We start from the raw sequence: 54,841 nt of genomic DNA on the forward strand, positions 1-54,841 counted from the left end.
GAGGAGATCGTGGTGACCAGCCTCAAGCGGGCCGGCCTGTTCGAGGAGGTGAAGGACCGGCTCGGCGATTCCGGCACCAGCCTGTCGGGCGGCCAGCAGCAGCGGCTCTGCATCGCCCGCGCCATCGCGGTGAGCCCGGAGGTCATCCTGATGGACGAGCCGTGCTCGGCCCTCGATCCGATCGCCACCGCGAAGATCGAGGAGCTGATGGACGAGCTGCGCGAGAACTACACGATCGTCATCGTCACCCACTCGATGCAGCAGGCGGCCCGGGTGTCGCAGCGCACCGCCTTCTTCCATCTCGGCGTGCTGGTCGAGATCGGCGTCACCAGCGACATCTTCACCACGCCGAAGGACCGGCGGACCCAGGACTACATCACGGGTCGCTTCGGGTGACCGCCGTGGCGGCGGACGAAGACGACGACCGAGAAACCGACGTTCCGGAGAATCCCCCGATGGGCGAACATACCCACAAGGCCTTCGACACCGACCTGCAGGATCTCGCCCGCATGGTCGCCGAGATGGGCGGCATGGCGGAGCAGCAGATCTCCGACGCCACCGAGGCGCTCGACCGCCGCGATCTCGCGGCCGCCCAGCTCGTGGTCGCCGCCGACTCGCGCATCGACGCGCTGCAGCGCGAGATCGAGGCCAAGGCGGTGCTCACCATCACGCGCCGCCAGCCGATGGCGGTCGACCTGCGCGACATCGTCGCGGCGATGCGCATCTCCAACGATCTCGAGCGGATCGGCGACCTCGCCAAGAACATCGCCAAGCGGGTCGTCGTGCTCGATCACGAGTTCCGCGCCCAGCAGGTGATGCGCGGCGTCCAGCACATGACCGAGCTGGTGCTGTCGCAGATCAAGGACGTGCTCGACGCCTACGCGCGGCGCGACCTGCAGAAGGCGGTCGCCGTGTGGCGGGCCGACGAGGAGATCGACGCCGTCAACAACTCGCTGTTCCGCGAGCTCCTCACCTACATGATGGAGGATCCGCGCAACATCGGCATCTGCATCCACCTCCTGTTCTGCGCCAAGAACATCGAGCGGATGGGCGATCACGCCACCAACATCGCCGAGTCGGTCTACTACATGATCGAGGGCAAGTCGCTCCTCGACGAGCGCCCGAAGAGCGACACGACGTCGAGCACCGTGGTTCCGTTCGACGCCTGACGGACACGCGCCTCCGCCGCCGGGCGACCGCTATTCCCGAGAGGACCTTGAAGCCGATGGCCGCGCGCATTCTGATCGTCGAGGACGAGGAGCCGCTGACGCTGCTCCTGCGCTACAATCTCGAGGCCGAGGGCTACGCGGTCGACGCCGCCGGCCGCGGCGACGACGCCGATCTCCGTCTCAAGGAGAGCCCCCCGGATCTCGCCATCGTCGACTGGATGCTGCCCGGCCTGTCCGGCATCGAGCTGATCAGGCGGTTGCGCGCCCGCACCGAGACGCAGCAGCTCCCGGTGATCATGCTCACGGCGCGCGGCGAGGAGGGCGAGCGGGTGCGCGGCCTCGCCACCGGCGCCGACGACTACATCGTCAAGCCGTTCTCGGTGCCGGAGCTGCTCGCCCGCATCCGCGCGCTGCTCCGCCGCACCAAGCCGGAGCGGGTCGCGTCGGTGCTGACCGCCGGCGACATCGAGCTCAACCGCGACAAGAAGCGGGTGGCGCGGGCGGGGCGTGACGTGCCGCTCGGCCCGACCGAGTTCCGTCTGCTCGAGTTCCTGATGGAGAACCCGGGCCGCGTTTTTTCACGCGAGCAGCTTCTCGATCGGGTGTGGGGCCGCGACGTCTATATCGACGAGCGCACCGTCGACGTGCATGTCGGCCGGCTGCGCAAGGCGCTCAATCGCGGCCAGCGTTCCGACCCGATCCGCACCGTGCGGGGCGCCGGCTACGCCCTCAACGACCGCTACGGCGGCGCCGAGGCGTGACGCCCAGGGCGTGATACCTGCGACGTGATACCTGCGGCGTGACACCGCGAGCGGCGGCGCGAGCCGCCGCAGCTCACCGGCTCGAATGCCTCGCGGGGCACTCGCGAACGGCGTGCGCCCCCGACATCGCGCGGAATGCATCGGCGACATGGCCGGACTGCGGGGCCGCAGGCCGCCGCGCGATCCCGCAACGACGTCATCCGGCGCACACCGTCTCGTCGTCCGGCGCAGGGCGTTTCGGCGGCCGGCTGGGCCGGACGCCGTTCTCGTCGCGGATCAGATCCGCCCGAGGCGCTTGTCGCGGCGCCGGTCGACCGGCTGATAGGCGATCCGCGCGTGGTAGCCGCAATAGGGCAGCCCCTCGCTGGTCCGGCCGCCGCAGAAGAAGAAGTCGGTCGAGCCGGGATCGCCGACCGGCCAGCGGCACTTGCCCTCGCCGAGCTCGAGCAGCGTGCAGCGCTGGCCCATCGGCACCACATTGGCGACCGCCTCGACCTCCTGCTCGTACTCGACCTCGTAGACGGGGGCGCGCGCCAGCGCCGTGTTGCCGCGCATCGCCGGCCGCGCGACGCGCAGCACCGGCGCCGCCGCGCGCGGCTTCCTGGCCCGCGGCACCGCCGCCGCGGGACTCTTGGCGCGCCCGGACAGGCCCAGCCGGTGAACCTTACCGATCACCGCATTGCGTGTGATTCCACCGAGCTCGACGGCGATCTGGCTCGCTGAGAGACCGTCGTTCCAAAGCTTCTTGAGAAGTTCCACGCGCTCGTCGGTCCACATGTGTTCCTCTTCGCCCCGTGGCGCGAGATCACTCTCGTCGAATCCGTCATCGCCGCGCGGCGGTGCCTCTCCACCGGCGGGTACGCAGGAACAGACGTGAAACTTAGAGAGCAGTCCGCCGCACGAGATGTCGTATGATAGCGAAGAAAACGCTACAATATCGCGCGAGTCCCCCGCAAGAGTCCCCAGTATTGCATCCACAATTCATGGCCCTTTCGAGTCCGTACGTGCGATGACGGATGCGGCGCGTCCGGTTGACACCGGGCGGCCCGGACCTAAAATGTACCGTCCGTGCCGCCCCCGAGGCGGCACGATTCATTTCGTGGGCCGCTCGATTCACGAGTCGCCATAAGAAGTTCGGCCATGTCGCATCTGCTGCCGACCTACGCGCGCGCTGACCTCGCCTTCGAGCGAGGCGAGGGCGCGTGGCTCGTCTCCACCACGGGCGAGCGCTACCTCGATTGTCACTGCGGCGTCGCCGTGAACGCCCTCGGCCACGCCCATCCGGTGCTGGTCGACGCGCTCAAGGCGCAGGCCGAGAAGGTGTGGCACGTCTCCAACCTGTTCCGCGTGCCCGACGCCGAGCGCCTCGCGGCGCGCCTGTGCGCGGCGAGCTTCGCGGACCTGGTGTTCTTCTGCAATTCCGGCGCCGAGGCGATGGAAGGCGCGATCAAGGTCGCGCGCAAGTACCACGCGGCGAACGGCGCGCCGGAGCGCGACCGCATCGTCACGTTCGAGGGCGCCTTCCACGGCCGCACGCTGGCGACGCTCGCGGCCGGCGGCCAGAAGAAATACATGGAGGGCTTCGGCCCGCCGCCCGGCGGCTTCGATCAGGTGCCCTACGGCGATCTCGACGCCGTGAAGGCGGCGATCGGCCCGCAGACGGCGGCGATCCTGGTCGAGGCCGTGCAGGGCGAGGGCGGCGTGCGGGTCGGCACCCCGCAGTTCCTCCGCGGCCTGCGCGAGATCTGCGACCAGAACGGCCTCCTCCTGGTGTTCGACGAGGTGCAGACCGGCATGGGCCGCACCGGCCCGCTGTTCGCGCATCAGGGCGTCGGCGTCACGCCCGACGTGATGGGCGTCGCCAAGGCGCTCGGCGGCGGCTTCCCGGTCGGCGCGGTGCTGTGCACGGCGGAGGCCGGCAAGGGCATGACGGTCGGCACCCACGGCTCGACCTTCGGGGGCAATCCGCTCGCGGTCGCGGCCGGCAACGCCGTGCTCGACGTGATGCTGGCGCCCGGCTTCCTGGAGGCCGCGCAGCACAAGGCGCTGCTGCTCAAGCAGCGGCTCGCCGAGGTGGTGGACCGGCATCCGACCATCGTCCGCGAGGTGCGCGGCGCGGGCCTGCTGCTCGGCCTCGCCTGCGTGGTGCCGAACAACGAGCTGATCACGGCGCTGCGCGAGGAGAAGCTCCTCGCCGTGGCCGCCGGCGATAACGTGGTACGCATTCTGCCGCCCCTGATCATCGACGAGACCGAGATCGCCGAGGCGGTGGACCGGATCGATCGGGCCGCGACCCGTCTCGAGCGCGCCGCCGGGGCCGCGCAAGGCGTCGCGCCAAAACTCGAAGGACTGAAGGGGTGAGCGGAGTTCGGCACTTTCTCGACCTGATCGACATCCCGCGGCCGGAGCTGCGGCGGATGCTCGATTCCAGCCTCGCCATGAAGGCGGCGCGCAAGGCCAATGGTCACGCGGCGCCGCTCGCCGGTAAGATGCTGGCCATGATCTTCGACCGGCCGTCGACCCGCACCCGGGTGTCGTTCGACGTGGCGATGCGCCAGCTCGGCGGCGAGACGATCGTGCTGCACGGCAACGAGCTGCAGATCGGCCGTGGCGAGACCATCGCCGACACGGCCAAGGTGCTGTCGCGCTACGTCGACGCCATCATGATCCGCACCCTCGATCACGAGAAGGTGCAGGAGCTGGCGCACGAGGCGACCATCCCGGTGATCAACGGCCTCACCAAGCTGTCGCATCCCTGCCAGGTGATGGCCGACGTGATGACGTTCGAGGAGCATCGCGGGCCGATCCGCGGCAAGCGCGTCGCCTGGATGGGCGACGCCTCCAACGTGCTGACCTCGTGGATGCACGCGGCCGAGCGCTTCGACTTCGAGCTCGCCATCGCGACGCCGCCCGAGCTGGCGCCCAAGCCGGCACTGGTCGACTGGGTGAAGCAGTCGGGCGCCGCGATCCGGATCGGCACCGATCCGGACGCGGCGGTGGCCGGCGCCGAATGCGTGCTCACCGACATGTGGGTGTCGATGGGCGACGAGGACGGCGCCCGCCGTCACAACCTGCTCAAGCCCTACCAGGTGAACGAGCGGCTGATGGCCAAGGCGGCCCCGGGGGCGGTGTTCATGCACTGCCTGCCCGCGCATCGCGGCGAGGAGGTCACGGCCGGCGTCATGGACGGACCGCAGTCGGTCGTCTTCGACGAGGCCGAGAACCGCCTGCACGCCCAGAAGGGCATCCTGGCCTGGTGCTTCCAAGCCGCCGTCCAGTGACTATCTGAGGACGGATGCGGTCGTCGCGAACGGCCGGCGGGCCTCCCGCCGGCCGTCGTCGTGCGTTCGCACACGTCATCCGAAGGATCCCGATGAGCCAGATCAGCATTCCGTCCCGCGCGCCCGGCGAAGTCCCGCACGACGACACCGTCGTCCCGTTCGAGGTCGCGGCGCTCGACGTGCGCGGCCGCACCGTGCGGCTCGGCCCGATGGTCGACGAGATCCTGTCCCGCCACGCCTACCCGACCGTGGTGTCGCGCCTGCTCGGCGAGGCGATCGTGCTGACCGTGCTGCTCGGCTCGTCGCTCAAGTTCGAGGGCCGCTTCATCCTGCAGACGAAGACCGACGGGCCGGTGCGCATGCTCGTGGTCGATTGGCGCAGCCCCGGCAAGGTGCGGGCCTACGCCCAGTTCGACGCGGACGCGGTGGCGGCGCTGACCAGCCCGACCGACGCCGACCTGCTCGGGCGCGGCCATCTCGCCATGACGATCGACCAGGGTGCCGACATGAACCGCTACCAGGGCCTCGTCGCGCTCGGCGGCGGCAGCCTGGAAGAGGCGGCGCACGAGTATTTCCTGCGCTCGGAGCAGATCCCGACCCGGGTGCGGCTCGCGGTCGCCGAGGAGTTCTCGGCGGCGGCCGGTGGCGCGCAGCGGCGATGGCGGGCCGGCGGCCTGATGCTGCAGTTCCTGCCGAAGTCGCAGGAGCGCCAGCGGGTCGCCGATCTCCATCCCGGCGATGCGCCGGAGGGCACGGCGCCGCACGAGGTGCCCGAGGACGACGCCTGGGTCGAGGGTCAGGCCCTGGTCGCGACCGTCGAGGATGTCGAGCTGCTCGACCCGGCGCTGTCGACCGAGCGGCTGCTGTTCCGGCTCTTCCACGAGCACGGCGTGCGGGTGTTCCGCGCCGTCGACGTGGAAGCCCAATGCTCGTGCTCGCGCGACAGAGTCGAGACGATCCTGAAGAGCTTCCCGGCCGCGGAGCGCGCCGCCATGGTGGAGAACGGCCGGATCGGGGTGACGTGCGAGTTCTGCAACACCCGCTACGAGTTCGATCCTGCGAGCGTGGTCGGACCGGAGGACGTGGGGTGAAGTGACAGGAGCGACGGCGCGTCTCGATGGATGCGAGCCGTGTTCCGGTCTCGGCGTGCCCCGGACAAGGCGCATCAAGCCGCAGGGCTGATGCGCCGCAGAGCCGGGGCCCAGAGGCGGCACGGCAACGCCTCGTCGCCTCGCCCCTGGGTCCCGGTTCGCGGCGCGTCGCGCCGCGCCCGGGACACGAGGCTGCAGTCGCCGCGGGCACCGGGACCCTCTCCCTGAGGGAGAGGGCCGGCGAGCGCAGCGAGCCGGTTTGAGGGTTTACGGCGCCGTTTGAAGATCTCGGCACCCCCTCACCCGACGCGCGTTGCGCGTCGACCTCTCCCCGCAGGGGAGAGGTGAAAAAGGGGGCTGCGGCCCGATCTGATCACTTGCGCGACGACAGCGCCGTCTTGCAGCCGGGCGAGAGCTTGTCGCTCTGGTCCTGCAGGCACTTGATGATGCGGCCGCCGCCCGGCTGCACGCCCTGGCAGAGCTTCTGGTAGTCGGCCTTGCAGGCGTCGCGCAGCACGGCCTGGTCCTGCGCTAAAGCCGAGGTTTGCGCGCCGGCGGCGAGCAGCACGGCGAAGCCGGTGACGGCGAGAATCGATCGCATGGTCGTTCTTCTCCTGATGAGGTCGTGCGGAGGGTCGATCGTGAGACCCGTTGCGCTGCTCAGCAGACGCGGACGCGGCGCATCACGTAGCGGCCGCCGGCCCACACGCGGGTCGTGCGCCAGGTGCAGTGCGGTCCCGCCACCACGGTGCGGCTGACGCCCGCGGTCGGGACATAAGCGGGACGCGGCCCCCAGTAGCCGCCGTAGTAATAGGGGCCGGCGACCACCACGGGCGGCGGCGGCGCCGGCACGATCACGGGCGGCGGCGCCGGCTGGACGACCACGTAACGGCCGTTCTGAACGATCACGTCGGCGGCCTGCGCCGGCAGGACGGCGAGGCCGAGCAGCGCGGCCGGAAGCGCCGCGGCGAGCGTGGAGCGGAGCAGCGTCATGAGGGTCTCCGTGCGTGAGAACGGCGGATGCCGTTTGCTCTGCTACGGGACGCCGCGCGGTTTCCTTCGCGACCCGACGTCGATGCGGGTCCGGTCCGTGATCAGAATCGTCGGCGCACCCGGCCGACCAGCGCCTCGCGGGCCTGCGGCGGAATCTGGACGGCGGCCTCGACCACGGCGTCGATGACGATGTCACCGATGGCGACCCGCTTGTCGCGCGCCTCGGTCACGGCGGCCCGGAAGGCCGCGACGTCGAGCTGCGGATCGGCGAGCTTGAGGATCGCGTTGCGCAGCGCCTGCTCGTACGCGGCCTGTGCCTCCGCGACCGCCGGCTTCTTCGCGTCGTAGAGGCGGCGCAGCCGCGCCGCGTCGTCGTCCGGCAGCCGGTCGGCGATCGCCTCGACCAGGCGGGCCGGCGCGCCCGGTGCCGCCCCGATGATCGGCCGCGGCGCCAGCCACTGGGCCGCGACGTAGCTGCCGAGCGTGACGTTGAGACAGAGCGAGGCGAGCAGCGCGACGTGCAGGCCCCGGATCCGCGGCGCAAGTTCGATGAGACGCGACACCTTGGTCATGGGAGCTCCAGATCGTTCGGAACCGTGCCGGCGCCGACCGTCATGGCGAGGATCACGGCCGCCGGCGGAGGGCCGGCCCGATACGGCAGCTCGCGGGCGAGCGACACGCCGACGACGAGCGAGCAGGCGAGGCTCGCGGCCGGCACCAGCCAGCGCAGCCAGCCGCGCCCCGTGGCGCCGATCGCGCGGCCCGAGGGCGCGCCCCCGAGACGCTGCGCCAGCGTCGTCCCGGGGTCCGTTGCGAGCCGCTGCATCACCGCGAAGGCGAGGTCGTCGGCGCGCCGGCGCGTCACCACGGGCGGCGCTTCCAGCATCAGGTCGAGCCGGCGCTCGGCGGCGAGCAGCGCCCTGCCCTCCGGCGTGCGGGCGATCGCCCGCGCGGCGTCGCGCATCTCGTCCGGCCAGCGCTCGACATCGCCGCCATAGGTCTCGGCCAGACGGCGAAACTCGGTGAATGTCACGGTATCCTCCCGGCAGTTTCTGCGCGCGGACGGCACGCCGCCTTGACGGCGGCGCGGCCGCGGATCAGCAGCGACTCGAACGCCTTCTCGGAGAGCTCCAGCACGGCCGCCGCCTCGCGGCCGCTCAGGCCCTCCATGTGGAACAGCACCACGGCGGCGCGCTGCCGGGCCGGCAGCGCCGCGATCGCCGCGTCGACGGCCCGCCGCTCCTCGCGCGCCTCAAGGGTGGCGTGCGGACCCGGCTCGCCGTCCGCCACCTCGGCGGCCAGATCCAGATCGGCGTGCAGCGGCCGGCGCCGCTGGTCGATCGCGAGATTGGTGACGATCCGATAGAGCCAGGTGGTGAAGCGCGCCTTGGTCGGATCGAACGAGCCGGCCCGCGTCCACACCCGCAGGAACGCCTCCTGGGCGATGTCGTCGGCGTCGGCGGCATTGCCGGTGACCCGCTGGGCGACCCGGACGGCGAGCGGCATGTGACGCTCCATGAGACGACGAAAGGCGAGCCGGTCGCCGGCGGCGACCTGCGCGACGAGCCCCTCGTCGGCGTCGTTCTCCATCGCCCTCCGACCCCCTGATCGGTCGCGCTCCTGGCCCTGATACGCCGCGCCCCGGGCTTTCCTTCGGTGACACGCCGGGCGCGGCGGCGCGAAGGAGCCGATCGGTACGACCGTAGCAGGAGCGGCGCAGACACCGAACGCAGGAGGCCCGCATGGTCCGAGCTCGGGTGGTGGCCGCGGTGCTCGGGCTCGCGTTGCCGGCCGGTGCCGGCGCGGTTCTGGCCCAACCGTCGCAGCCGGACTTTTCGGTTCTGGCGACCACGCCGGGGACGGTCACGGATCGGGCAGCGCCCGGATCGCGCGCGGCCACGACGGCGCAGAAGCGGCGCCTTCATCTCGAAGGGCTCGGGGTCGGCTACGACGTCGACGACCGGGTGACGCTCAAGGGCGGCTATCGAGCCGGCGGCCGGCCCGAGAGCGGCGGTCCCGGCGGCGGGTCCGGCGTCTATCTCGGGCTCAGCCGATCGCTCGGGCGGAAATAGGACGGGTTGCCGGAGGCCCTGGTCAGAACGGCCGGGTCGGGCCCGGACCTATGTGCCAGTCGCGCTTGAAGCCGGTCAGCCGGCCGGCGCGGAACTGCAGCCAGACGAGGCCGTCGACCGGGGTTAGGCCGGGGGTCGCGGCCGGCAGCCGCGCCACATAGGTGCGCGAGTCGCCTTGGGTACGCGACGCCCCCTGCCCGGCGACCGGCTCGAGCGGCACGCCGAGCGCGATCGAGGCCGCCTGCGGCGTCATGCCGAGCTCGAGCGGCGCCGTGTTCGGGGCCGTCGTCGAGGGGGTCACGCAGCCGCCGAGCGCGGCCGCGACGGCCAGCCCGGCGAAACCCGTGATCGCGCGTCTCATCTTGTCTTCCCCCTCGCCGCGATGGTGCTGCGGCGCCCCCGGCCCGTCAATCGCCGCCGCCCAGTATTCCGGACCCGTATCCCGGATACGACAACGGCCGGGGGATCCCCCGGCCGTTCGTCCTCGATCAATGGGCGGTGTGGACCGTCAGCGGATCACCTGCGGCAGACCGGCGGCGCGCGGCCGCTGCGGACCGGCCGGAGGGGTCTGCACGGCGCCCGACGAGGCCTTCGGCTTCACCACCACGCGGGTGCCGACGCCGACGCGGCGATAGAGGTCCTCGATGTCCTCGTTGACCAGCCGGATGCAGCCCGACGACACGAAGCTGCCGATGGTGGACGGCTGGTTGGTGCCGTGGATGCGATAGACGGTCTTGCCGAGATAGAGGGCGCGGGCGCCCATCGGATTGCTCTCGCCGCCGGCCATGAAGCGCGGCAGGTAGGGCTGGCGCTCGATCATCTCGGCCGGCGGGTGCCAGTCCGGCCATTCCGCCATGCGGCTGACGCGCTCGACGCCGGTCCAGGTGAAGCCCTCGCGGCCGACGCCGATGCCGTAGCGCATCGCCTTGCCGTTGCCGAGCACGAGGTAGAGGTAGGTGTTCGGGGTGTCGACCACGATGGTGCCGGCCGGCTCGGTGGTCTGATAGTCGACCAGCTGGCGCTTGAACTGCGGCGGCAGCTCCTTGCGCTCCGTCTCGGGCTGGTAGTCGGGCCCCAGTGCGGCGTAGGCCTGGGTGCCGTTGCCGGCGCCGCCCTGCGGGATGCCGCCCTGCGGGATGCTGCCGACCGGAGAGCGGTCGGCCTCGGCCGGACGGCCATAGGCGGGCGCCCCGTAGCCGGGCTGCGACCCGTAGGCAGGCGACGCGGCGCCATAGCCGGCACTCGGCTGGACGCCGTAGCCGGGCTGCGCGCCATAGCCGGGAGCCGGCTGGGTGCCGTAGCCCGGAGGCGGCGCGGCGGTCGCATAGCCCTGGCCACCCATCGGCGCCTGACCGACCGGCGACTGGCCGGCGATCTCGCCGGGCGGACGCAGCGGCAGCGGCCCATCGGCCGGGGCCGGCGCGGCGTAGCGCGGCATCGGCCCCTGCGGCGGCGCGAAGGTGTCTCGGTAGGGTGCGGGCGGCGGCGGCTCGCGGTAGATCGTGGTCGGCGGCTCGCGATAGGGCGTGCCGTCCCGATAGGCCGGCGCAGCACCGCGCGAATAATCGGCCTGGCCGGGGGGCGGCAGCGGCTGGGTCTCGTAGGGCACCGGCGCCGCGGCCGGATGGCCGCTGAGGTCGCCGCCCCCGTAGGCGCCACCGGGACGCTGCGGCGCGCCCGGATAGGTCGCGACCTCGTCGTCCTCGTCCATGACGGGCGCGGACCCGTACGGGCCCGGCGCCCCGTAGGTGCCGGGCGCCCGATAGGCGCCCGGATAGGTCTGGGCCGTGGCATCGATCGCGGACGTCGCCAGCGCGGACACGCCGACGCCGGCGGCCAGCAGGATCAGACAGGTTGCGCGCAAAAGACTCGTCCCCCTCGTATTCGAGCCCGATGTTGCCGACCATCTGGGAAGAAGTTAGGGCAGCAACAAGGCGGAAACCGTGTCCGCCGCGGTTCGAGACTGCATTCCAACCCTGAGAATTTGGTAAAGGGACGGCAAATCGCCGATGCCTCGACCGCATCCTCCGCATGCGGGCGGCGCGAGTCTTCCGCAACTCTTCCGCAACCTGGCGTCTTCCGCGATCTCGCAGCCCGCGCACGGGTGGCGACATGATACCGCGGCCCCGGTGATTCGGGGCGATTCAGGAGATGAATCGTCGTTCGAACTGCGCTAGCTGTCGGCCTCCGGCCGATGCCGCCCGCGCGGCCGGCCCTCGCACCGCCCCGCCCCCGCGCGACCGCGCCGCCCGCCGGTCGCCGCCGCCCGCGTCACGACGCAGCCGGCCCGCCACAGGAGACCCGCATGACCACGACGCCGCGCCGCCTGATCGTCGGGATCAGCGGCGCCTCCGGCATCGTCTACGGGCTGCGGCTCCTGGAGATCCTACGCGCCGTCGACGTCGAGACCCATGTGGTCGTCTCCAGCGCCGCCAAGGTGACGCTGGCGCTGGAGACCGACCGCACGCTCGCCGACCTCCAGGCGCTCGCCGACGTGTGGTACGCCACCAACGACATCGGCGCGGCGATCTCGTCGGGCTCGTTCCGCACCAGCGGCATGATCGTCTGCCCGTGCTCGATGCGCACGCTCGCCGAGATCGCCAACGGAATCACCGGCTCGCTGCTGCCGCGCGCCGCCGACGTGGTGCTGAAGGAGCGCCGCCGCCTGGTGCTGGTGGCGCGCGAGACGCCGCTCCATCTCGGCCACATCCGCAACATGGCGGCCGTCACCGAGATGGGCGCGATCGTCTATCCGCCGGTGCCCGCCATGTATGCAAAGCCGGCCTCGATCGAGGAGATGATCGACCACACGGTCGGCCGCGTGCTCGACCTGTTCGACATCGACACCGGCACGGTCCGCCGCTGGCGCGACGCCCCCGACGAGCCGGGCGGCGAGCCAAACGGCGTGTGAGCCCGTAGCTGCCCCGCGACCTCGTTATCACCTCTCCCCGGCGGGGAGAGGGAGCCGCGCCGGACTCGCCGCACCGTCAGAGGGCGCCCGCACCACTCTCCGTGTTCGGCTGGCCCATTCGTCGGGACATGTGTGCCCGAGCTGGCCGGCGACGGACGGGGGATGCCCGCGCCCCGGAACGAGGGTGATCAAATCATCTCGGCGATCGCCTTGCCGCAGGCGACCGTGTCGGCGTTGCCGCCCAGATCCCGGGTGCGCAGCGTCTTCTCGGCCAGCACCTTCTCGATCGCGGTCAGCACCGCGGCGGCGGCTTCGCCCTCGCCGAGATGGTCGAGCATCATGGCGCCCGACCAGATCTGGCCGATCGGATTGGCGATGCCCTGACCCGCGATGTCGGGCGCCGAGCCGTGCACGGGCTCGAACACGGACGGCCAGGTGCGCTCCGGATTGATGTTGGCGGCCGCCGCGATGCCGATCGTGCCGGCGCAGGCCGGGCCGAGATCGGACAGGATGTCGCCGAACAGGTTCGAGGCGACGACGACGTCGAACCAGTCCGGATGCAGCACGAAGTTCGCGGTGAGGATGTCGATGTGGTACTTGTCCCAGCGCACGTCCGGATAGGCCTTCGCCATCTCCTCCACGCGCTCGTCCCAGTACGGCATGGTGATCGAGATGCCGTTCGACTTGGTGGCGGACGTGAGATGGCGCTTCGGGCGGCGGCGGGCGAGCTCGAAGGCGTATTTCAGCACCCGGTCGATGCCGGTGCGGGTCATCACGGTCTCCTGCACGACGAACTCGCGCTCGGTGCCGGGAAACATCTTGCCGCCGATCGAGGAGTACTCGCCCTCGGTGTTCTCGCGCACGACGAAGAAGTCGATGTCGCCCGGCGCGCGGCCGGCGAGCGGACAGGGCACGCCCGGCATCAGCTTGACGGGCCGCAGGTTGACGTACTGGTCGAAGTCGCGCCGGAACAGCAGCAGCGAGCCCCACAGCGAGACGTGGTCGGGCACCTTGGCGGGCCAGCCGACGGCGCCGAAGAAGATCGCGTCGTGGCCGCCGATCCGCTCCTTCCAGTCCTCCGGCATCATGCGGCCGTGCTTCTCGTAGTAGTCGCAGGAGGCGAAGTCGAACCAATCGAGCTGGAGCGCGAAGCCGTGCCGCTTGGCGACCTTCTCGAGGACGCGGACGCCCTCCGGCACCACCTCCTTGCCGATGCCGTCGCCCGGGATCACGGCGATCCGATAGGTTCTCTTCATGCCTCGCCTCCGGCGGCGTGCGCCGCCCATCTGTGTGCTGTCGGGATTCTGTGGTGTCGAGGAAGATCGCGCCTAGAGGTCTGCAGGGTGGCGGCAGTCGCGACGAGGCGTCAATCCCCGGACCGGCAGGGCCGTGCCCCGCGGCGCGCAGCCGCAGACGCGCCGGCTGCTTGACGCAAATCAAGGCCCGCGCGGAGCCCGGTCATAAGCTTTCCAGAGGTTGCAAGCGGTCGGTGCTGTCGGCGAAGCAGACGGAGGGTGAGGGCCGGTTTCGACGTCGACATGGCATGGCCGCACGAGGACGCCAGCCATGATCACCGCGCCTGCCCTGACCATCTCGCCCGAAAAGGTCTGCTACGTCATCATGAAGGCGCGCGAGTTCGAGGTTCAGGACGTCGCCACCGACAGCGACGACGACGCGGACGAGTCCAGCTGGTCGGCGCTCGACGCCCGCCGCGACGACCCGACCTATCGCGAGCTCAAGGCGTTCATCCGCTCCCTCAATCAGGACGAACAGGTCGACCTGGTCGCCCTCACCTGGCTCGGCCGCGGCGACGGCGCGCTCGACGACTGGGACGATCTGCGCGCCGAGGCGGCCCGCGCCCACAACAAGCGCACCGCAGACTACCTCCTCTCGAAGCCCATGCTGCCCGACCATCTCGAGGACGCGCTCGACCAGTTCGGCTGCTCCTGCGACGACTACGACCTCGGGCATTTTTGAGCGGACGCGCCGGCTCCGGACTCTCATTCGCGGCCGGCTCGAGGGCGATCCGCCGATCCCGCGCCATCCTGCGCCCCTGAAACCCGCTGCGTTGCCTCCGCCGAGGTCTCGTGTTCCGGGCGCGGCGCGACGCGCCGCGATCCGGGATCCAGGGGCGGCCGGAAGAGGCGCGAGCCGCGCCACCCGTCGTGCCGCCCGTCGTGCCGCCCGTCGCGCCGCCCGTCGCGCCACCTGGGCCCCGGCTCTGCGGCGCGCCAGGCCTTCGGCCTGCCGCGCCTTGTCCGGGGCACGAGGCCGAGCACAGCGATCGAGATCCCGGTCGGGAGAAAAGCTCAGTTCACCACCCGGGCGGCGGCGTGTGGGAGGTCGAGCGAGAAGGTCGGGATGGCGATGTCGAAGCGCTCGCCGGCCTCGCCGACCATCGTGTAGCTGCCGGTCATGAAGCCGGAATCCGTCGTCAGCGGCACCCCGCTGGTGTACTCGTAGCTGGCGCCGGGCGCGAGCACGGGCTGCTCGCCGACCACGCCGGGACCGCGGACCTCCTGCACGCGGCCGAGCGCGTCGGTGATGCGCCAATGGCGGCTCTCGAGCTGCACGGTCGCGTCGCCGTGATTGGTGATCTCGATCGTGTAGGACCAGAAGTAATAGCGCTTGTCGGCCGACGAGCGCTCCGGCAGGAAGCGCGGCGTCACCTTCACCTCGATGTCGCGAGTCCGGGTGATGAACATGGGCTCCTCGCGGGCGGATGCCTGCCCGTGGTCGGGCAGCGACCGTTATACCCGCTCGGCCGCCGGAGACGAACCGTCGCGCCGCCGCAGCGTCCGGCACCCCGGATCGCGACCGGCCGCCGCGCCACCGGCCGACGCACGAGCCGAGCCGCCGTCGCTTCGCCCTATTGCGTCGCAATAAGCCGGGGCTCGTGCTATGGGGACGGCACGGCGACCCGGCGCGGGACGCCGCCGATCCGGGACGGACTCGGGACGGACACATGTCGACAGCCGGCGGACGCGATCTGCGCCTCGACCTCTTCCGCGGTCTCGCGCTCTGGCTGATCTTCCTCGACCACATCCCGTCGAACGTGGTGAGCTGGATCACCATCCGGAACTACGGCTTCAGCGACGCCACCGAGATCTTCGTCTTCATCTCCGGCTACACGGCCGCCTTCGTCTACGGCGCCACCATGCAGGAGCGCGGCTTCCTGGTCGCCTCGGCCCGGATTCTGCGCCGCGCCTGGCAGGTCTATGTCGCCCACGTGTTCCTGTTCACCATCTACATGGCCGAGATCGCCTATGTCTCGGCGAGCTTCGAGAACCCGCTCTACGCGGAAGAGATGGGCGTGTTCGAGTTCCTGCGGCAGCCGGACGTGACGCTCGTCCAGGCCCTGCTGCTCAAGTTCAAGCCGGCCAACATGGACGTGCTGCCCCTCTACATCGTGCTGCTGGCGTTCTTCCCGCCCTATGTCTGGCTGACGCTGCGCGCCCCGACCGTTGCGCTGTTCGTTACCGTCACGATCTACGCGCTCGCCTGGGAGTTCGGCATCAACCTGCCCGCCTATCCGAGCGGCCACTGGGTGTTCAACCCGTTCGCCTGGCAGCTCCTGTTCTGCTTCGGCGCCTGGTGTGCGCTCGGCGGGATCGACCGCATCGGCTCCTTCATCCGCTCGCCCTGGGTGGTGGCGATCGCCATCGCCTATCTGGCGGTTTCGTTCGCGGTCGTGCTGACCTGGTACGTGCCGCCGTGGACCCGCTTCGTCCCGAAGGCCGTGGCCGAGTGGATGTACCCGATCGACAAGACCAATCTCGACGTCCTGCGGGTCGCCCATTTCTTCGCCCTCGCCGTGCTGGCGGTGCGTTTCGTTCCGCGCGACTGGCCGGCCCTGAAGTCGCGCTGGCTGTGGCCGGCGGTGCTGTGCGGCCAGCATTCGCTCGAGATCTTCTGCCTCGGCGTGTTCCTCGCCTTTGCGGCGCACTTCGTCATGGCGGAGATCTCGGACGGAATCCCCATGCAGGTCATTGTCAGCCTTCTGGGCGTTGTGGTTATGATTGCGGCGGCGGCGCTTATGTCCTGGTACAAGCGGATCGAGGGCCGTCATGCCGGAGCGGGCGCGCCCTCGAGCGCCGGGCCGGCCGGGAGCTCGTCATGACCCGCGTGGTCCTCGCCCTCCTCGTGCTGCTGCTCGCCGGCCCTGCGCTGGCCGAGCCGGACGACGCTTGCCAGGTGCCGGAGGGGCTCGTCCAGGCGGACTTCCCGCTGCCCCGGGTGACCGAGGCGATCACCGCCAAGACGCTCGAGGTCGCCGTGGTGGGCAGCGCCTCCTCGGCGCTCGCCGGCCCCGCGGGCGCCGGCAAGGCCTATCCCGGGCGGCTCGAGGCGGCGCTCAAAGCCGCCCTGCCGGGCGTCGCCGTGACGGTGAGCACTTTCGCCAAGCCCAAGCAGAGCGCCGCCGAGATGCAGACCGCCATCCCGGCGATCCTGGCCGAGCGGAAGCCGGCACTGGTGATCTGGCAGTCCGGCACCGCCGACGCGATCCGCGGCGTCGATCCGGAGGACTTCCGCATCGCCCTGGAGGAAGGCACCGAGGCGCTGCAGAAGGGCGGCGCCGACGTGGTGCTGATGAACATGCAGTTCAGCCCGCGCACCGAGTCGATGATCGCGCTGAACGCCTATGCGGACGCCATGCGGTTCGTGGCGCTGCAGCACTCGGTCAACCTTTTCGACCGATTTGCCGTCATGAAGCACTGGAACGAGGCGGGTATCTTCGATCTGACGACCGTCACTAAGAAAATGGACATGGCCGAGCGGGTACACGACTGCTTCGGCAAGCTTCTCGCAAGGCTGATCCTCGACGGGGTCGCCTTGACAAGAGAGGAACGGAAAGCAAACGATCGGCCATGATGGTGTCCCGCCTCGCTCGGATGCGCAGCACAGTCCTCGCCGCGCTCCTCCTCTCGCCCTTCGGTCTCACCCTGCCCGCCGCCGCCTCCGACGGGGCGCCGCCGTGCCGGTCGCAGTCCGACCTCACCCGCTTCGCAGACCGGCTGACCCGGACGGCGCAGAAGATCGCCCGCCGGCAGCCGCTCACCATCGTGGCGCTCGGCTCGTCGTCGACCGCCGGTGCTGGCGCGAGCGGGCCCGCCGCGTCCTATCCGAGCCGGATGGAGGCCCGCCTGCACGAGACGCTGCCGGAGCAACCCTTGCGGGTGCTCAATCGCGGCGTCAACGGCGAGGACGTCCAGGAGATGCTGGCCCGCTTCGAGGCGAGCGTGCTGGCCGAGAAGCCCGACCTGGTGCTCTGGCAGACCGGCACCAATGCACTGCTGCGCGGGCACTCGCTCGACGACGTGCGGACCCTGGTGACCGACGGGATCGCCCGCCTGCGCCGGCTCGGCATCGACGTGGTGCTGATCGACCCGCAATACGCCCCCGCCGTGCTGGCCAAGCCGCAGTCGGCCGAGATGATCGCGCTGCTCGCCGCGATGGCGCGCGAGGGGCACGCCGACCTGTTCCCGCGCTTCGCCGTGATGAAGCGCTGGCACGAGACCGAGAGCATCCCGATCGACACCTTCATCGATCCGGACGGGCTGCACATGAACGACTGGGGCTATGCCTGCTTCGGCCGCCTGATGGCCGACGCCGTCACCGAGGCGGCGACCCGGCCGGCCGCCGTGGCGGCGGCCCCGGCGGTGCGTCCGGCGTCCCGCCCGGCGCCCTGAGCGGGCGGCCGGCGCCTCCCCGGCGCCGCCCTCGCGCCGAAGGAAGCCGACGGACTTGGCGGCACGCCCCGACAGACCTATGTCAACGATGGCGGGGCGTGCGTGATGCATCGTGGCGCCTCGCATCGTCTCGATGCAGGCTGCCCGGCGGCGACCGGCGGACGACCGCCGGCCCGATTCCCCTCCGGACGGGAGCGTGTCATGTCCGAGCCCATCACGGTCGATCCGGGTCCGGCCGAAGTCTCCGCCCGCGCCGCAGCGGCGCCGCAGCGCGCCGTCCTGGTGGCGATCGCCGTGGTCGTGACCGCTATGATCGCCGCGACGCTCGCCCTGTGGGCCTGGCTCGGCCCGGCCGTGTTCTACGAGGTGATCGTGGCCGGCATCGCCGCCTGCTTCTGATCACCGCCCCCGATCCTCGGCGTCCGCCCTCCGCGCCGCGACGCCGACGACTGTTCCAAGGAGTTCATCGTGGCTTCACGCGCCTCGCGCCTCGCCCTCCTGGCCGGCGCCTTCTCGATCGGCCTCCTGCTGTGCCTCGGCCTCGTGCTGGTGGCGACCGGCCGGCTCGGCGGCGGCTCCCAGGTCGCGACCGCGGCGGCGGTCGGCGGCCCGTTCCGGCTCGTCGACCAGGACGGCAAGCCGATCTCCGACACGGATTTCCGCGGCAAGCCGTTCCTGATGTTCTTCGGCTTCACGCATTGCCCGGACGTCTGCCCGACCGCCCTCTTCGAAGCCTCCGAGCTCCTGCGCGCGCTCGGGCCGGATGCGTCGCGCACCGCCGTGCTGTTCGTCTCGGTCGATCCCGAGCGCGACACCCCGGCCGTGCTGAAGGACTATCTGTCCAGCTTCGAGCCCGGCCTGCGCGGCGTCACCGGCACGCCCGAGGCGATCGCCGCGGTCGCCAAGGCGTTCCGGGTCTATTACCGCAAGGTCCCGCTGGAGGCCGGCGACTACACGATGGATCACACGGCCATCGTCTATCTGATGGACAAGCAGGGCAAGTTCGTCGCCCCCTTCAACATCAAGCGCGATCCGGCCGACGCCGCGGCCGATCTGAAGAAGTATTTTTGATACGGGCGACGGCCCCACGATCCTGTCATGGCCGGGCTCGTCCCGGCCATCCACGTCTTGGACCAGCGCAGAGGCCCGAAGACGTGGATGCCCGGCACAAGGCCGGGCATGACGGGTCTGAGGTCGTGGCGGACGGCCCTACGCCGCGTCGGACACCTTCTTCGGCACGGCGCGCTCGCTCGAAAGCGCGGCGCGGCGGCCGTCGCGGGAGCCTTCGCTGCCGGCCTCGTGATACTCGGCGTCCTCGTTCACGTTCCACACGTCGAAGCGGCGCTCGCCGGACAGGATGTTCTCCGCCGTGAGCATCGCCGTCATCATGGCGTGGTCCTGATTGTTGTACTTGTGCATGCCGTTGCGGCCGACGAGATGCAGGTTCGGGCAGCCGAGCTCGAGATCGCGCCGGATCGCCGCGACGTTGTCACGATAGGCGTCGTCGTAGACCGGATAGGCCTTGGGCTGGCGGACCACGCAGCCGCCCGTCACGTCGGCCGCCGTGACGAGGCCGATCTGCTCGACCTCGCGGGTGGCGAGCGCGATCAGCTCGTCGTCCGGCGCGGTCCACACGCCGTCGCCCTCGAAGCAGAAATACTCGAGGCCGAGGCAGGTCTTTCCGGTCGGCACCATCTCGGGCGACCAGGAGCGGAAGTTCTGCACCCGGCCGACCTTCACGGACGGATCGTGGATGTAGATCCAGTTGTCCGGGAACAGATCCGGCTTGTCGACCATCAGGGCGACGGTGAGGAAGTCACGGTAGCGCAGCGAGCGTGCGTGAAACGTCGAGATCGGCCGCGGCCGGATCTTCTCGACCAGCTCGGCGAGCGGCGCCGACGAGATCACGTGCCACGCCGTGTAGCGCTCGGGGCCGTCGGCCGTCGCCACCTCGATGTCCCAGAGCTGGCGCTTCTCGTCGTAGACGAGCGACACGAGATCGCGCCCCATCAGCACCTGGGCGCCGCGCTCCTCGATCTTGCGGGCCGCCGCCTCCCACATCATGCCGGGGCCCTTGCGCGGGTAGCGGAAGGTCTCGATCAGCGTCTTCACGACCGGGGCACCGGGCGCCGCCGGCTTGCGCTTGTGGACGCCCATCGAGCGCTTCAGCGCATTGATCACCGCGACCTTCAGGTCGAGGCCCTTGATGCGCTGCGCCGCCCAGTCGGCCGAGATGTCGTCGCACGACATGCCCCAGACCTTCTCGGTGTAGGTCTTGAAGAAGATCGAGAACAGCCGCTCGCCGAACTGGTTGCGGACCCAGTCGTGGAAGGTGCGCGGCCCCTCGATCGGCGACAGCCGCGCCGCCAGATAGGACATGACGCAGGCGGCGCTCTCGACGATGCCGAGATTGCGCAGCGCCTCGGTGGCGTTCAGCGGATAGGAGTAGAACTTGCCGCCGTAGAAGATGCGCGACAGCCGCGGCCGCTCGATGAAGTCGTCGGGCAGGATCTCGTTCCACAGATCGACCACCTCCTTCGACTTCGAGAAGAAGCGGTGGCCGCCGATGTCGAACAGGAAGCCGCCGTGCGCCACCGTGCGGCTGATGCCGCCGACATGCACCGGATCCTTCTCGATCACGATCACGCTCGGCGTGTGCTTGCTCAGCATGTAGGCCGCCGTGAGCCCGGCCGGGCCGGCGCCGACGACGAACACGTCGGTGTGCGTGGCGGCCGCCAGGTCGGTGGTCGAACGCGAGGCGGTCGGTCGCGATGGGGTCGGTCGCGCGGTCATGGCTCGATCACTCCGGAAGGCGAGGCGGCGATCGGCGCGAAGGCGTAGAGCCGATGGCCGTTGTAGGAGACGACGGCGGCGATCGCCGCCCCGATCACGGTGGCGGCCTGCGGCAGGGCGCCCAGCAGGGTGAGGACGAGGAGCGCGAAGACGCCGTAGCTGGTGCCCTGGGCGACCAGCGTCACGACCGCGTAGCGCATTGCCTCGGCGTGCTGCCGGCGGCCGCTCCTCTCGAACGTGACGAGGCGGTTGAGCCGCCAGGTGACGAGCGTCGCCACGGCGAGCGAGACCAGCCGGACGGTCAGCGGATGGTCGAGATGCTGCGGGATCGCCGTGAACACGGCGAGGTCGGTGAGGAGGCCGACGCCGCCGACGCCGAGGAAGCGCAGCGGCCGCGGCAGTCGCTCGATCAGGCCGCCCACCAGCGCGCCGGTGCGCGAGCCGGCGGGCTGCGCCCCGGCTTCGCGCGGCCAGGCCGCGAGGCCCGACACTTCGTCATTCACCGTCATCGCGGCCCCGTCCGTCGCCCGCCGCGGCGCTCCAGTCCCCGGCGCGACGGCGTTTCGAGATGCGGGACGACTGTCGCAGCCACCCGTTAATGGCGCGCTGCAGCGGCGGGCCGGCCGCGACGGCCTTCGTCGTAAACCTTAACGAAGCGTCGACGCGGCGGCCGTCGGCGTGCCCAACCGGCCCTTAACCTGCGGTCGCTATGGTCGCCGCGACGATCCGGCGTCGGGGGGACGGGACAACGTGATGACGCGCCGAGACGAGGGACCGGGCCGGCTCGCGGATCTCGCCGGGCCGGCCCTGCTGCTCGGGCTCGCCTGGGCCGCCGTGGTCGCCCAGCTCCTCTACGCCGATTGGGCCGCCACCGGCCGGACGCTCGGCGACACCGACGACGCCATGCGGCTCGTCCAGGTGCGGGCGTTCCTGGCCGGCCAGGGCTGGTTCGACCTGCACGAGTCGCGGCTGTCGCCCCCGGCCGGCTACGACTCGCACTGGTCGCGGCTGATCGATGCCGGGCTCGCCGGCCTCCATCTCGCCTTCGCCACGGTCGTCTCGGCGCCGCTCGCCGAGCGGCTGATGCGGACCGTCTGGCCGCTCCTGTGGCTGCTCCCCGCCATCGCGGCCGTCGCCGCCATGGCCTGGCGGATCGCCGGCCGCGAGGCGGCGCTCGCCGCCCTCGTCCTGGTGATCGCCGGGCTGCCGCTCTACTCGCAATTCCACCTTGGCCGCATCGACCACCACAACGTCCAGATCGCCCTGTCGCTCGCGGCGCTGGCGGCGGCCGTGTGGTCGGACCGCAGCCGGGCGGCCGCCGCGCTGGCCGGCGGCCTGATCGGGCTCGCGCTCGCGGTCGGGCTCGAATCGCTGCCCGTGCTGGTCGTCGCCGCCGCCGTGCCGGTCGCCGGATTCCTGCGCGACCGCGACGGCGCCGCGGCCCAGCGGTGCTTCGCCCTCGCCCTCGCCGCCGCGACGGCCGCGGCGTTCCTCACCGGCGTCGCGCCGGCCCGGTGGGGCGTCGCGGTCTGCGACGCCATCGCGATCAACTGGGCGGCGCCCGTCGTGGTCGCCGGCCTCGGCCTCGCCGTGGTCGCGGGGTGGGGTGCCGGCGGGTCGTCGGCCGGTCGGCGTCTCGCGGCCGTGGCCGCCGTGGCGGCGGTCGCCGCCGCCCTGTTCCTCGGGATCGAGCCGCGCTGCCTGCGCGGCCCCTTCGCCATGATGGACCCGGCGCTGCGGCCCTGGATGGCACAGGTGGCCGAGATGCAGCCGATCCTTTCGACGCTGCGGACGACGCCGGCGGTCGGCGCCACCCTGATCGCGTTCCCGCTCGCCGCCGTGCTGGCGATCGTGCCGCTCGCCTTTGACCGGACGCTGCGGCGCGATCCCGGCTTCGTCGCCGTCGCGGTCGCGGCGGTCGCCGTGACGGCCATCGGCATGGTCGCCATCAAGAGCCTCAACTATGCGTACTGGCTGGCGATTCCACTGATGGCGACGGCCTGCGCGGGGCTCGTGACGGGGCTGCGGCTGACCTCGCCCGCCGCTCGGGTCGTGCCCGCCGTGCTGCTGTCGCCGCTCGCCCTGTCGGCCCTCGCTTTGGTCGCCGTGCAGGTGTTCGGCGGAGCGCCGCCGGCCGAGGACCGCCGGCTCGGGCGCGGCTGCTTCGACAACGCGAGCTACGCCCGGCTCGCCGCCCTGCCGCCCGGGGTCGTCGTCACCGGCATCGACCACGGGGCGTTCGTCCTGGCGCTGACGCCGCATGCCGTGCTGGGCGCCCCCTATCACCGGCTGGCCGACGGGATCCTGGCGAGCCACCGGGCCTTCGCCCTGCCCCCGAACGCCGCTCGCGACGAGATCCTCGCCCACCGCGGCGACTACGTCGTCACCTGCGGGCCGGTGCGGCCGTGGGGTATCGACGGGACCGCACTGGAGACCAGCCTCGCCGGACGCCTCGCCGCCGGCGACGTGCCGGCCTGGCTCCGCCCGGTCGCGGGCAGCGCCGACGAGCCGCTGACGATCTACGCGGTCGACCGCACCCGCTGAACGATCGCCCGTCACGGAGCGCGATTGCGGGCCGGCTCACCGGCAACCGCGCGGCCGGCCGGCGCGGCGGAGGGGGATTTGCAGAAGGTCCGCCTTGCGGCCTATGAGCGCCCTCCTATATGACCTTTCGAACCCGCCCGCAGGGGCGGTTGCCGTTGTTTTAAAGGGGCCGGACCCAAGGCATCAGTGCAGGCACGAGGCCTGCGGACGCTTCCGGGTGCTGTTCAGGCTCGGCCGGCCTGCTGCGAAGAAAGGACAGAATCAATGGGCAAGGTCATCGGCATCGACCTCGGCACGACCAACTCTTGCGTCGCCGTCATGGAAGGCAAGACGCCGAAGGTCATCGAGAACTCGGAAGGCAAGAACACCACGCCGTCGATCGTCGCGTTCACGGACGACGGCGAGCGCCTCGTCGGCCAGCCGGCCAAGCGCCAGGCGGTCACCAATCCGGAGCGCACCTTCTTCGCCGTGAAGCGCCTCATCGGTCGCCGCTACGACGACCCGATGGTGGAGAAGGACAAGAAGCTCGTCCCCTACAAGATCGTGCGCGCCTCGAACGGCGACGCCTGGGTCGAGGCGGACGGCAAGACCTACTCGCCCTCGCAGATCTCGGCCTTCACGCTGCAGAAGATGAAGGAGACGGCCGAGTCGTATCTCGGCCAGAAGGTGACCCAGGCGGTCATCACGGTCCCGGCCTACTTCAACGACGCCCAGCGCCAGGCCACCAAGGACGCCGGCCGCATCGCCGGCCTCGAGGTGCTGCGCATCATCAACGAGCCGACCGCGGCGGCGCTCGCCTACGGCCTCGACAAGCAGAAGCAGGGCACCATCGCGGTCTACGACCTCGGCGGCGGCACCTTCGACATCTCGATCCTGGAGATCGGCGACGGCGTCTTCGAGGTGAAGTCGACCAACGGCGACACCTTCCTGGGCGGCGAAGACTTCGACATGCGGCTGGTCAACTACCTGGCCGACGAGTTTCAGAAGGAGCAGGGCATCGACCTGCGCCGCGACAAGCTCGCGCTGCAGCGCCTGAAGGAGGCCGCCGAGGCCGCCAAGATCGAGCTCTCCTCCACCGCCCAGACCGAGATCAACCTCCCCTACATCACGGCCGACGCCACCGGCCCGAAGCACCTGACCCTCAAGCTCACCCGCGCGAAATTCGAGGCGCTGGTCGACGACCTGATCCAGAAGACCGTCGAGCCGTGCCGGCTGGCGCTCAAGGACGCGGGCCTGTCGGCGGGCGAGATCAACGAGGTGGTGCTGGTCGGCGGCATGACCCGCATGCCGAAGGTGCAGGAGGTGGTCCGCCAGTTCTTCGGCCGTGAGCCCCACAAGGGCGTCAACCCGGACGAGGTGGTGGCGATCGGCGCCTCGGTGCAGGCCGGCGTGCTGCAGGGCGACGTCAAGGACGTGCTGCTGCTCGACGTGACCCCGCTGTCGCTCGGCATCGAGACGCTGGGCGGCGTGTTCACCCGCATCATCGACCGCAACACCACGATCCCGACCAAGAAGAGCCAGGTGTTCTCGACCGCCGAGGACAACCAGAACGCCGTCACCATCCGGGTCTTCCAGGGCGAGCGCGAGATGGCGGCCGACAACAAGCTGCTCGGCCAGTTCGACCTGATGGGCATCCCGCCGGCGCCGCGCGGCGTGCCGCAGATCGAGGTGTCGTTCGACATCGACGCCAACGGCATCGTCAACGTCTCGGCGAAGGACAAGGCGACGTCGAAGGAGCAGCAGATCCGCATCCAGGCGTCCGGTGGCCTGTCGCAGGGCGACATCGAGCGCATGGTGAAGGACGCCGAGGCGCATTCGGAGGACGACAAGAAGCGCAAGGCCGCCGTCGAGGCCAAGAACCACGGCGAGGCCCTGGTCCACTCGACCGAGAAGGCGCTCGCCGAGCACGGCTCGAAGGTCGGCGAGAACGAGCGCCGGGCGATCGAGGACGCGCTCTCCGATCTGCGCGAGGCGCTCAAGGGTGACGACGCCGAGGCGATCCGCACCAAGACCAATACGCTGGCGCAGGCCTCGATGAAGCTCGGCGAGGCCATGTACAAGCAGTCCGAAGGCGACGGCGGCCCCGACGCCGGCGCGGCTGCGGGCGGCGCCAAGAAGGAAGACGTGGTCGACGCGGAGTTCACCGAGGTCGACGACGACAAGAAGAACAAGAAGAGCGCGTGAGTTTGTTTGCCCCTCTCGCCCCCGGACCGGCTCGCCCGGCCCGGGGGCGGAGGGTTTTCGGTGCGTGGGGGACCGGCTGAATGTCCAAGCGCGACTATTACGAGGTGCTCGGCGTCCAGCGCACCGTCACCGAGGTCGAGCTCAAGACCGCCTATCGCAAGCTCGCCATGAAGTACCACCCGGACCGCAACCCGGGTGACGGCGAGTGCGAGATGAAGTTCAAGGAGGTCAACGAGGCCTACGAGGTGCTCAAGGACGGCGACAAGCGCGCCGCCTACGACCGCTTCGGCCACGCCGCCTTCGAGCAGGGCGCCGGCGGCCCCGGCTTCGGCGCCGACTTCGCCTCCACGTTCGCCGACATCTTCGACGACTTCTTCGGCATGCGCGGGCGCGCCCGCGGCTCGGGGCGCGAGCGCGGCGCCGATCTCCGCTACAACATGGAGATCACGCTGGAGGAGAGCTTCCACGGCAAGGTCGCCCCGGTCCGCATCCCGACCTCGGTGACCTGCGAGGTGTGCTCCGGCACCGGCGCCAAGGCCGGCACCAAGCCGAAGGCCTGCGCGACCTGCGGCGGCCACGGCAAGATCCGGCACGCGCAAGGATTCTTCACGCTCGAGCGGACCTGCCCGGCGTGCCACGGCCGCGGCCAGGTGATCGACGATCCCTGCCCGGCCTGCGCCGGCGCCGGCCGCGTCACCCGCGAGCGGACCCTGTCGGTCAACATCCCGCCCGGCGTCGAGGACGGCACCCGCATCCGGCTCGCCGGCGAGGGCGAGGCGGGCGTGCGCGGCGGCCCGGCCGGCGACCTCTACATCTTCCTGTCGATCACGCCGCACGCCTTCTTCCAGCGCGACGGCGCCGACCTGCACTGTCGGGTGCCGATCTCGATGGTGACAGCGGCGCTCGGCGGCGAGTTCGAGGTGCCGACCATCGACGGCGGCAAGACCCGGGTGAAGGTCCCGGACGGCACCCAGTCGGGCCGGCGCTTCCGCCTGTCCAGCAAGGGCATGCCGGTGCTGCGCTCGAAGCAGTTGGGCGACATGTACGTCCAGGTGGTGGTCGAGACCCCGCAGAACCTCACCAAGCGCCAGCGCGAGCTGCTCGCCGAGTTCGAGAAGCTGTCGTCCACGGCGACGCATCCGGAATCGTCGGGCTTCTTCGGCAAGGTCAAGGAGTTCTTCGGCAACAAGGCGTGACGCCGCCGTTCTCCGGGGGCGCCGGTGGGCCGCGCCGTTATGGCACCGCGGCCCGCGAACGGGGTTGACCCGGAGGCGCTAGGCCGTTACCCGTGACAGTTCCGTGACCGTGCACATTGCCGCGTCGCAGCCACGTTGTACGAGATGCCGCCGCTTCAGACTGCTGTGGGCACTGCCAGGAAGGGCCTTCGCATCGACGACGATGTGAGGTTTCTCCGGTCGTGGATCGAGAGGCCGCTGGCGATCGGCGCCGTGATGCCGTCGAGCAAGCCGCTGGCGCGCGCCATGGCGAGCTATGTCGACCCGCACGGCACCGGCAAGGTCGTCGAGCTCGGCCCCGGCACCGGCGCCATCACCGAGGCGCTGGTCGAGCACGGGGTCGACGAATCCCGCCTCGTGCTGGTCGAGTTCAACTCCAACTTCTGCCGCCTGCTGCGCGCCCGCTATCCGGCCGCGACCGTCATCCAGGGCGACGCCTACCGGCTGCGCGGCCTGTTCGGCGATTTTCTGCGCGGCGAGGTGTCGGCCGTCGTCTCCGGGCTGCCGCTGATGACCAAGCCGCTGCGCGCCCGGCTGCGCCTTCTCAACGAGGCGTTCGGGCTGCTGCAGCCCGGCGGACCGTTCATCCAGTTCACCTATTCGGTGGTGTCGCCGATCCCGCGCTCGCTCGCCCGCGTGCGCACCGAGGCGTCCGAGCGCATCTGGCTGAACCTGCCCCCCGCCCGCGTGTTCGTCTACCGCCGGGGATGAGCGGGGTGCTTCCACTCCGCTTCCGACCTTTCCAACAGACGATTTAGTCTTGCCTCCGGCATCTGCGCGGACCAATTTCTGCGCGCCGACTTCGTTCGTCGTCATGGCCGGGCTCGTCCCGGCCATCCACGTCCTTGCGCGACCTCCGGTCGCGTCGTGGATGCCCGGCACAAGGCCGGGCATGACGGCTCCGGGATCCGAACCTACCTCGAAGTTCGCTGAAGCGGAGGGGGAACTGCCGTGGAACATCCGCGCGATCGACTGATCGTCGCCCTCGACTTGCCGAGCGTCGATGCCGCCGAGGCCGTGATCGACCGGCTCGGCGAGGGCGTCACGTTCTACAAGATCGGCTATCAGCTCGCCTTCGCGGGCGGGCTCGCGCTCGCCCAGAAGCTGATCTTCTCGGGACGGCGCGTCTTCGTCGACCTGAAGCTGCACGACATCGGCAACACGGTGGAGAAGGGCGTCGAGAGCATCGCCCGCATGGGCGCGACCTTCCTCACCGTGCACGCCTATCCGCAGACCATGAAGGCCGCCGTCCAGGGCCGCGGCGACTCCAACCTGCGCATCCTCGCCGTGACGGTGCTGACCTCCTACGACGACGCCGATCTCGCCGCCGCCGGCTACGACTTCACGGTCCCCGAGCTGGTCGCCGAGCGCGCCGCCCAGGCGCACGATATCGGCATCGACGGGCTCGTCTGCTCGGCCGAGGAGGCCGCGATGCTGCGCCCGAAGATCGGCCACGGCATGGCGCTGGTGACGCCCGGCATCCGCCCGAGCGGCGCCGAGGTCGGCGACCAGAAGCGGGTGAAGACGCCGCGCGACGCGATTCTCGCCGGCGCCGACTATCTCGTGGTCGGCCGGCCGATCGTCGCCGCACCGAATCCCCGCGCCGCCGCCGACGCCATCGTGGCCGAGATCGAGGCCGCCGTGAACGAGCAGGTGTGAGTTGCTCTGCTGCGTGCCCCGGACAAGGCGCGTCGGGCCGGAGGCCCGAGGCGCCGCAGAGCCGGGGCCCAGGGGCGTCGATGTAAAGGACCCGCTGGGGTAAGCGCCTCGTCCGGTCGCCCTGGGTCCCAGTTCGCGGCGCGATGCGCCGCGCCCGGGACACGAGGTCTCTCCTGCGGCGGAGCAACGGGGCGAGAACTTCGACAGACGGACAGGTGAAACGATGCCCAAGGCGTATTGGATCGGCCGCGTCGACGTGAAGGACGCCGAGGCCTACAAGGCCTATGTGGCGGCCAACGCCGCCGCCTTCTCGAAATACGGCGCCAAGTTCCTGGTGCGGGCCGGCCGCTTCGAGGCGCCCGAGGGCACGGCGCGCAGCCGCCAGGTGGTGATCGAGTTTCCCGACTACGAGACGGCGCTCGCCTGCTATCGCTCGCCCGAGTATCAGGCCGCGATAGCGCTGCGCACCGCGGCCTCGATCGGCGATCTCGTCATCGTCGAGGGCTACGACGGCCCGCAGCCGTGACCTTGGCCTCGTGAGGCCCGGCCTCCCGCCGGGCCGGGGCTCGCCCTACCCGCGCGGATGGGCGGCGCGGTAGACCTCCAGCAGCCGCTCGCTGTCGATGCCGGTGTAGATCTGGGTGGTCGACAGCGAGGCGTGGCCCAGGAGCTCCTGGATGGCGCGAAGGTCGCCGCCGCGCATCAGGAGATGCGTCGCGAAGGAGTGCCGCAGCGCGTGCGGCGTGGCGCTGTCGGGCAGGCCGAGCGCGCCGCGCAGCCGCTCCATGGTCAATTGGATGATGCGCGGCGACAAAGGCCCGCCCTTCGCCCCGACGAACAGCGGCCCGCCGTCCGGCAGGGCGTAGGGACACAGCGCCACGTAGTCGGCGATCGCCTGCAGGACACTGCGCAGCACCGGCACCATGCGGCGCTTGTTGCCCTTGCCGGTGACCACGATGACGTCGCCGGCGCCGGGCGCCGGGACGTCGCGCCGCTTCAGGCCGAGCGCCTCGGAGATGCGCAAGCCCGAGCCGTAGAGCAGCGCCAGCACGGCGGCGTCGCGGGCCAGGACCCACGCCTCGCGGTCCTCGCCGGCGCGCAGATCGACGTCGGCGATCCGCTTGGCCGAGCCGACCGGCAGCGGTTTTGGCAATGTCTTCGGGACCTTGGGGGCCCGCACCGCGGAGAGGGCGCCGATCTCGGCGAGGCCTTCGCGCGCCAGATAGCGGGCGAAGGAGCGCATGCCGGCGAGCGTCCGCATCAGCGACCGGCCGGAGATGCCGTCGCCGCGCCGCGACGCCATGAAGGCCCGCAGGTCCGCCGTGGTCAGGGCGCCGAGCGCCTTCAGGGTGATCCGGCTGCCCAGATGCTCGCACAGGAAGCCCAACACCTGCCGCACGTCGCGCGCATAGGCCTCGACGGTCTTCGCCGACATCCGACGCTCGGCCCCGACATGGACGAGCCAGCGCGTCATCGCGGCCGACACCTCGGCCGCCGCGAAGGGAAGGTCGATCGCAGGAGTCTTCTGCTCCGGCCCGGGGGCCGCCTTGCGGACCATGCCTGCCTCCGCGACTCAGGGTTCGCCTTGACACGTCCCGTATAATCGGGGCCGATCCTTCACCCTTCGTCAACGCCCGGGACCCCGCAGGCATGGCCCGACGCATCGTCGACGTGCTGCTGCCGCTCGCGCTCGACCAGCCCTACTCCTACGCGGCCGGCGATCTCGCCGTGGCGCCCGGCGACCTCGTGACGGTGCCGCTCGGCACCCGCGCCTGCACGGGCGTCGTGTGGGGCGACAACCCGAACCCGGATCCGCGGCTCGACAACCGCATCAAGGCGATCGCCGACAAGCTCGACCTGCCGCCGCTGCGCGACGAGATGCGCAAGCTGGTCGACTGGGTGTCGCACTACACGCTCGCGCCGCGCGGCATGGTCTTGCGCATGGCGCTGCGGATGGGGGACGGGCTCGGCCCGGAACGCGAGCGTCTCGGCGTGCGGCTCGCCGGCTCGCCGCCGCCGCGCATGACGGCGGCGCGCGCCCGCGTGCTGCGCGCGCTCGCCGACGGGCTGGTGCGCGGCAAGGGCGAGGCCGCGAAGGAAGCCGGCGTGTCGCCCGGCGTCATCGACGGGCTGATCGACGAGGGCACGCTCGAGACCGTGGTGCTGCCGCCGGAGCCGATCGCCCGCCCGCCCGACGCGGACTTCGCGCCGCCGGATCTCTCGCCCGAACAGGCGGCCGCCGCCGCGACGCTGCGCGACGCGGTGCGAGCGAAAGCGTTTGCGACCTTCCTGCTCGACGGCGTCACCGGCTCGGGCAAGACCGAGGTGTATTTCGAGGGCGTCGCCGAGGCGATCCGCGGCGGCCGCCAGGTGTTGATCCTGATGCCCGAGATCGCGCTCACCGCGCAGTCGCTCGACCGTTTTTCCGCGCGCTTCGGCGTTCGGCCGGCCGAGTGGCATTCGGAGATCACGCCGCGAAAGCGCGCCCGCACCTGGCAGGGCGTCGCCGAGGGCGACGTGCAGGTCGTCGCCGGCGCCCGCTCGGCGCTGTTCCTGCCGTTCGCCGATCTCGGCCTGATCATCGTCGACGAGGAGCACGACCCCGCCTACAAGCAGGAGGACGGCGTTCGTTATCACGCCCGCGACATGGCGGTGGTGCGGGCCCGCATCGGCGCCCTGCCGATCGTGCTGGCCTCCGCGACGCCGTCGGTCGAGACGGAGGTGAACGCGCGAAAGGGGCGGTACCGGCGCCTGTCGCTGCCGCAGCGCTTCGGCGGCCAGGCGCTGCCGCATGTCGAGGCGATCGACCTGTCGCGCGAGGGGCCACCGCGCGGCCGCTGGATCGCGCCACGCCTCGCCGGCGCCGTGAAGGACGCGATCGAGCGCAAGCAACAGGCGCTGTTGTTCCTCAACCGCCGCGGCTATGCGCCGCTCACGTTGTGCCGGGCCTGCGGGTATCGCTTCGCCTGCCCGCAATGCGACGCCTGGCTGGTCGATCATCGCTTCAAGCGCCAGCTCGTCTGCCACCACTGCGGCTATTCCACGCCGCATCCGCCGGCCTGCCCCAACTGCGAGGCCGTCGACAGCTTCGCGGCCTGCGGCCCCGGCGTGGAACGTCTGGAGGAGGAGGTCGGCACGTTGTTCCCCGAGGCGCGCGTGCTGATCATGTCGAGCGATCTGCTCACGAGCGTGGAGAAGCTGCGCGAGGAGCTGACCGAGATTCAGGAGGGCCGGGTCGACATCATCATCGGCACCCAGCTGGTCGCCAAGGGGCATCACTTTCCGCGGCTCAACCTGGTCGGCATCGTCGACGCCGATCTCGGCCTTTCCAACGGCGATCCGCGCGCTGCGGAGCGGACCTTTCAGCTCTTGTCACAAGTGGCCGGACGGGCCGGGCGCGAGGAGGGCCAGGGCTATGGCCTGATCCAGACGCACCAGCCCGAGCATCCGGTGATGCGCGCCCTGATCGCCGGCGACCGCGAGGCCTTCTATGCGAGCGAGATCGACATCCGCGAGCGGCTGCACTACCCGCCGTTCGGCCGGCTCGCCAGCCTGATCGTCTCCGGCTCCGACCGCGCCGCGGTCGAGACCCATGCGCGAAAACTCGCCGCGATCGCGCCGCGCGACGAGCGGGTGCGGGTGCTGGGGCCGGCCGAGGCGCCGGTGTCGCTCCTGCGCGGTCGCCACCGCTTCCGCCTGCTGATCAAGTCGCCGCGCGCCTTCGACCTCTCCGGCTGGATGCGCGACTGGCTCGGCCTCGCCCCCAAGACCACGGGCGACCTGAAACGCGAGATCGACATCGACCCGACGAGCTTCTTGTGAGGTGCGTGTCCCGGGCGGAGCAGTCCGCGCCAGCGGGCTGCGGAGACCCGGGACCCAGAGGCCGAAGTGAGGGCGCTTCCTGGAACGAGCGTAACGATGGCTCGTCGGAAATGGATGAATCGCGGCCGTGCCGCGCGGCCCCTGGGTCCCGGGTCTGCGCACCTCGCTGCGCGAGGTGCTCCGCCCGGGACACGGCGCCGTTGTTTGGTGGTATGCTCCCGCCAGGAAACATGCCTCGTGTCCCGGGCGGAGCACGCCGCTTCGGCGTGCGGAGACCCGGGACCCAGGGGCCACGGCAAGAGGCGCTGCGATGGAGCAGCGGTTCTTCGTCTACATCCTGGCGAGCCGGCGCAACGGCACGCTCTATGTCGGCGTGACGAACGATCTGATGCGCCGGGTGGCCGAGCACAAGGCGAAGCGCGTGCCGGGGTTCACGCGACGATACGGCATCGACATTCTAGTCCATGCAGAGCCGTTCGACTCGATCCTGGAGGCGCGGGCGCGCGAACGAACGCTGAAGCGGTGGCACCGGGCCTGGAAGCTCGCGCTGATCGAAGAGAGCAACCCGGGCTGGCGGGATTTGTCTGGAGAGTGGCTCTGAGATTGCGGCCCCTGGGTCCCGGGTCTACGCGCCTCGCTCGCGCGAGGCGCTCCGCCCGGGACACGAGGCGTTGCTGCTCTAAAAAATCCGCCCGCTACGTCGCCGGCTCCACCGTGACGACTTGAAAGGTGTGCATGTCGCCGTCCTCGTCGCGGATCGAGACGTACTCGCCGGGCACGAAGGCGTGGGCGCCGAAGCGGTAGCCGGCCTCGTCGTCCTCCTCGGCCGTGTCGTCGTAGTCGAACACCCAGCGGGCGTGCTCCGGACCGCCCGGCTTGTGGACCAGCCGGCCGACCTCCTCCTCGTCGCCCCAGAAGCGGCGGACCCGGCAGTGCTCGCGCTCCTTGCGCCACGCCTCGACATCGATGTGGCCGTCGGCCGAGAGCGGCGCGACGAACTCGTAGCCGTGCTGCGCCGAGCCGAGCGGATGCTCCTTCGAGCGGGCGAGGTTCAGCCGGATGCGCTTGAAGCTGTGCGGCAGCGTGGTCATGGCGGGCCTCTCGTGACAAACCACTCCAGACGAAACGTCCGGGCATCCTCCAGGGCCGGCGACACCGTGCCGTCGCCGGATGACGTACTATGAATCTGGACCGGGCCGAGCGCACGCCCTTTGATCTGGATCGGATACAGAACCGTGAACGACGATCCACCTGCCGAAGACCCGCAAGGCGACGATCCGCAAGTCGACGTCCTGGCCTTCCTGGCCGATCCGGCGACGCACGGCGGCATCGTGCCGGTGCGGATCGACACCCATGCGGCCTCGGTCTTCCTGGCCGGCGACCGGGCGCTGAAGATCAAGCGGGCGGTCAGGTTCCCGTTCCTCGACTTCTCGACCCTGGAGAAGCGCCGGGCCGCCTGCGCGGCCGAGCTGGTCGCCAATCGGCCGTTCGCGCCGGAGCTCTACGCTGGCGTGGTGGCGATCACGCGCGAGCCGGACGGCCGGCTGGCGCTCGACGGCCCCGGCACGCCGGTCGAATGGGCCGTAAAGATGCGCCGCTTCGACGAGACCCGCACGCTCGACCGTCTCGCCGATGCCGGCGCCATCACGCCGGCGATCGTCGAGCCGCTCGGCCCTATCGTGGCGGCCGCGCATGCGCGCGCCCCGGTCGTGGCGGCGGCGCCCTGGATCGCGGCGCTCGGCGCCTATGTCGAGCAGAACGCCGACGCCTTCGCGCCCCGGCCGGACCTGTTCGATCGCGCGGCCGCGGCGGCGCTGACGGCGCGCTCGCGCGCGGCGCTCGACCGGCTGCGGCCGCTGCTGGAGGCACGCGGACACGCCGGGCTGGTGCGGCGCGGGCACGGTGACCTGCATCTCGGCAACATCGCGCTGATCGACGGCCGGCCGGTGCCGTTCGACGCGCTCGAGTTCGACGACACGGTCGCGTCCGGCGACGTGCTCTACGACCTCGCCTTCCTGCTGATGGATTTTTGGGAGCGCGACCTGCCCTGGGCGGCGAACCGGGTGCTCGACCGCTGGCTCGCCGAGACCGGGCGCCCGGCGGACCTCGACGCGCTCGCGGCGCTGCCGCTGTTCCTGTCGCTGCGCGCCGCGATCCGGGCCAAGGTGACGGCGGCGAAGCCGGCCCCGCCGGATCGCGCAGCCGCGCGCGACGCGGCCGCGCAAAAATACTTCCGCCTCGCCTGCGGCCTGATCGATCCGCCGCCGCCCGTGCTGGTCGCAGTCGGCGGCCTTTCGGGGACCGGCAAGTCGCAGGCGGCGCGCCGGATCGCCCGCGACCTCCTGCCAGTGCCCGGCGCCGTGGTGCTGCGCACGGACGTGCTGCGCAAGGCGCTCGCCGGGGTCGACGAGCACACCCCGCTCCCGGCGGAGGCGTACACGCCGGAGGCGACGGCGCGGGTCTATGCGACGCTCGTGGCCGAGGCGGCGCGTGTGCTCGCCGCCGGCCACAGCGTCGTCGCCGACGCCGTCTTCGCGCGCGAGGGGGAGCGGGATGCGATCGCGGCGGTCGCGGCGACGGCAAGAGTCGGGTTCTTCGGCGCGTTCCTCGAGGCCGATCTCGCCACGCGCGAAGCCCGGGTGAACGGCCGCGCCCGCGATGCCTCCGACGCCGACGCGGCGGTCGCGCGGCACCAGGAGACCTACGAGCTCGGCCGGCTGGATGGCTGGGCCCGGATCGACGCCTCGGGAACACCGGCCGACACCATGGCGGCCCTGCGCGCCGCGCTGGGCGGTTCGGCGCCGTGACACACCACGGTCGGCCGGCTTTGCTATAGTCGTCGTCCCCGTCACGAGACGACAGTGGAAATGACCCTCGACACCCGCCGCGTCGGCATCGCCCTCGCGGGCTTCTGCTCCTTCCTCAACCTCTACGCGCCCCAGGCCCTGCTGCCCGCGCTCGCCCACGACTTCCGGGTCACGGCGGCCGAGATCAGCGCCGTGATGACGGCCGGCACGATCTCGATCGCGCTGACCGCGCCGTTCACCGGCGTCGTCACCGACATGCTCGGGCGCAAGCGCGTCATCGTCGTCGCGATGGTGCTGGTGGCGCTGCCGACCCTGATGGTGGCGCTGTCGGGCAGCGTGCAGGAGATCGTGGTCTGGCGCTTCGTGCAGGGGCTCGCGCTGCCGCCGGTCTTCGCCACGGCGCTCGCCTATGTGGGCGACGAGTTCCCGCCCGCCGAGGTGCCGGGCGTCGCCGGCATCTACATGATGGGGTCGAGCCTCGGCGGCTTCTCGGGTCGGCTGATCCCGGGCGTGCTCACCGATCTGGTCGGCTGGCGGCCGGCGATCGGCTCGCTGGCGCTGCTGAGCCTCCTGTGCGCGGTCGGCTTCGGCCTGGCGCTCGACAAGGAGCGCCACTTCGTGCGCTCCGAAGGCCTGAAGGCGTCGCTGCGCCAGATGATGCGCCACCTCGTCGATCCGCGCCTGATCCCGCTCTACGCGGTCGGCTTCGGCGTGCTGTTCAACTTCATCGCCGTGTTCACCTACGTGAACTTCCACCTCGCCGGCCCGCCCTACGGCTTCTCGCCGTCGATGCTCGGGCTGATCTTCCTCACCTATCTGGTCGGCTCGGCGACCGTGCCGTCGATCGGCCGCGCGGTGGCGCGGTTCGGCCGCCGGCGCTTCGTGCTCGGGCTGCTGATCCTGTGGGGGATCGGCGCGCTCCTGCTGCTGACGCCTTCCGTGTGGAGCATCCTGATCGGGCTGACCACCTGCGCCACCTGCGGGATGATGTGCCAGGGCGTGTCGACCGGCGCCGTCACGGCGACGGCCAAGGAGGGGCGCTCCTCGGCGGTCGGGCTCTACATGACGGTGTTCTATGTCGGCGGCAGCGCCGGCGCCTCGCTGCCCGGCCTGGCCTGGGCGTATGGCGGCTGGCCCGCGACGGTCGCCATGGTGCTCGCCGTGATCACCGCGATGGCGACCGTGGTGGCGCTGTTCTGGCGCGACCCGAAGGGTGCGTAGGGCCAAGTCGCGGTCGGCGCGGCCTCGTCACCGCGGCCAGCCACCGGTGCCGAATGGCGGGCGCGGCGGCGGGACGCTCGCGGCCGGGGCCGGCGCCGGACCGGGCGTCAGCGGTTTCTTCAGGATCTTGAAGCGGTCGGGATCGAGGCCGTGGCCGGCGCCGAGCGACGACATGTCCTCGGCGCCGCCCGGCTCGTCGAGCCGCACGCTGGAGTTCGCCAGCGTCGCGCCGCGCCAGCGCTCCAGCACCGAGGCGACGAAAGCCTGGTCGTAGCGGCCGGCGGGATCGACCCGGACGCTGCCGATCGCCTCGCTCTTCGGCAGCAGATGCGCCGGCACCTCGCGGAAGCGCAGCCGGGTCGGCAGCGCCACGCCTTCGCCGAAGGCCAGCACCTCGCGGGTGCCGAGCGACGGCACGAAGCCGAGCAGGTTGGCGGCGGCGTCGGAGACGGCCGAGCGCAGCAGCGCCTGGTCGCGGTCGTTCGCCATGCGCATCGCGAACAGGGTCGAGCACTGCGAGATGATGGTCGGGTCGAGCTCGGCCGGCCGCTGGGTGACCAGCGCGAGGAACACGCCGTACTTGCGGCCCTCCTTGGCGATGCGCGACACCGCCTTGCGGGTCGGCCCGAAGCCGATCGAGCGGTCGGCCGAGGCGTAGCGGTGCGCCTCCTCGCAGACGAACAGCAGCGGCACGGCGCCGTCGCTCCACAGGCCGAAGTCGAACGCCATCCGGCACAGCACCGAGACGAGCGAATCGACCACCTCGGCCGGGAAGCCGGCGAGCTGCATGATGGTCATCGGCCGGCCGTTCGGCGGCAGCCGGAACAGCATCGAGATCACGTCCGCCATGGTGTCGCCGCCGACATTGGCGTTCTCGAACATGAAGGCGTAGCGCGGGTCGTTGGCGACCGATTCGATGCGCTGGATCAGCTTGTGATAGACGATGCGCGAGTTGCGGTTCTCCAGCTTGCCCATGCGCTCGTCGATCAGCGCGATCAGATCGGCGAGCCGATACGGCACCGGCGTGTCCGCCGTGAAGCCGGCGCTGCGCGGATCGAGCCGCTTCAAGGTCGGGCGGTCGCCGCCGCCGCCGGCGCGGTACTGCAGGTAGCTCACCTTGGCGATCGGGATCACCTCCGAGAGGATCTCGGTCTCCTCGTCGATGCCCGGACGGGCGCCGAAGAAGACGTCGACGATCTCCTCGAAGTTGAACAGCCAGAACGGCAGCTTCAGGTTCCGCGGATTGAGGACCTGGGCGTGATCCGGGAAGCAGCGGGCGTACTCGTTGTGGACGTCGAGCAGGAAGACGCGCAGATCCGGCCGCCGCGCCAGCGTCTCCTGCAGGATCAGCGCGACGCCGCTCGATTTGCCGACCCCGGTCGAGCCGAGCACGGCGAAGTGCTTGCTCAGCATGTCGTCGACGTCGATCGAGGCGCGGATCGACGGGTCCTGCTGCAGGTGGCCGATGTCGATCGTGACGCCGGCGTCGAGGTCGTAGACGATCCGCAGCGTCTCGTGATCGATCGCCGACACCGCGTCGCCGATGGTGGGATAGCGGTCGATGCCGCGGCGGAAGCAGTGGCGTCCCTGCGGGTCGGGCGCGATCTCGCCCATCAGGTCGAGCTGCGCGGTCGCCACCACGTCGTGATCGTGCACATAGGTGCGGGTCAGCCGCGACACGTCGGTGACGACGCCGATCAGCACGGCCGGGCCGCTCGCGATCATCAGGAAGCGGCCCACGGTGGCGCGCATCGCGGCGCTGTCGTGCTCGTGCAGGCCCACGGTCGCCTGCGATCCCCGCACCGAGACGATATGGCCGATCGCCGCCCCGGCGTCGGGCCGGCCGCGAGCCGAGTCCGAAGTCCCACTTTGCATCTGCGTCGCCCCCACCCCCTGAACAGCCGCCTTCAGCGGGCCTTTCGGAGATACTACCTTTGGGGAGACTGACGCTTTGTTAACACCGCCGGTAGTCGGGTGCTATACCATATGTTACTAGCCCGGCCCCGTTCAGAACGGCCAGCTCAGGCCGGGCGGCGAGGCCGGACGGGATGGCTGCGCGGTGGGCTGACGGCGCGGCCGCTTTGGCGCCTCCCGCGGCTCCGACGCGGGGCGCGGCGTGGTGATCCAGCCGAACTTCCGCATCGCCGCCTCGGCGGCCCGCTCGCCCGACAGCCAGGCGCCGTTGACCGTGCCCCACTGGGTCTCGTGCACGGCCTCGCCGGCGAACCACACGCGGTCGCGCACCGGCTCGGTGAGCGCGGTGCGCGAGCCGGCGCCGCCGACGCTCGCCGCCGAGGCGGCGCCGAGCACCCACAGGTCCTGGGCCCAGCGGGTCGCGTGGGTGCGGCGCACCGCCTTCTTGATGTCGGCACCGTAGAGCTTGGCGAGCCACTCCTTCGACCAGTCGACCATGGCGGCCTCGCCCTTGCCCGACAGGTCGCGGCCGAGCTTGCCGGCGAGTTGCACCATACACAGCGATGTGCCCGACACGTTGGCGAGCATGACCGCTGTCTCGGCGCTGTCGGCCTTCTCGAAGATCAGGTCGTCGCGCTGCGGCCCGAGCGGCGCGCCCTCGAGCTCCAGGAACACGTTGTCCTGGCTGCCGAGCGCGAGACGCGAGAAGGCGTCGACATGGCGCTTCGGCAGGTCGGGGTCGAAGCGGATCTTGCCGGCCGCCATCACGTTGGTGGAGGCCGTGACGATCGCGGCGCGGGCGACCAGGGTGCCGCGCGGCGTCTCGACCTCGACCTTGCCGCGCACCCAGGTGTTGATCCGGGTCGCCGGCGTCGACAACCGCACCGTCAGGCCGTCGGCGAGGCGGGCGAGCAGCGCACCGGCGCCCTGCCGGCAGAAGGCGGGGGTGTCGCGCTCCATCGCCTTCGACACGTCGACGGCGGAGAGCTCGCGCAGCTCCTTGCCGTAGGGCAGCGGGCCGAGCACGAAATCGACCGTGCTGCGCCAGTCCAGCAGGTCCTTGGGCAGCGCCTGCAGACAGGAGACGTCGGCTTTCCCGCGCGCCGCCTCGACGATGGCGCGATTGGTGCGCACCAGGACGGCCAGGAAATCCTCCAGCTCGCTCTCGCGGCCGTAGCGGCGGCCAATGCGCAGCCGCTGGCCGGGCGGCGCCGCATAGACGTCGAGGCCGGTTCCGGCCGTCAGCTTGGTCACCGGGTTGAAGTCGGCGCCCCAGAGCCAGTGGGCGCCGCGATCGATGGGCACGCCGAAGATCTTGGTGTCGGTGCTGCAGCGCCCACCGATCCGATCGCTCGCCTCGACGATCACGACACGGCGCCCCGCCGCGGCGATCCGCCGCGCGGCCGAGATCCCGGCCGCGCCGGCGCCGATCACCACGATGTCGATGTCGCCGGAGCCCTGTGCCCATGCGCGAGCGGGCCCGGCGAGCGCGGCTGCGCCGGCGCAGGCGCCCAGGAACGAGCGGCGGTCGAGTGTCGGCATGGGGGTGGCCTCCCTGCCGGCAACTTGCCCCAAGGGCCGCCCCGCCGCAAACCCGGATGTGGAGATCGATCCGACGCGCGTCGGGACGCTCGGCTCCCGCAGGAGCGCGCCGGGCGGCGTGGGCGCGCCGGGTGGCGCGCAACGATGCTCTCACGTCCGTCGTGGCCCGTCGCGGACCGCGACCGGTCCTCGCACGTCGACCCGGCTCCACGCCCGCCCGGGCGTGGGCGGACGTCGCACTGGAGGCCGGTCGTGCCGGTCGCGGTCCTCGGGCCGTCACGCGGCGGGCAGGGATCGTCCGCCGCGGACATGCACCCCTTCGAAAGCGCGCGGCCGTCAGGCCGCCTACTCCTCGTCCGGGATCTCGAGGTCGAGCAGCGCCGACGACAGCGACTTGCCGTGGGCGTCGAGCGCGAGCGTGCGGGTCACCCCGCCGCCGAGCGCCTCGTACATCACGAAGTTCAACGCCGCGATACGCGGAAGCTCGTAGCGCACCACGGCGCCTTTCACGATATCGGCGAAATGCGCCTTAACGCGCTCCACCGTGACGTGGCGGCATAGCCGCTCCCAGTCTTTCGCATCGAAGGCGATGACCGAGATGTTCGATGTGTTGCCCTTGTCCCCGGTGCGGGAATGGGCGAGGTCGCGCAGCTTCATGATCACGCCTCCAGGATCCGGACCGACGACCCGACGAGGGTCCGCGGCAGCAGCACCGACTGCACCGCCACGACCTCGCGGGCCACCTTGAAGGCTCCGCCGCCGCCGGCGGGGCCGTTGGTGTAGAGCGTCTCGACCTCGTTGCCGATCTTCACGGCCTCGGCGAGCGTCTCGGTGCGGCCGGTGACGCGGGCGCGCACCTCGTAGGGGTCATGGCCGGCGCTGCGGGTCGGGCCGTGCAGCGAATCGACACCGATCAGGTCGAAGCGCAGCTCGCTGGTCTTCACGTTCATGAGCGCCAGCCGCTCGCGCACGATGTCGAGGGCGAGCTGTCCGCGCGCCACGGCGCCCGGACCCGCATAGGACATCTGGCCTTCGCCGATGTAGCTGTCGATGTAGCCGACCGAGACCTTGAGCGTGTCGGTCCTGGGCCGACCGGTGCCGCCCGTGACACGCACCCGGTCGGGCCCGATCTCCTCGACCGCGACCGGCGAGAAGTCGGCGATCACGTCCGGCTGGAAGTAGTTCTTCGGATCGTGCAGCTCGTAGAGGAGCTGCTCCTTCACGGTCTGCGGCGTCACCTTGCCGCCGGCGCTCGCCACCTTGGTGACGACGAGGGTGCCGTCCTCGGCGACCTCGCCGATCGGGAAGCCAAGCCGGCCGAGGCCGTCGACGTCCTTGACGCCGGGATCGGCGAAGTAGCCGCCCGTCACCTGGCCGGCGCATTCGAGCAGATGGCCGACGACCGTGCCCTTTCCGAGCCTGTCCCAGTCGTCCATGGCCCAGCCGAACTCGCGCACCAGCGGCGCCATGAACAGCGCCGGGTCGGCCGCCCGGCCCGTGATCACGACGTCGGCGCCGAGCGCCAACGCCTCGACGATCGAGGTCACGCCGACATAGGCGTTGGCCGAGACGATGCGGTTGCCGAGATCCGTGGTCGAACCGCCGGTCTCCTCGAGCTTGCGCGGCGTCTCGCGGATCTGATCGAGCACGTCGTCGCCGGAGACGGCCGCGACGTTGAGGCCCTTGAGGCCGAGCGCGCGGGCGATCTCGATCGTCTTCTGCGCGCCGGCCTCCGGATTGGCGGCGCCCATGTTGGTGACGATCTTGATGCCCTTCTGCTTGCAGATCGCGAGCACGGCCTTCATGCGGGCGTCGAGCAGCGGGTCGTAGCCCGCCGCGGGGTTCTTCATCTTGGCCTGCTGGGCGAGCGCGATGGTGCGCTCGGCCAGGCACTCGAATACCAGGTAGTCGATGTCGCCCTTCTCGGCGAGCTCGACGGCGGGCTCGATGCGGTCGCCGGAATAGCCGGCGCCGGAACCGATCCTGATGGTTCTCATGACAGGGTTCCTCGGTGAATGCGGGGCGGGCTCACAGCGGCAGGATGCCGAGCACGACGGCCGTGATGGTCATCACGATCGACACGGCCCACAGCGGCAGGAAGCTGAACTTCTGATGCTCGCCGAGTTCGATGCCGCACAGGCCGACCAGCAGGAAGGTGGCGGGCGTGAGCGGGCTGATCGGGAAGCCGACCGTCATCTGGCCCATGATGGCCGCCTGGCCCATCTGCACGGGCGCGACGCCGAGCACCTTGCCGGCCTCGGCCAGCACGGGCAGGACGCCGAAGTAGAAGGAGTCCGGATCGAACAGCATGCTGAGCGGCATGGAGATCAGGCCGAGCACCACGGGCATGTGCTGGGCGAAATCGGTCGGGACGTGACCGGCGGCGAACTTCGCCATCTCGGTCAGCATCTTGGTGTCCTTCATGATGCCCGTGAACACGCCCGCGGCGAGCAGGATCGAGGCCATCATCAGGGCGGCCTTGGCGTGGGCGTCGACGCGCTCGCGCTGGTCCTTGACGGCCGGATAGTTGATCAGCAGCGCGACCACGGTGCCGATCATGAAGCAGACGACCGGCGCGCCGACCTCGGTGATCATCGCGGCCAGAACGGCGAGCACCAGCGCGACGTTGATCAGGAACAGCTTCGGCCGGACGAGCTTCTGCTCGGCCTCGGAGAGCTGCGGGCGGGTGTAGGAGACCGACACGTCGCCGCCGAGCACGCCGGCCGCGGTCAGGCGCTTCTCCTCGCGCAGGCCGAAGAAGAAGGCGAGGGCGAAGACGAACAGCAGGCCGACGATCTGCACCGGCAGCACCGGCATGAACAATTCGCCGATCGGCACCTGCAGCGCGGTCGCGGCGCGCAGCGTCGGGCCGCCCCACGGCAGCATGTTGGCCGTGCCGGCCGCCATGGCGACCACGCAGGCGAGGATGCGCTTGTCCATCTTGAGGCGATCGAACAGCGGCAGCATCGCCGGGATCGTGACCAGGAACGTCACGGCGCCGGAGCCGTCGAGATGGACGATCGCGGCGAGCACGGCGGCGCCGAGCACGATGCGGGACGGCTTCACGCCGACGACGCGGAGAATGCCGTTGATGATCGGATCGAGCGTGCCGGCATCCTTGACGATGCCGAAGAACAGGATCGCGAACACGAACATGCCGACGACGGGGGCGATGTTCTTGACGCCGTTGACGGCGAACTTGCCGGTGTCGGCGACCGAGAAGCCGGCGATCAGCGCGCCGGCCATCGGCACGATGATCAGGGCCGCCATGGGCGAGAGCCTCTTGGTGAGGATCCCGGCGAGCACGACGACGATGACGAGAAGCCCGATCAAGGCGAGCATGGTTTCACCCTTGGGGTCCGGGGGACCGCGGGCGAGGCGAGCGACCGCGCACGCGATCCGGATGACGAGATGCGACCGGCTGTCCGCCGCCCGGGAAACGGGCGCGGTGCGATCGCCGATTCAGAAAAATTCGCAGAGCAGGACCGGAAGCCAGCCCCGGCCGGGGCGGCTGGCACGCGGCCGTGCCGACGTCGCTTCTTCGGGGGCGGCTCCAGGACTACGCCGACCTTGTGATAACGCAATTGAAATTAGTTTATTGCTACGATAGGAGCCGATTATGGACATCACCCTGCGTCAGATCCGGGCCTTCCTGGCGATCGTGCAGACCCGCAGCTTCACCAAGGCCGCGGCGCTCTTGCATCTGTCGCAGCCGGCCCTCACGGTGCAGATCAGGAATCTCGAGGCCGCGCTGGGCGTTCGGCTGCTCGACCGATCGAACCGCGCGGTCGAGATCACGCGGGTCGGGCTGGAGCTGATGCCGGTGCTGCAACGCACCGTGACGGATCTGGACGGGGCGCTCCTCGACATCCGCGAGATCGGCGCCGGCCGCCGCGGCACGGTGCGCATCGCCGCGCTGCCGAGCTTCGCGGCGTCGCTGCTGCCGCAGGTGATCCTCGCCTGCCGGCGCGACAATCCGGCGCTCGGCGTGCTGGTCCGCGACGCCATCGCGGCGCATGTCGTGGCCATGGTGCGCAGCGAGGAGGTCGATCTCGGCCTCACCGGCGGCGCCGTCGCCGACGCCGAGCTCGACGTGCTGCATCACACCACCGACCAGCTCTGCCTCGTCTATCCAGCCGACCATCCGATCGGGCGGAAACGCCGCATCGGCGTTCAGGATCTCGTCGATCTGCCGCTGATCCTGACCAATCCCGGCACCAGCCTGCGCGACGTGATCGACGCCGCGCTGCTCGGCATCGGCCGCACGCCGACGCTCGCCTGCGAGGTCACCTACATGATGTCGGCCGTCGCCATGGTGCGGGCCGGGCTCGGCGTCACGGTGCTGCCGCGCTCGGCCCGCGAGGTGCGGGTCGAGCAGACGCTGCGCTCCAAGGCGATCGACGATCCGGCCTTCGTGCGCCCGGTGGCGCTGGTGAAGAAGAAGGGCCGCACCCTGCCGCCCGCCTCCGCCGCCTTCCTCGACGCGTGCATCGCTGCCATGCAGAAGATGGAGGGGTGAGGCAGAGCCTGCCGCAACATTCCGGCTTCCGGAGCCTCGTGTCCCGGACGCGGTGCAGCGCACCGCGAGCCGGGACCCAGCGCGATCAGGTGATGTGATTGTCGTGCGGATCGTCGCGTGGCCCTGGGTCCCGGCTCTGCGGCGCATCAGGCCTGCGGCCTGACGCGCCTTGTCCGGGACATGCAGTCGGAGCCGAGCGTCGCCTCACCCCGCCGCGGGCGGCGTGAACAGGAGCTTGTCGACGCGGCGGCCGTCCATGTCGATCACCTCGACGCGCCAGTCGCCGACCGCGAAGGTGTCGCCCTCGGCGGGGATGCGGGCGAGGCGCTCGAGCGCCAGGCCGGCGGCGGTGTGGTACTCGCCCTCCGGCTCCGGCAGCCCGAACTTCGAGGCGAGCTCGTCGATCGGCACCCGGCCGTCCACCAGGAAGCTGCCGTCGGGCCGCGCCGTGATCTCCTCGGCCAGTGCCTCGTGCTCCTCCGGCAGGTCGCCGGCGATCGCCGAGAGGATGTCGTGCAGCGTCACGAGCCCGAGGAAGTCGCCGTACTCGTCGACCACGAAGGCGACGTGGACCGGCACCTTGCGGAACATCTCCAGCATGCGCAGCACGCTCACGTTCTCGGGCACGTAGACGGGCTCGCGCAGATGCGCCTCGACCTGCAGGCCCTTGCCGGCGATCAGATCGTCGACCAGGTCCTTCTTCTGCACGACGCCGAGCGGCCTGCCGAGATCGCCGGCGCGGGCGACGACGAGGCGGGAGTAGGGGCATTCGGCGACCTCGCGCGCCACCACGTCGGGCGGATCGTCGAGATCGATCCAGTAGACGTCGGGGCGCGGCGTCATCTCGGCGGCGACCGGTCGGTCGGCGAGCGCCAGCACGCCGTGGATCATCTGCTGCTCGACGATGTCGATCACGCCCGCCTCGGTGCCCTCGGCGATGGCGAATCGCACCTCCTCCTCGGTCACCGACGCGCCACCCCGCGCCGGCACGCCGAGCAGGCGCAGGAGACCGGCCGAGGAGCGTTCGAGGATCCACACGAACGGGCGGAACACGCTCGACAGAATCACCAGCGGGCGCGCCATCCGCGATGCGATGAGCTCGGGGGCCGAGAGCGCGACCTGCTTGGGCACCAGCTCGCCGAGCACGACCGAGAGCGACGTGATGGCGACGACGACCAGCACGACGGCGAGCTGGTTGCCGTAGGGTGCGACAAAGGGAAGCTCGTCGAGCACCGGACCGAGCCGCTGGCCGAGCGTGGCACCGCCGAAGGCGCCGGACAGAATCCCGATCAGCGTGATGCCGACCTGCACGGCGGAGAGGAGGCGGCCCGGATCGTCGGCCAGCGCCAGCGCCTGCGCGGCGCCGGGGCGCCCCTCGTCGGCCATCTGCTGCAGGCGAATCCGCCGCGACGACACCACGGCGAGCTCCGCCATGGCGAAGAAGCCGTTCAGCCCGAACAGCACGAGCAGAACGGCGATTTCGAGAAATACGTCCATGTCCTTAAGTTAGAGCCCCGATGGCCGAAAGGGAACGGCCGGAGTTAGGTGTCCGGTGCGCGGCGCCCGAGTTCCATCGCGTTCCGTTCGAGTCCCGCCCCGTACCGCGCCGCTCGCGTCCCCGAAGACTACCCGGTCCACCGCCGAAGTTCCACGACCGACGTCGGACCACAACCGAGTCCCGAGACGACCCGCCCGAGACGACACGCGCAATACACCGCCCAAGACATCAACGTCCAAGACATCAACGCCCAAGACAAGCAACACCCATAACAAATCACAGGAGACCAGGATGCTCGAGACCGTGGCGAGCTTCGATCGTATCGGCGAGGAGAACGCCTTCGCGGTGCTGGCCCGCGCCACCGAGCTCGCGTCGAAAGGCCGCGATATCGTCAATCTCGGCATCGGCCAGCCGGACTTCCGCACGCCGGACCACATCGTCGAGGCGGCCGTGAAGGCGCTGCGCGACGGTGCCCACGGCTACACGCCGGCGGTCGGCATCCTGCCACTGCGCGAGGCGGTGGCGGCGGATCTGAACGCCCGCTACGGCGTCTCGGTGTCGCCCGCCGAGGTGATGATCATGCCGGGCGGCAAGCCCACCATGTTCATGTCGATCCTGATGTTCGGCGAGCCCGGCATCGACATCCTGTATCCGGATCCGGGCTTCCCGATCTATCGTTCGATGATCGAGTTCACGGGCGCGCGGCCGATCCCGGTGCCGATTCGCGAAGAGAACGGCTTCGGCTTCTCGGCCGAGGAGACGCTGTCGCTGATCACGCCACGCACGCGGCTCTTGATTCTCAACTCGCCCGCCAACCCGACCGGCGGCGTCACGCCCAAGGCCGAGATCGACAAGCTGGTCGCCGGCCTCGCCAAGTGGCCGAAGGTCGCCGTGATGTCGGACGAGATCTACGACCACATGGTCTACGACGGCGAGAAGCACGTCTGCCTGCTGTCGTATCCGGAGATCCGCGACCGCCTGATCCTGCTCAACGGCTGGTCGAAGACCTACGCCATGACGGGCTGGCGACTCGGCTATGCGATCTGGCCGGGCAAGCTCTACGACAACGCGCGCAAGCTCGCCGTCAACCTGCACTCCTGCGTCAACGCGGCGGCGCAATATGCCGGGCTCGCGGCGCTCACCGGCCCGCAGGACGCGGCCGAGGCGATGGTCGCCGAGTTCGACCGCCGGAGGAAGGTGGTGGTGGAAGGCCTCAACCGGCTGCCGGGCGTCAGCTGCGCGACTCCGAAGGGCGCCTTCTACGCGTTCCCCAACATCAAGGCGACGGGCTGGAAGGCGAAGCCGCTCGCCGCGGCGCTGCTCGACGACGCCGGCGTCGCGGTCATCGGCGGCCCCGACTTCGGCGTGCTCGGCGAGGGCTACATCCGCCTCTCCTACGCCAACTCCACCGAGAACATCCTTCGCGCGCTGGAGCGAATGGGCACGTTCCTGGCCGACCGCAAGGCGGCGTAGGGACGGCACCGCGGCCGCTGTGCCGTGCGGCCACCCCCCTCCCCATCCCTCCCCCACAAGGGGGAGGGAGCCGGTTGGGGCTCCGGCCATTCGACACAATGGCGCCAAGTCCTTCAGACGTTCGGACAGAGGCCTCTTCAAACCACGGCGCCTCGCCTCCAGCGTTCCCTCCCCCCTTGTGGGGGAGGGACAAGGAGGGGGGTGAGCCTCGTCCGCAGGCGTCTCCGTCAGAACCTCAATGCACCGCGCCCTCGGTGCGCGGCATGATGGCGCCGCGGTGGCGGATCACCTTCGCGGCGAGGCGGTGGGCCTCGCCGGCCGCCTCGGCCGGCGGCTGGCCGGCGAGGCGGGCCGCCAGATAGCCGGCGTTGAAGCCGTCGCCGGCCGCCGTGGTGTCGACCGGCACCACCACCTCGGGCACCGGCACGTGCGAGTGGAACTGCTGCGCGTGGTGCTGCTCGGCCTGCGAGCCGGAGGCCTGCGCCGCCGCCGGGCTCGCCGCCGCGACGAGCGCGCCCTTGGCGCCGTTCTTCACCACGATCTCCTTGATGCCGAAGGCCTGCATCCGCTCGATCGTCGCCTCGGGGCTCGGATCACCCCACAGCAGCGCTTCGTCCGCGAAGGTCGGCAGGGCGATGTCGACACGCTTGAGCGCCTCCATGTAGACGGCGCGGGTGCGCCCCGCGTCGCCGGTCCAGCCGCGCGGCCGGAAATTGCCGTCGAACGCCACCTTGGCGCCCTGCTGGCGGGCCAGCTCGACCACCGCGAGGAAGCGGCCGATGCCTTCGTTGGTGTAGGTCGACAGCGTGATCCCGGAGAAATAGACGACGCGGGCGCCGAGGAGCCCTTCGGCGACCCGGCCCCAGTCCGGCAGCTCGAACAGGCGGCCGGCCGGCGCGCCGTCGCGCCAGGCGCTGAACACCGGCGTGCCGTCGCGCCCCGTGTCGGCCAGATAGAGGCCGGGCAGCCGGCCCGGAACGCGCAGAACCAGGTCGCCGCCGACGCCCTCGGCGGCGGCGAGCGCCATGATCTGGTCGGAATAGACGTCGTCGCCGAGCGCCGTCGCATGCGCCACCGGCACGCCGGCGCGCGCCAGATAGATGGCAGTCGAGAACACGTCACCGCCGCAGGAGAGCGCGAAGCGCCCGTCCGCACCGCGCGCCAGCTCGATCATGACCTCGCCGACCGTGACGACGCGGGTGCGGTTCTGGCTCATCGCGACACTCAGCTTTCCGGGCCGGCGTAACGCCCGGCCGTATGGGGGAACAGCGCCTTGACGATCTTCAGCTTCGAGATGTCCACCGTAGCGTCCATATGCAGAAAGATCGAGGCGTCGCGGAACAGTTTCTCGACGCCGAAGTCGAGCATCACCCCGTTGCCGCCGTGCAGCTCGAGCGCGTGCTGGGCGACCTTGAAGATCTCCTCCGAGGCGTAGACCTTCGCCATGTTGCACAGCGCGTCGGCGTCCGGATCCTTCTCGTCGACGGCGCGCGCCGCGCGGTCGAGCAGCGCCCGCACCGCCTCGAGCCGCGTCGCCATGTCGGCGAGCCGCAGCGCCACCGCCTGGTGCTTGATGAGAATGCGGCCGCCCTGCACGTAATTCTGCACGTAGTCGGCCGTCACCTCGAAGGCCCGCATGCCGACGCCGAGATTCTTGGCCGCCTGGATGATCTTGCCGGGCCTGAAATAGATGCCGGCGCGACCGAGCGAGTCGTTCTCGACGAGCAGATGGTCGTCGGGCACGAACATGTCCTCGAACACCAGCTCGCCGTTGTTCATGAAGCGGCAGCCCATGGTCTCGTTGCAGCGGGCGACCGTGAGCCCCGGCGTCTCGCGCGGCACCAGGAAGCTCGACGTGCCCTGGAGCATGCCGACCGCCGGGTTGGTGTTGGCGTAGACGACGTACAGCCCCGCATCGTAGCCGTTCGAGATGAACTGCTTGCGGCCGTTGATCACCCACCCGCCGCTTTTTCGCACGGCTCTGGTCTGCATGGCGGCCTCGGGGACGTTGTAGGGCAGCCAGCGGTCGGAGGCGCCGCGCGGCTCGGTGAGGCAGTGGGCGAGCAGGAACTGCGGGTCCTCCAGCAGACGGCCGAACCATTTCTTCTGCAGGTGCTCGGGCGCCACATGGCGCAGCAGCACGGCGACCTTCCAGTTCTGCACCAGCTTGTCGGCCAGCCCCGAATCGCCGCGCGCGATCTCCTCGGCGATCAGCGCGAAGGTGCCGACCTCGGTCGCCGGGTCGAGCTCGATGCCGCCGAACGCCTCCGGCACGCCGAGCGTGCGGATGCCGACCCGCTCGGCACCTTCGAGAATCTCGGGCGGCAGTCGGCTGTCCGGCCGCATGTCCCATTCGCGCTGCCATTCGCGGCGGATGAACGGGAGGACGACGTCGTCGACGAAGGCGCGGCAGGAGGCGCGCATCAGGCGCTGCTCCTCCGAGAGGCGGGAGTCGGGCATGCTTCCTCGCGGGTCGAGGCCGGGTTTCCCGGCCGGTTGTTATGACAAGCCGAGCATAGAGGGCCGGCGCGGCGGCCGGAAGCGGCGCGTTCGCGCGGGTGCCGGGGGCGAGACCGACGCTGCGCCCCGCCTGTCCGGGGGCTTGGCTCGCCGCCGAGGCGTCCCCTATATAGGGGCGGAACGGAGCTCCCCATGACCGACAAAATCCCCGTCACGGTCCTCACCGGCTATCTCGGTGCGGGCAAGACCACCCTCCTCAACCGCATCCTGTCGGAGCCGCACGGCTACCGGTTCGCCGTCATCGTCAACGAGTTCGGCGAGATCGGCATCGACAACGACCTCGTCGTCTCGGCCGACGAGGAGGTCTTCGAGATGAACAACGGCTGCCTGTGCTGCACGGTGCGGGGCGACCTCATCCGGATCATCGAGGGGCTGATGCGACGGCGCGGCAAGTTCGACGCCATCGTGGTGGAGACGACGGGGCTCGCCGATCCGGCGCCGGTGGCGCAGACCTTCTTCATGGACGCCGACGTCGGCAAGGCGGCCAAGCTCGACGCCGTGGTCACGGTCGCCGACGCCAAGTGGCTGCGCGACCGGCTGAAGGACGCGCCCGAGGCGAAGAACCAGATCGCCTTCGCCGACGTCGTCCTGGTCAACAAGACCGATCTGGTCTCTCCCGCGGAGCTCCTCGACGTCGAGGCGCATGTGCGCGCCATCAACCCCTACGCCAAGCTCCACCGCACCGAGCGCTGCAGCATCCCGATCGGCGAGGTTCTGGGCCGCAACGCCTTCGATCTCGACCGGATTCTCGAGATCGAGCCGGCCTTCCTGGAGAAGGGCGACGATCATGATCACGATCATGCGCACGGCCACGCCCATGATCACGATCATCCCGACGGCTGCGACTGCGGCCACGATCACGGCCACGACCATGATCACCACGATCACGGCCATCAGGCGCACGGCCACGGCGGCCTGAAGCACTATCACGACGAGCACATCCAGTCGCTGTCGATCAAGACCGCACGGCCGCTCGATCCGGACAAGTTCTTCCCCTGGCTGCAGACCCTGGTCGCCGAGGAAGGCGCGAAGATCCTGCGCTGCAAGGGCATCCTGGCGTTCAAGGACGATCCCGACCGGTTCGTCTTCCAGGGCGTCCACATGATCCTGGACGGCGACCACCAGCGCGCCTGGCGCGACGACGAGGCGCGCGAGAGCCGCCTCGTCTTCATCGGCCGCGAGCTGCCCGAAAAGCTGATCCGCGACGGTTTCGAAACCTGCTACGCCTGAGGCCATGCCGTGACGTCGAGCCCCTCCGGACCGCTCGTCCCCGCGAAGGCGGGGACCCGGGGGCGACACGGCACGACGCCTGGATGCCCGCCTTCGCGGGCATGAGCGGAGTTCGGGGCGCTGCCCGGAGTTTCTCATGACCGACACCACCGCCCCCTCGAACTCGCTCGTCGAGCGCACCCGCCCGATCGACGCCGGCGCGCCCGTGGTGGCGGTCGCCTTCGTGGGTCCCAAGGGACGCGAGGTCGCCGCCTTCGCGCTCGGCGAGGAGACGGTGCTGCTCACCGGCGACGACGGCACCGAGCGGCACGTCGCCGTCCACAAGGGCGGCATCCTGAGCGCGGCGAGCGACGGCACGCGGCTGATCACCGGCGGCGACGACGGCCGGGTGATGGCGACGGCACCCGACGGCACGACGAGCGAGATCGCCGCCGACGCCAAGCGGCGCTGGATCGACAATGTCGCGGTCGGCCGCGATGGCGTCGTCGCCTGGTCGGCCGGCAAGGCCGTGTTCGTGCGCACGCCGAAGGGCGAGATCCGCACCGCCGAGGTCGGCTCGACGCCGGGCGGGCTCGCCTTCGCGCCCAAGGGCCTGCGGCTCGCGGTCGCCCATTACGGCGGCGTCGCGCTGTGGTTCCCCAACGCCAAGGAGCCGCCCGAGACGCTCGACTGGAAGGGCTCGCACACCGGCGTCACCTTCAGCCCGGACGGCCGCTTCGTCGTCACCACCATGCAGGAGCCGTCGCTGCACGGCTGGCGGGTCGCCGACGGCAAGCACATGAGGATGTCCGGCTACGCCGCCAAGGTGAAGTCGGTGTCGTGGACGGCGGACGGGCGCGAGCTCGCCACGGCCGGCGCCGACGCGCTGGTGCTGTGGCCGTTCCACGGCAAGGACGGGCCGATGGGCCAGCAGCCGCGCCTGCTCGCGCCGGCCAAGGACCTGATCGTCGCGGTCGCCTGCCATCCGCGCGAGCCGGTCGCCGCGGTCGGCTACGAGAGCGGCATGGTGCTCCTGGTGCGGCTGGAGGACTCGGCCGAGATCGTGGTGCGCAAGCCGGGCGGCGGTGCCGTCGCGGCGCTCGCCTGGAACGCCACGGGCACGCGGCTCGGCTACGGCACCGAGGCGGGCGACGCCGGCCTGCTGGCGCTGTGACGCGGCGGGCCTACCCGGCCGCCGGCGGCACGCTGGCGCCGGGAAGGCCGACGCGCTCGAAGGCGCGCTGCACCAGCCCGGCCGCCTTCGCCTCCTCGACCAGCGCCGTCACCCAGGCGAGCGCCGCCGGCCGGCCCTTCGGCAGGACGACGGCCGTGGTGGTGGTGAGGAACGAGCCCGGAAGGATCCGCGAGCCCTCGATCTGGCTCACCAGCCCGGACAGCGCCTCGCGCCCCATGGCGATCGCGTCGGCCATCCCGCCATGCATCATCGCGACCGCGTCCTCCGGAGTCTCGACCGGGACGTGCGACGCCCGCGGCGAGGCGCGCAGCGAGGCGCGCAGCGTCGCGCTGTTGCGGACGCCGACGATATGGACCTCGGGGGTATCGGCTTGGTCGATCCGGTTGATGGGGGAGCCGGCCGGCACCAGGTAGCTGCTCTGGAGAATGTGAAAGGCGGCGCCGAAGTCGACATGCCGACGGCGCTCCTCGTCGACCGGCAGGAAGCTGACGTCCCACGAGCCGCTCGCCGCGGTGGCCTGGATCTCGCCGGAGCTGCGGAACGGGACGATCTCGAGCGGCAGCCCGGTCGCGGCCGCCAGCGCCTCGGCGAGCGCCACGGTCACGCCGCGCAGCTCGCCCTCCCTCTCGCCCCGGACCGCATAGACGGCGGACGGCGCCGGGCCGACCGCGATCGCCACGCGCAATCGTCCGGTCGGCGCCAGCCCGGCCGAGAGTTCGCGGTCGGCGAGGATCGCTTGAGCCATGCACCTTGATAACACGAGGTCCGGCATCGGCATGGCGGTCGCCCGGGATTCTCCACACGGCGAATCAGCGCACCACGCACGAACTATGACATCTGAATAGTCGCCTCGCCACGAGAACCGACCGAGAGTTGCGGGATTCACGTCTGCGATCGTTGTTTGATCCGCGTCGAATCGGCGCGGGCGGGATCGGCCCTCACGCCGGCTTACTCCGTCTGATCGAGCTGATAGGGTTGCGCGGGGCGCCTTCCGCCCGTCGGAGACCACGCATGCATGTGCTCGTGACCGGAGCGGCCGGGATGATCGGCCGCAAGCTCGCCGAACGGCTCGGCCGGGACGGCACGCTGTGCGGCGCCGCCATCACGACCCTGACCCTGACCGACATCGTCGAGCCGCCGGTGCCGGCCGGCTTCTCGGGCTCGGCGCGCCTCGTCACCGCCGACCTGGCCGATCCGGCCGTCGCGGCGAGCCTGGTCTCCGGCCGCCCCGAGGTGGTGTTCCACATCGCCGGCGTCGTTTCGGCCGACGCCGAGCTGAACCTCGACAAGGGCTACCGGGCCAATCTCGACGGCACCCGCGCGCTCCTCGACGCGGTCAGGGCCGTGGGCGAGGGATACCGGCCCAAGCTCGTGTTCACGTCGTCCTGCGCCGTGTTCGGCGCCCCGTTCCCGGACGTGATCGGCGACGACTTCCATCTCACCCCGCTCACCTCCTACGGCACCCAGAAGGCGATGTGCGAGCTGCTGCTGGCCGATTACAGCCGGCGCGGCTTTCTCGACGGCGTGGCGCTGCGGCTGCCGGCCGTCTGCGTGCGGCCGGGGCCGCCCAACAAGGCCGCCTCGGGCTTCTTCTCGGCGATCATCCGCGAGCCGCTGGCCGGGCGCGAGACCATCCTGCCGGTCGCCGACACCGTGCTGCACACCCATGCGAGCCCGCGCGCCACCGTGGGGTTCCTGATCCACGCCGCCGGTCTCTCCCGCGAGATGCTGGGGCCGCGCATCGCGATCACGATGCCGGGCGTGTGCTGCACGGTCGGCGAGCAGATCGAGGCGCTGCGCCGGGCCGCCGGCGACGCCGCGGTCGCCCGCATCAGGCGGGCGCCCGACCCGCTGGTCGAGACGATCGTCGCTGGCTGGCCGCACCGCTTCGACGCGGCGCGCGCCCGCACGCTCGGCTTCGTCGCCGAGACGACGTTCGACGAGATCATCCGTATCCACATCGAGGACGACCGCGGTGGGCGAATTCCGGACTGACGAGGCCGCGGCCACGGGCTAAACCGTCTGCATGCGGTTTCCCTCCCCGTTGAGTCCGGCGACGCTGCTGCGCCGGTACAAGCGCTTCCTCGCCGATGTCGAGCTGCTGGACGGCACCGTCGTCACGGCGCATGTCGCCAATCCGGGCAGCATGCTGGGGCTCGCCGAGCCGGGCGCACGGGTGTGGCTGTCGCGCTCCGACAATCCGGCCCGCAAGCTCGCCTGGTCGTGGGAGCTGGTGGAGGTCGATCTCGGCACGGGGCTGGAGCTGGTCGGCGTCAACACGGCCCATCCGAACGGCATCGTCGCCGCGGCGATCGCGACCGGGATGATCCCTCCGCTCGCCGGCTACGCGACCCTGCGACGCGAGGTGAAATACGGGGCGGCGTCGCGCTGCGACCTGCTGCTCGAGGACGCCACGAAGCCGCCCTGCTGGGTCGAGATCAAGAGCGTGACGCTGATGCGCCGGCCCGGCCTCGCCGAGTTTCCGGACGCCACGACGGCGCGCGGCGCCCGGCATCTTTCGGAGCTCGCCGCCCGTGTGGCGGCCGGCGAGCGGGCCGTGATGCTGTTCCTGGTCCAGATCGGCTCGGCCGAGACGGTCGACATCGCCCGCGACATCGACCCCGCCTATGGGGTCGCCTTCGATCGGGCCCGCGTTGCCGGGGTCGAGGCGATCGCGGTGCGCTGCCGGCCCTCGCTCGACGGCATCGCCGTCGACGCGCCGGTTCCGGTGGCGCTGC

Annotated in this window: 53 protein-coding genes (2 of these 53 running past the window's edge); 30 read left to right on the forward strand and 23 right to left on the reverse strand. The window is 70.9% G+C overall.

Going from position 1 to position 54,841, the window contains the following annotated elements; all coding sequences use genetic code 11:
• The 3 genes in view from pstB to phoB are tightly spaced (at most 59 nt apart) and all read left to right on the forward strand, a layout consistent with a single transcriptional unit that may run on beyond the window.
• Positions 1 to 396 carry the final stretch of a phosphate ABC transporter ATP-binding protein PstB gene (pstB, locus tag ABTU92_RS22215; RefSeq protein WP_408093803.1) on the forward strand. The gene continues 426 nt to the left of window position 1, outside the view, so only the last 396 of its 822 coding nucleotides appear in the window; its start codon lies off the left edge, out of view; the stop codon is at positions 394 to 396.
• Positions 397 to 455: 59 nt separating this feature from the next.
• Complete coding sequence (phoU, locus tag ABTU92_RS22220) at positions 456 to 1,169, forward strand: phosphate signaling complex protein PhoU (RefSeq protein ID WP_408093804.1); 714 nt, start codon at positions 456 to 458, stop codon at positions 1,167 to 1,169.
• 56 nt (positions 1,170 to 1,225) lie between these two features.
• Complete coding sequence (phoB, locus tag ABTU92_RS22225; RefSeq protein WP_408093805.1) at positions 1,226 to 1,930, forward strand: phosphate regulon transcriptional regulator PhoB; 705 nt, start codon at positions 1,226 to 1,228, stop codon at positions 1,928 to 1,930.
• A 276-nt stretch (positions 1,931 to 2,206) separates the two neighbouring features.
• On the opposite strand, the gene ABTU92_RS22230 is transcribed toward phoB, so the two are convergent.
• On the reverse strand, positions 2,207 to 2,707 hold the full coding sequence (locus ABTU92_RS22230) for a GcrA family cell cycle regulator (protein WP_111358698.1): 501 nt from the start codon (positions 2,705 to 2,707) through the stop codon (positions 2,207 to 2,209).
• A 363-nt stretch (positions 2,708 to 3,070) separates the two neighbouring features.
• On the opposite strand from ABTU92_RS22230, the gene ABTU92_RS22235 reads away from it, so the two are divergent.
• The 3 genes from ABTU92_RS22235 (at position 3,071) to ABTU92_RS22245 (ending at position 6,302) form a co-directional block, all read left to right on the forward strand.
• Positions 3,071 to 4,291, forward strand: a complete 1,221-nt coding sequence (locus ABTU92_RS22235; RefSeq protein WP_408093806.1) for an aspartate aminotransferase family protein — start codon at positions 3,071 to 3,073, stop codon at positions 4,289 to 4,291.
• The gene (gene argF / locus ABTU92_RS22240) at positions 4,288 to 5,211 is read left to right on the forward strand and encodes an ornithine carbamoyltransferase (RefSeq protein WP_408093807.1); all 924 of its coding nucleotides are present in this window, start codon (positions 4,288 to 4,290) and stop codon (positions 5,209 to 5,211) included. The genes ABTU92_RS22235 and argF overlap by 4 nt, the downstream gene beginning before the upstream one ends.
• Before the next feature lie 92 nt (positions 5,212 to 5,303).
• Positions 5,304 to 6,302 (forward strand): Hsp33 family molecular chaperone, encoded by a 999-nt coding sequence (locus ABTU92_RS22245; RefSeq protein ID WP_408093808.1) that lies wholly within the window; start codon positions 5,304 to 5,306, stop codon positions 6,300 to 6,302.
• Between the two features lie 373 nt (positions 6,303 to 6,675).
• Here ABTU92_RS22245 and ABTU92_RS22250 read toward each other — a convergent pair whose 3' ends face one another.
• The 5 genes from ABTU92_RS22250 to ABTU92_RS22270 all read right to left on the reverse strand — a co-directional run bounded on the left by ABTU92_RS22250 (position 6,676) and on the right by ABTU92_RS22270 (position 8,987).
• On the reverse strand, positions 6,676 to 6,903 hold the full coding sequence (locus tag ABTU92_RS22250; RefSeq protein ID WP_408093809.1) for a cysteine rich repeat-containing protein: 228 nt from the start codon (positions 6,901 to 6,903) through the stop codon (positions 6,676 to 6,678).
• A gap of 59 nt (positions 6,904 to 6,962) precedes the next feature.
• On the reverse strand, positions 6,963 to 7,295 hold the full coding sequence (locus ABTU92_RS22255; RefSeq protein ID WP_408093810.1) for a hypothetical protein: 333 nt from the start codon (positions 7,293 to 7,295) through the stop codon (positions 6,963 to 6,965).
• Between the two features lie 101 nt (positions 7,296 to 7,396).
• Entirely contained in the window at positions 7,397 to 7,867 is a 471-nt protein-coding gene (locus tag ABTU92_RS22260; protein ID WP_408093811.1) for a periplasmic heavy metal sensor, read from the reverse strand.
• Positions 7,864 to 8,328 (reverse strand): hypothetical protein, encoded by a 465-nt coding sequence (locus ABTU92_RS22265; protein ID WP_408093812.1) that lies wholly within the window; start codon positions 8,326 to 8,328, stop codon positions 7,864 to 7,866. The genes ABTU92_RS22260 and ABTU92_RS22265 overlap by 4 nt, the downstream gene beginning before the upstream one ends.
• Entirely contained in the window at positions 8,325 to 8,987 is a 663-nt protein-coding gene (locus ABTU92_RS22270) for an RNA polymerase sigma factor (protein ID WP_408093886.1), read from the reverse strand. Before ABTU92_RS22270 ends, ABTU92_RS22265 begins: the two co-directional genes overlap by 4 nt.
• Positions 8,988 to 9,037: 50 nt before the next feature.
• On the opposite strand from ABTU92_RS22270, the gene ABTU92_RS22275 reads away from it, so the two are divergent.
• Positions 9,038 to 9,367, forward strand: coding sequence for a hypothetical protein (locus ABTU92_RS22275; RefSeq protein WP_408093813.1), 330 nt, complete (start codon positions 9,038 to 9,040; stop codon positions 9,365 to 9,367).
• A gap of 22 nt (positions 9,368 to 9,389) precedes the next feature.
• Here the strand turns inward: ABTU92_RS22275 and ABTU92_RS22280 are convergent, their stop codons facing one another.
• Both ABTU92_RS22280 and ABTU92_RS22285 read right to left on the reverse strand, forming a co-directional pair.
• Entirely contained in the window at positions 9,390 to 9,728 is a 339-nt protein-coding gene (locus ABTU92_RS22280) for a hypothetical protein (RefSeq protein WP_408093814.1), read from the reverse strand.
• A gap of 147 nt (positions 9,729 to 9,875) precedes the next feature.
• The gene (locus ABTU92_RS22285) at positions 9,876 to 11,231 is read right to left on the reverse strand and encodes a L,D-transpeptidase family protein (RefSeq protein WP_408093815.1); all 1,356 of its coding nucleotides are present in this window, start codon (positions 11,229 to 11,231) and stop codon (positions 9,876 to 9,878) included.
• Positions 11,232 to 11,672: 441 nt separating this feature from the next.
• Between ABTU92_RS22285 and ABTU92_RS22290 the strand changes: the two genes are divergently transcribed.
• Positions 11,673 to 12,278 carry a UbiX family flavin prenyltransferase gene (locus ABTU92_RS22290; protein WP_111359935.1) on the forward strand — a complete coding sequence of 202 codons (606 nt, stop codon included), beginning with the start codon at positions 11,673 to 11,675 and terminating at the stop codon, positions 12,276 to 12,278.
• A 188-nt stretch (positions 12,279 to 12,466) separates the two neighbouring features.
• On the opposite strand, the gene ABTU92_RS22295 is transcribed toward ABTU92_RS22290, so the two are convergent.
• Complete coding sequence (locus tag ABTU92_RS22295; protein ID WP_408093816.1) at positions 12,467 to 13,534, reverse strand: tartrate dehydrogenase; 1,068 nt, start codon at positions 13,532 to 13,534, stop codon at positions 12,467 to 12,469.
• Positions 13,535 to 13,844: 310 nt separating this feature from the next.
• Here ABTU92_RS22295 and ABTU92_RS22300 point away from each other — a divergent pair, with 310 nt between their 5' ends.
• The gene (locus ABTU92_RS22300; protein WP_408093817.1) at positions 13,845 to 14,255 is read left to right on the forward strand and encodes a DUF3775 domain-containing protein; all 411 of its coding nucleotides are present in this window, start codon (positions 13,845 to 13,847) and stop codon (positions 14,253 to 14,255) included.
• Between the two features lie 332 nt (positions 14,256 to 14,587).
• Here ABTU92_RS22300 and apaG read toward each other — a convergent pair whose 3' ends face one another.
• A complete protein-coding gene (gene apaG, locus ABTU92_RS22305; protein ID WP_408093818.1) occupies positions 14,588 to 14,983 on the reverse strand; it encodes a Co2+/Mg2+ efflux protein ApaG in 396 nt (131 codons plus the stop codon).
• A 260-nt stretch (positions 14,984 to 15,243) separates the two neighbouring features.
• Here apaG and ABTU92_RS22310 point away from each other — a divergent pair, with 260 nt between their 5' ends.
• The 5 genes from ABTU92_RS22310 (at position 15,244) to ABTU92_RS22330 (ending at position 19,039) form a co-directional block, all read left to right on the forward strand.
• Positions 15,244 to 16,398: an OpgC domain-containing protein gene (locus ABTU92_RS22310; RefSeq protein WP_408093819.1), complete on the forward strand. Its 1,155-nt coding sequence runs from the start codon at positions 15,244 to 15,246 to the stop codon at positions 16,396 to 16,398.
• The gene (locus ABTU92_RS22315; protein ID WP_408093820.1) at positions 16,395 to 17,150 is read left to right on the forward strand and encodes an SGNH/GDSL hydrolase family protein; all 756 of its coding nucleotides are present in this window, start codon (positions 16,395 to 16,397) and stop codon (positions 17,148 to 17,150) included. Before ABTU92_RS22310 ends, ABTU92_RS22315 begins: the two co-directional genes overlap by 4 nt.
• The gene (locus ABTU92_RS22320) at positions 17,147 to 17,968 is read left to right on the forward strand and encodes an SGNH/GDSL hydrolase family protein (protein ID WP_408093821.1); all 822 of its coding nucleotides are present in this window, start codon (positions 17,147 to 17,149) and stop codon (positions 17,966 to 17,968) included. The genes ABTU92_RS22315 and ABTU92_RS22320 overlap by 4 nt, the downstream gene beginning before the upstream one ends.
• Positions 17,969 to 18,169: 201 nt before the next feature.
• Positions 18,170 to 18,367: a hypothetical protein gene (locus tag ABTU92_RS22325; protein WP_408093822.1), complete on the forward strand. Its 198-nt coding sequence runs from the start codon at positions 18,170 to 18,172 to the stop codon at positions 18,365 to 18,367.
• 69 nt (positions 18,368 to 18,436) lie between these two features.
• Positions 18,437 to 19,039 carry an SCO family protein gene (locus ABTU92_RS22330; protein WP_408093823.1) on the forward strand — a complete coding sequence of 201 codons (603 nt, stop codon included), beginning with the start codon at positions 18,437 to 18,439 and terminating at the stop codon, positions 19,037 to 19,039.
• 138 nt (positions 19,040 to 19,177) lie between these two features.
• On the opposite strand, the gene ABTU92_RS22335 is transcribed toward ABTU92_RS22330, so the two are convergent.
• On the reverse strand, positions 19,178 to 20,761 hold the full coding sequence (locus ABTU92_RS22335) for an NAD(P)/FAD-dependent oxidoreductase (RefSeq protein WP_408093824.1): 1,584 nt from the start codon (positions 20,759 to 20,761) through the stop codon (positions 19,178 to 19,180).
• The gene (locus ABTU92_RS22340; RefSeq protein ID WP_408093825.1) at positions 20,758 to 21,270 is read right to left on the reverse strand and encodes a GtrA family protein; all 513 of its coding nucleotides are present in this window, start codon (positions 21,268 to 21,270) and stop codon (positions 20,758 to 20,760) included. The genes ABTU92_RS22335 and ABTU92_RS22340 overlap by 4 nt, the downstream gene beginning before the upstream one ends.
• Before the next feature lie 244 nt (positions 21,271 to 21,514).
• Between ABTU92_RS22340 and ABTU92_RS22345 the strand changes: the two genes are divergently transcribed.
• The 6 genes from ABTU92_RS22345 (at position 21,515) to ABTU92_RS22370 (ending at position 28,909) form a co-directional block, all read left to right on the forward strand.
• On the forward strand, positions 21,515 to 23,305 hold the full coding sequence (locus tag ABTU92_RS22345) for a hypothetical protein (protein WP_408093826.1): 1,791 nt from the start codon (positions 21,515 to 21,517) through the stop codon (positions 23,303 to 23,305).
• A gap of 264 nt (positions 23,306 to 23,569) precedes the next feature.
• Positions 23,570 to 25,489, forward strand: coding sequence for a molecular chaperone DnaK (dnaK, locus tag ABTU92_RS22350; RefSeq protein WP_408093827.1), 1,920 nt, complete (start codon positions 23,570 to 23,572; stop codon positions 25,487 to 25,489).
• 80 nt (positions 25,490 to 25,569) lie between these two features.
• Positions 25,570 to 26,685, forward strand: a complete 1,116-nt coding sequence (dnaJ, locus tag ABTU92_RS22355) for a molecular chaperone DnaJ (RefSeq protein WP_408093828.1) — start codon at positions 25,570 to 25,572, stop codon at positions 26,683 to 26,685.
• Positions 26,686 to 26,829: 144 nt separating this feature from the next.
• Complete coding sequence (locus ABTU92_RS22360; protein WP_408093829.1) at positions 26,830 to 27,435, forward strand: class I SAM-dependent methyltransferase; 606 nt, start codon at positions 26,830 to 26,832, stop codon at positions 27,433 to 27,435.
• Positions 27,436 to 27,675: 240 nt separating this feature from the next.
• Positions 27,676 to 28,383 (forward strand): orotidine-5'-phosphate decarboxylase, encoded by a 708-nt coding sequence (gene pyrF / locus ABTU92_RS22365; protein ID WP_408093830.1) that lies wholly within the window; start codon positions 27,676 to 27,678, stop codon positions 28,381 to 28,383.
• Between the two features lie 223 nt (positions 28,384 to 28,606).
• The gene (locus tag ABTU92_RS22370) at positions 28,607 to 28,909 is read left to right on the forward strand and encodes a DUF1330 domain-containing protein (RefSeq protein WP_408093831.1); all 303 of its coding nucleotides are present in this window, start codon (positions 28,607 to 28,609) and stop codon (positions 28,907 to 28,909) included.
• Between the two features lie 45 nt (positions 28,910 to 28,954).
• On the opposite strand, the gene ABTU92_RS22375 is transcribed toward ABTU92_RS22370, so the two are convergent.
• Positions 28,955 to 29,941, reverse strand: coding sequence for a tyrosine recombinase XerC (locus tag ABTU92_RS22375; RefSeq protein ID WP_408093832.1), 987 nt, complete (start codon positions 29,939 to 29,941; stop codon positions 28,955 to 28,957).
• 92 nt (positions 29,942 to 30,033) lie between these two features.
• Here ABTU92_RS22375 and ABTU92_RS22380 point away from each other — a divergent pair, with 92 nt between their 5' ends.
• Both ABTU92_RS22380 and ABTU92_RS22385 read left to right on the forward strand, forming a co-directional pair.
• Entirely contained in the window at positions 30,034 to 32,205 is a 2,172-nt protein-coding gene (locus tag ABTU92_RS22380) for a primosomal protein N' (protein WP_408093833.1), read from the forward strand.
• A gap of 310 nt (positions 32,206 to 32,515) precedes the next feature.
• A complete protein-coding gene (locus ABTU92_RS22385; RefSeq protein ID WP_408093834.1) occupies positions 32,516 to 32,806 on the forward strand; it encodes a GIY-YIG nuclease family protein in 291 nt (96 codons plus the stop codon).
• Positions 32,807 to 32,900: 94 nt separating this feature from the next.
• On the opposite strand, the gene ABTU92_RS22390 is transcribed toward ABTU92_RS22385, so the two are convergent.
• Positions 32,901 to 33,296, reverse strand: a complete 396-nt coding sequence (locus ABTU92_RS22390; protein WP_408093835.1) for a hypothetical protein — start codon at positions 33,294 to 33,296, stop codon at positions 32,901 to 32,903.
• 144 nt (positions 33,297 to 33,440) lie between these two features.
• Here ABTU92_RS22390 and ABTU92_RS22395 point away from each other — a divergent pair, with 144 nt between their 5' ends.
• Both ABTU92_RS22395 and ABTU92_RS22400 read left to right on the forward strand, forming a co-directional pair.
• Positions 33,441 to 35,012, forward strand: a complete 1,572-nt coding sequence (locus tag ABTU92_RS22395) for an AAA family ATPase (protein WP_408093836.1) — start codon at positions 33,441 to 33,443, stop codon at positions 35,010 to 35,012.
• 60 nt (positions 35,013 to 35,072) lie between these two features.
• Positions 35,073 to 36,233: an MFS transporter gene (locus ABTU92_RS22400; protein WP_408093837.1), complete on the forward strand. Its 1,161-nt coding sequence runs from the start codon at positions 35,073 to 35,075 to the stop codon at positions 36,231 to 36,233.
• Between the two features lie 27 nt (positions 36,234 to 36,260).
• Here ABTU92_RS22400 and ABTU92_RS22405 read toward each other — a convergent pair whose 3' ends face one another.
• From ABTU92_RS22405 to ABTU92_RS22425, 5 genes are all read right to left on the reverse strand, one after another.
• Positions 36,261 to 38,108 carry an ATP-binding protein gene (locus ABTU92_RS22405; RefSeq protein ID WP_408093838.1) on the reverse strand — a complete coding sequence of 616 codons (1,848 nt, stop codon included), beginning with the start codon at positions 38,106 to 38,108 and terminating at the stop codon, positions 36,261 to 36,263.
• Between the two features lie 132 nt (positions 38,109 to 38,240).
• The gene (locus tag ABTU92_RS22410) at positions 38,241 to 39,689 is read right to left on the reverse strand and encodes a flavin monoamine oxidase family protein (RefSeq protein ID WP_408093839.1); all 1,449 of its coding nucleotides are present in this window, start codon (positions 39,687 to 39,689) and stop codon (positions 38,241 to 38,243) included.
• A gap of 345 nt (positions 39,690 to 40,034) precedes the next feature.
• Positions 40,035 to 40,346 (reverse strand): hypothetical protein, encoded by a 312-nt coding sequence (locus ABTU92_RS22415; protein WP_408093840.1) that lies wholly within the window; start codon positions 40,344 to 40,346, stop codon positions 40,035 to 40,037.
• Between the two features lie 2 nt (positions 40,347 to 40,348).
• A complete protein-coding gene (locus ABTU92_RS22420) occupies positions 40,349 to 41,686 on the reverse strand; it encodes an acyclic terpene utilization AtuA family protein (protein ID WP_408093841.1) in 1,338 nt (445 codons plus the stop codon).
• Positions 41,687 to 41,717: 31 nt separating this feature from the next.
• The gene (locus ABTU92_RS22425; RefSeq protein WP_408093842.1) at positions 41,718 to 43,031 is read right to left on the reverse strand and encodes a CitMHS family transporter; all 1,314 of its coding nucleotides are present in this window, start codon (positions 43,029 to 43,031) and stop codon (positions 41,718 to 41,720) included.
• A gap of 277 nt (positions 43,032 to 43,308) precedes the next feature.
• Between ABTU92_RS22425 and ABTU92_RS22430 the strand changes: the two genes are divergently transcribed.
• The gene (locus ABTU92_RS22430) at positions 43,309 to 44,208 is read left to right on the forward strand and encodes a LysR family transcriptional regulator (protein ID WP_408093843.1); all 900 of its coding nucleotides are present in this window, start codon (positions 43,309 to 43,311) and stop codon (positions 44,206 to 44,208) included.
• A gap of 204 nt (positions 44,209 to 44,412) precedes the next feature.
• Here ABTU92_RS22430 and ABTU92_RS22435 read toward each other — a convergent pair whose 3' ends face one another.
• The gene (locus ABTU92_RS22435) at positions 44,413 to 45,705 is read right to left on the reverse strand and encodes a hemolysin family protein (RefSeq protein WP_408093844.1); all 1,293 of its coding nucleotides are present in this window, start codon (positions 45,703 to 45,705) and stop codon (positions 44,413 to 44,415) included.
• Between the two features lie 292 nt (positions 45,706 to 45,997).
• On the opposite strand from ABTU92_RS22435, the gene ABTU92_RS22440 reads away from it, so the two are divergent.
• A complete protein-coding gene (locus tag ABTU92_RS22440; protein WP_408093845.1) occupies positions 45,998 to 47,179 on the forward strand; it encodes a pyridoxal phosphate-dependent aminotransferase in 1,182 nt (393 codons plus the stop codon).
• 235 nt (positions 47,180 to 47,414) lie between these two features.
• Here the strand turns inward: ABTU92_RS22440 and ABTU92_RS22445 are convergent, their stop codons facing one another.
• Both ABTU92_RS22445 and ABTU92_RS22450 read right to left on the reverse strand, forming a co-directional pair.
• Positions 47,415 to 48,395 (reverse strand): sugar kinase, encoded by a 981-nt coding sequence (locus ABTU92_RS22445; RefSeq protein WP_408093846.1) that lies wholly within the window; start codon positions 48,393 to 48,395, stop codon positions 47,415 to 47,417.
• Positions 48,396 to 48,403: 8 nt separating this feature from the next.
• Positions 48,404 to 49,639, reverse strand: a complete 1,236-nt coding sequence (locus ABTU92_RS22450) for an acyl-CoA dehydrogenase family protein (RefSeq protein WP_408093847.1) — start codon at positions 49,637 to 49,639, stop codon at positions 48,404 to 48,406.
• Positions 49,640 to 49,831: 192 nt separating this feature from the next.
• On the opposite strand from ABTU92_RS22450, the gene ABTU92_RS22455 reads away from it, so the two are divergent.
• Both ABTU92_RS22455 and ABTU92_RS22460 read left to right on the forward strand, forming a co-directional pair.
• Positions 49,832 to 50,929 (forward strand): CobW family GTP-binding protein, encoded by a 1,098-nt coding sequence (locus tag ABTU92_RS22455; RefSeq protein WP_408093848.1) that lies wholly within the window; start codon positions 49,832 to 49,834, stop codon positions 50,927 to 50,929.
• Positions 50,930 to 51,065: 136 nt separating this feature from the next.
• Positions 51,066 to 52,082 (forward strand): WD40 repeat domain-containing protein, encoded by a 1,017-nt coding sequence (locus tag ABTU92_RS22460; protein WP_408093849.1) that lies wholly within the window; start codon positions 51,066 to 51,068, stop codon positions 52,080 to 52,082.
• 10 nt (positions 52,083 to 52,092) lie between these two features.
• Here the strand turns inward: ABTU92_RS22460 and ABTU92_RS22465 are convergent, their stop codons facing one another.
• A complete protein-coding gene (locus ABTU92_RS22465) occupies positions 52,093 to 52,848 on the reverse strand; it encodes a transporter substrate-binding domain-containing protein (protein WP_408093850.1) in 756 nt (251 codons plus the stop codon).
• 266 nt (positions 52,849 to 53,114) lie between these two features.
• Here ABTU92_RS22465 and denD point away from each other — a divergent pair, with 266 nt between their 5' ends.
• Both denD and sfsA read left to right on the forward strand, forming a co-directional pair.
• Complete coding sequence (denD, locus tag ABTU92_RS22470; protein ID WP_408093851.1) at positions 53,115 to 54,098, forward strand: D-erythronate dehydrogenase; 984 nt, start codon at positions 53,115 to 53,117, stop codon at positions 54,096 to 54,098.
• 31 nt (positions 54,099 to 54,129) lie between these two features.
• On the forward strand, positions 54,130 to 54,841 hold the 5' portion of the coding sequence (sfsA, locus tag ABTU92_RS22475; RefSeq protein WP_408093852.1) for a DNA/RNA nuclease SfsA. Its footprint extends 74 nt past the window's final position; only the first 712 of its 786 coding nucleotides appear in the window; it begins with the start codon at positions 54,130 to 54,132; the stop codon falls past the right edge of the window.

Origin of the sequence: Rhodoplanes sp. SY1 (assembly GCF_046000175.1) — a bacterium.
Classification (GTDB): Bacteria; Pseudomonadota; Alphaproteobacteria; order Rhizobiales; family Xanthobacteraceae; genus Rhodoplanes.

What these genes read in the sequence shown, in the direction of transcription:
- phoU (WP_408093804.1), top strand. Translation starts at nt 456, where the DNA reads ATGGGCGAACATACCCACAAGGCCTTCGACACCGACCTGCAGGATCTC.
- phoB (WP_408093805.1), top strand. Translation starts at nt 1,226, where the DNA reads ATGGCCGCGCGCATTCTGATCGTCGAGGACGAGGAGCCGCTGACGCTG.
- ABTU92_RS22230 (WP_111358698.1), bottom strand. Translation starts at nt 2,707, where the DNA reads ATGTGGACCGACGAGCGCGTGGAACTTCTCAAGAAGCTTTGGAACGAC.
- ABTU92_RS22235 (WP_408093806.1), top strand. Translation starts at nt 3,071, where the DNA reads ATGTCGCATCTGCTGCCGACCTACGCGCGCGCTGACCTCGCCTTCGAG.
- ABTU92_RS22245 (WP_408093808.1), top strand. Translation starts at nt 5,304, where the DNA reads ATGAGCCAGATCAGCATTCCGTCCCGCGCGCCCGGCGAAGTCCCGCAC.
- ABTU92_RS22250 (WP_408093809.1), bottom strand. Translation starts at nt 6,903, where the DNA reads ATGCGATCGATTCTCGCCGTCACCGGCTTCGCCGTGCTGCTCGCCGCC.
- ABTU92_RS22255 (WP_408093810.1), bottom strand. Translation starts at nt 7,295, where the DNA reads ATGACGCTGCTCCGCTCCACGCTCGCCGCGGCGCTTCCGGCCGCGCTG.
- ABTU92_RS22260 (WP_408093811.1), bottom strand. Translation starts at nt 7,867, where the DNA reads ATGACCAAGGTGTCGCGTCTCATCGAACTTGCGCCGCGGATCCGGGGC.
- ABTU92_RS22275 (WP_408093813.1), top strand. Translation starts at nt 9,038, where the DNA reads ATGGTCCGAGCTCGGGTGGTGGCCGCGGTGCTCGGGCTCGCGTTGCCG.
- ABTU92_RS22280 (WP_408093814.1), bottom strand. Translation starts at nt 9,728, where the DNA reads ATGAGACGCGCGATCACGGGTTTCGCCGGGCTGGCCGTCGCGGCCGCG.
- ABTU92_RS22290 (WP_111359935.1), top strand. Translation starts at nt 11,673, where the DNA reads ATGACCACGACGCCGCGCCGCCTGATCGTCGGGATCAGCGGCGCCTCC.
- ABTU92_RS22295 (WP_408093816.1), bottom strand. Translation starts at nt 13,534, where the DNA reads ATGAAGAGAACCTATCGGATCGCCGTGATCCCGGGCGACGGCATCGGC.
- ABTU92_RS22300 (WP_408093817.1), top strand. Translation starts at nt 13,845, where the DNA reads ATGATCACCGCGCCTGCCCTGACCATCTCGCCCGAAAAGGTCTGCTAC.
- apaG (WP_408093818.1), bottom strand. Translation starts at nt 14,983, where the DNA reads ATGTTCATCACCCGGACTCGCGACATCGAGGTGAAGGTGACGCCGCGC.
- ABTU92_RS22310 (WP_408093819.1), top strand. Translation starts at nt 15,244, where the DNA reads ATGTCGACAGCCGGCGGACGCGATCTGCGCCTCGACCTCTTCCGCGGT.
- ABTU92_RS22315 (WP_408093820.1), top strand. Translation starts at nt 16,395, where the DNA reads ATGACCCGCGTGGTCCTCGCCCTCCTCGTGCTGCTGCTCGCCGGCCCT.
- ABTU92_RS22320 (WP_408093821.1), top strand. Translation starts at nt 17,147, where the DNA reads ATGATGGTGTCCCGCCTCGCTCGGATGCGCAGCACAGTCCTCGCCGCG.
- ABTU92_RS22325 (WP_408093822.1), top strand. Translation starts at nt 18,170, where the DNA reads ATGTCCGAGCCCATCACGGTCGATCCGGGTCCGGCCGAAGTCTCCGCC.
- ABTU92_RS22335 (WP_408093824.1), bottom strand. Translation starts at nt 20,761, where the DNA reads ATGACCGCGCGACCGACCCCATCGCGACCGACCGCCTCGCGTTCGACC.
- ABTU92_RS22340 (WP_408093825.1), bottom strand. Translation starts at nt 21,270, where the DNA reads ATGACGGTGAATGACGAAGTGTCGGGCCTCGCGGCCTGGCCGCGCGAA.
- ABTU92_RS22345 (WP_408093826.1), top strand. Translation starts at nt 21,515, where the DNA reads ATGACGCGCCGAGACGAGGGACCGGGCCGGCTCGCGGATCTCGCCGGG.
- dnaK (WP_408093827.1), top strand. Translation starts at nt 23,570, where the DNA reads ATGGGCAAGGTCATCGGCATCGACCTCGGCACGACCAACTCTTGCGTC.
- dnaJ (WP_408093828.1), top strand. Translation starts at nt 25,570, where the DNA reads ATGTCCAAGCGCGACTATTACGAGGTGCTCGGCGTCCAGCGCACCGTC.
- ABTU92_RS22360 (WP_408093829.1), top strand. Translation starts at nt 26,830, where the DNA reads ATGCCGCCGCTTCAGACTGCTGTGGGCACTGCCAGGAAGGGCCTTCGC.
- ABTU92_RS22370 (WP_408093831.1), top strand. Translation starts at nt 28,607, where the DNA reads ATGCCCAAGGCGTATTGGATCGGCCGCGTCGACGTGAAGGACGCCGAG.
- ABTU92_RS22375 (WP_408093832.1), bottom strand. Translation starts at nt 29,941, where the DNA reads ATGGTCCGCAAGGCGGCCCCCGGGCCGGAGCAGAAGACTCCTGCGATC.
- ABTU92_RS22380 (WP_408093833.1), top strand. Translation starts at nt 30,034, where the DNA reads ATGGCCCGACGCATCGTCGACGTGCTGCTGCCGCTCGCGCTCGACCAG.
- ABTU92_RS22385 (WP_408093834.1), top strand. Translation starts at nt 32,516, where the DNA reads ATGGAGCAGCGGTTCTTCGTCTACATCCTGGCGAGCCGGCGCAACGGC.
- ABTU92_RS22390 (WP_408093835.1), bottom strand. Translation starts at nt 33,296, where the DNA reads ATGACCACGCTGCCGCACAGCTTCAAGCGCATCCGGCTGAACCTCGCC.
- ABTU92_RS22400 (WP_408093837.1), top strand. Translation starts at nt 35,073, where the DNA reads ATGACCCTCGACACCCGCCGCGTCGGCATCGCCCTCGCGGGCTTCTGC.
- ABTU92_RS22405 (WP_408093838.1), bottom strand. Translation starts at nt 38,108, where the DNA reads ATGCAAAGTGGGACTTCGGACTCGGCTCGCGGCCGGCCCGACGCCGGG.
- ABTU92_RS22410 (WP_408093839.1), bottom strand. Translation starts at nt 39,689, where the DNA reads ATGCCGACACTCGACCGCCGCTCGTTCCTGGGCGCCTGCGCCGGCGCA.
- ABTU92_RS22415 (WP_408093840.1), bottom strand. Translation starts at nt 40,346, where the DNA reads ATGAAGCTGCGCGACCTCGCCCATTCCCGCACCGGGGACAAGGGCAAC.
- ABTU92_RS22420 (WP_408093841.1), bottom strand. Translation starts at nt 41,686, where the DNA reads ATGAGAACCATCAGGATCGGTTCCGGCGCCGGCTATTCCGGCGACCGC.
- ABTU92_RS22425 (WP_408093842.1), bottom strand. Translation starts at nt 43,031, where the DNA reads ATGCTCGCCTTGATCGGGCTTCTCGTCATCGTCGTCGTGCTCGCCGGG.
- ABTU92_RS22430 (WP_408093843.1), top strand. Translation starts at nt 43,309, where the DNA reads ATGGACATCACCCTGCGTCAGATCCGGGCCTTCCTGGCGATCGTGCAG.
- ABTU92_RS22435 (WP_408093844.1), bottom strand. Translation starts at nt 45,705, where the DNA reads ATGGACGTATTTCTCGAAATCGCCGTTCTGCTCGTGCTGTTCGGGCTG.
- ABTU92_RS22440 (WP_408093845.1), top strand. Translation starts at nt 45,998, where the DNA reads ATGCTCGAGACCGTGGCGAGCTTCGATCGTATCGGCGAGGAGAACGCC.
- ABTU92_RS22445 (WP_408093846.1), bottom strand. Translation starts at nt 48,395, where the DNA reads ATGAGCCAGAACCGCACCCGCGTCGTCACGGTCGGCGAGGTCATGATC.
- ABTU92_RS22450 (WP_408093847.1), bottom strand. Translation starts at nt 49,639, where the DNA reads ATGCCCGACTCCCGCCTCTCGGAGGAGCAGCGCCTGATGCGCGCCTCC.
- ABTU92_RS22455 (WP_408093848.1), top strand. Translation starts at nt 49,832, where the DNA reads ATGACCGACAAAATCCCCGTCACGGTCCTCACCGGCTATCTCGGTGCG.
- ABTU92_RS22460 (WP_408093849.1), top strand. Translation starts at nt 51,066, where the DNA reads ATGACCGACACCACCGCCCCCTCGAACTCGCTCGTCGAGCGCACCCGC.
- ABTU92_RS22465 (WP_408093850.1), bottom strand. Translation starts at nt 52,848, where the DNA reads ATGGCTCAAGCGATCCTCGCCGACCGCGAACTCTCGGCCGGGCTGGCG.
- denD (WP_408093851.1), top strand. Translation starts at nt 53,115, where the DNA reads ATGCATGTGCTCGTGACCGGAGCGGCCGGGATGATCGGCCGCAAGCTC.